This is a genomic window from Pseudonocardia xinjiangensis, assembly GCF_012911925.1.
In the GTDB taxonomy this organism is placed as follows: domain Bacteria; phylum Actinomycetota; class Actinomycetes; order Mycobacteriales; family Pseudonocardiaceae; genus Pseudonocardia; species Pseudonocardia xinjiangensis.
The window spans coordinates 1-55,239 of record NZ_JAAXKY010000028.1; the positions used below are offsets into that span (position 1 = coordinate 1).

57 protein-coding genes (1 of these 57 only partly in view) are annotated in these 55,239 nt (G+C 71.6%); 37 read left to right on the forward strand and 20 right to left on the reverse strand.

What is annotated here, in order from left to right; genetic code table 11:
* From lnt to HF577_RS11250, 3 genes are all read left to right on the forward strand, one after another.
* Nucleotides 1–1,404, forward strand: a 1,404-nt coding sequence (gene lnt, locus HF577_RS11240; RefSeq protein ID WP_169395735.1) for an apolipoprotein N-acyltransferase, incomplete at its 5' end; no start/stop codon positions are given.
* Nucleotides 1,397–2,167, forward strand: a complete 771-nt coding sequence (locus tag HF577_RS11245) for a polyprenol monophosphomannose synthase (protein ID WP_169395736.1) — start codon at nt 1,397–1,399, stop codon at nt 2,165–2,167. The genes lnt and HF577_RS11245, both read left to right, overlap by 8 nt.
* A complete protein-coding gene (locus tag HF577_RS11250; RefSeq protein WP_169395737.1) occupies nt 2,164–2,661 on the forward strand; it encodes a phosphoribosyltransferase in 498 nt (165 codons plus the stop codon). Before HF577_RS11245 ends, HF577_RS11250 begins: the two co-directional genes overlap by 4 nt.
* Before the next feature lie 61 nt (nt 2,662–2,722).
* Here the strand turns inward: HF577_RS11250 and HF577_RS11255 are convergent, their stop codons facing one another.
* The 4 genes from HF577_RS11255 to ligD all read right to left on the reverse strand — a co-directional run bounded on the left by HF577_RS11255 (nt 2,723) and on the right by ligD (nt 7,425).
* On the reverse strand, nt 2,723–3,067 hold the full coding sequence (locus HF577_RS11255) for an RNA polymerase-binding protein RbpA (RefSeq protein ID WP_169395738.1): 345 nt from the start codon (nt 3,065–3,067) through the stop codon (nt 2,723–2,725).
* Nucleotides 3,068–3,365: 298 nt separating this feature from the next.
* A complete protein-coding gene (locus tag HF577_RS11260; protein ID WP_169395739.1) occupies nt 3,366–4,673 on the reverse strand; it encodes an MFS transporter in 1,308 nt (435 codons plus the stop codon).
* Nucleotides 4,670–5,467, reverse strand: coding sequence for a glycerophosphodiester phosphodiesterase family protein (locus tag HF577_RS11265; RefSeq protein ID WP_169395740.1), 798 nt, complete (start codon nt 5,465–5,467; stop codon nt 4,670–4,672). The genes HF577_RS11260 and HF577_RS11265 overlap by 4 nt, the downstream gene beginning before the upstream one ends.
* A 26-nt stretch (nt 5,468–5,493) precedes the next feature.
* Nucleotides 5,494–7,425: a non-homologous end-joining DNA ligase gene (gene ligD / locus HF577_RS39680; protein WP_169395741.1), complete on the reverse strand. Its 1,932-nt coding sequence runs from the start codon at nt 7,423–7,425 to the stop codon at nt 5,494–5,496.
* Nucleotides 7,426–7,521: 96 nt separating this feature from the next.
* Here ligD and HF577_RS11275 point away from each other — a divergent pair, with 96 nt between their 5' ends.
* The 3 genes from HF577_RS11275 to HF577_RS11285 all read left to right on the forward strand — a co-directional run bounded on the left by HF577_RS11275 (nt 7,522) and on the right by HF577_RS11285 (nt 9,417).
* Nucleotides 7,522–7,719 (forward strand): (2Fe-2S)-binding protein, encoded by a 198-nt coding sequence (locus HF577_RS11275; protein ID WP_169395742.1) that lies wholly within the window; start codon nt 7,522–7,524, stop codon nt 7,717–7,719.
* An 81-nt stretch (nt 7,720–7,800) separates the two neighbouring features.
* Nucleotides 7,801–8,286, forward strand: coding sequence for a bacterioferritin (gene bfr / locus HF577_RS11280; protein ID WP_169395743.1), 486 nt, complete (start codon nt 7,801–7,803; stop codon nt 8,284–8,286).
* 135 nt (nt 8,287–8,421) lie between these two features.
* The gene (locus HF577_RS11285) at nt 8,422–9,417 is read left to right on the forward strand and encodes a LacI family DNA-binding transcriptional regulator (protein WP_169395744.1); all 996 of its coding nucleotides are present in this window, start codon (nt 8,422–8,424) and stop codon (nt 9,415–9,417) included.
* Nucleotides 9,418–9,430: 13 nt separating this feature from the next.
* Here the strand turns inward: HF577_RS11285 and HF577_RS11290 are convergent, their stop codons facing one another.
* Nucleotides 9,431–10,777, reverse strand: a complete 1,347-nt coding sequence (locus HF577_RS11290) for a Gfo/Idh/MocA family protein (protein ID WP_169395745.1) — start codon at nt 10,775–10,777, stop codon at nt 9,431–9,433.
* 262 nt (nt 10,778–11,039) lie between these two features.
* On the opposite strand from HF577_RS11290, the gene HF577_RS11295 reads away from it, so the two are divergent.
* The 6 genes from HF577_RS11295 to HF577_RS11320 all read left to right on the forward strand — a co-directional run bounded on the left by HF577_RS11295 (nt 11,040) and on the right by HF577_RS11320 (nt 18,736).
* Nucleotides 11,040–12,404, forward strand: a complete 1,365-nt coding sequence (locus HF577_RS11295; protein WP_169395746.1) for an ABC transporter substrate-binding protein — start codon at nt 11,040–11,042, stop codon at nt 12,402–12,404.
* A gap of 11 nt (nt 12,405–12,415) precedes the next feature.
* Complete coding sequence (locus HF577_RS11300) at nt 12,416–13,414, forward strand: carbohydrate ABC transporter permease (protein WP_169395747.1); 999 nt, start codon at nt 12,416–12,418, stop codon at nt 13,412–13,414.
* Nucleotides 13,414–14,313: a carbohydrate ABC transporter permease gene (locus tag HF577_RS11305; RefSeq protein WP_169395748.1), complete on the forward strand. Its 900-nt coding sequence runs from the start codon at nt 13,414–13,416 to the stop codon at nt 14,311–14,313. The genes HF577_RS11300 and HF577_RS11305 overlap by 1 nt, the downstream gene beginning before the upstream one ends.
* Complete coding sequence (locus HF577_RS11310; RefSeq protein ID WP_169395749.1) at nt 14,310–14,921, forward strand: hypothetical protein; 612 nt, start codon at nt 14,310–14,312, stop codon at nt 14,919–14,921. The genes HF577_RS11305 and HF577_RS11310 overlap by 4 nt, the downstream gene beginning before the upstream one ends.
* A gap of 89 nt (nt 14,922–15,010) precedes the next feature.
* A complete protein-coding gene (locus HF577_RS11315) occupies nt 15,011–16,420 on the forward strand; it encodes a hypothetical protein (protein ID WP_169395750.1) in 1,410 nt (469 codons plus the stop codon).
* Nucleotides 16,421–16,597: 177 nt separating this feature from the next.
* Entirely contained in the window at nt 16,598–18,736 is a 2,139-nt protein-coding gene (locus HF577_RS11320; RefSeq protein WP_169395751.1) for a phosphocholine-specific phospholipase C, read from the forward strand.
* 126 nt (nt 18,737–18,862) lie between these two features.
* On the opposite strand, the gene HF577_RS11325 is transcribed toward HF577_RS11320, so the two are convergent.
* The gene (locus tag HF577_RS11325) at nt 18,863–19,348 is read right to left on the reverse strand and encodes a MarR family winged helix-turn-helix transcriptional regulator (RefSeq protein ID WP_169395752.1); all 486 of its coding nucleotides are present in this window, start codon (nt 19,346–19,348) and stop codon (nt 18,863–18,865) included.
* Between the two features lie 113 nt (nt 19,349–19,461).
* Between HF577_RS11325 and HF577_RS11330 the strand changes: the two genes are divergently transcribed.
* Nucleotides 19,462–20,568, forward strand: a complete 1,107-nt coding sequence (locus HF577_RS11330) for an epoxide hydrolase family protein (RefSeq protein WP_169395753.1) — start codon at nt 19,462–19,464, stop codon at nt 20,566–20,568.
* A gap of 74 nt (nt 20,569–20,642) precedes the next feature.
* Here the strand turns inward: HF577_RS11330 and HF577_RS11335 are convergent, their stop codons facing one another.
* Entirely contained in the window at nt 20,643–20,855 is a 213-nt protein-coding gene (locus tag HF577_RS11335; RefSeq protein WP_169395754.1) for a DUF3072 domain-containing protein, read from the reverse strand.
* A 138-nt stretch (nt 20,856–20,993) separates the two neighbouring features.
* Here HF577_RS11335 and HF577_RS11340 point away from each other — a divergent pair, with 138 nt between their 5' ends.
* Nucleotides 20,994–21,191 (forward strand): hypothetical protein, encoded by a 198-nt coding sequence (locus tag HF577_RS11340; RefSeq protein WP_169395755.1) that lies wholly within the window; start codon nt 20,994–20,996, stop codon nt 21,189–21,191.
* 27 nt (nt 21,192–21,218) lie between these two features.
* Nucleotides 21,219–22,091 carry a recombinase family protein gene (locus tag HF577_RS11345; protein ID WP_169395756.1) on the forward strand — a complete coding sequence of 291 codons (873 nt, stop codon included), beginning with the start codon at nt 21,219–21,221 and terminating at the stop codon, nt 22,089–22,091.
* A 46-nt stretch (nt 22,092–22,137) separates the two neighbouring features.
* Here HF577_RS11345 and HF577_RS11350 read toward each other — a convergent pair whose 3' ends face one another.
* A complete protein-coding gene (locus HF577_RS11350) occupies nt 22,138–23,619 on the reverse strand; it encodes a ketol-acid reductoisomerase (RefSeq protein WP_211174108.1) in 1,482 nt (493 codons plus the stop codon).
* Nucleotides 23,620–23,874: 255 nt separating this feature from the next.
* Here HF577_RS11350 and HF577_RS11355 point away from each other — a divergent pair, with 255 nt between their 5' ends.
* The 3 genes from HF577_RS11355 to HF577_RS11365 all read left to right on the forward strand — a co-directional run bounded on the left by HF577_RS11355 (nt 23,875) and on the right by HF577_RS11365 (nt 26,937).
* Entirely contained in the window at nt 23,875–24,558 is a 684-nt protein-coding gene (locus tag HF577_RS11355) for a FadR/GntR family transcriptional regulator (RefSeq protein WP_169395757.1), read from the forward strand.
* Nucleotides 24,555–25,772 (forward strand): CynX/NimT family MFS transporter, encoded by a 1,218-nt coding sequence (locus HF577_RS11360; protein WP_169395758.1) that lies wholly within the window; start codon nt 24,555–24,557, stop codon nt 25,770–25,772. Before HF577_RS11355 ends, HF577_RS11360 begins: the two co-directional genes overlap by 4 nt.
* Before the next feature lie 100 nt (nt 25,773–25,872).
* Entirely contained in the window at nt 25,873–26,937 is a 1,065-nt protein-coding gene (locus tag HF577_RS11365) for a sigma-70 family RNA polymerase sigma factor (protein WP_169395759.1), read from the forward strand.
* Here HF577_RS11365 and mgrA read toward each other — a convergent pair.
* Nucleotides 26,906–27,949 (reverse strand): L-glyceraldehyde 3-phosphate reductase, encoded by a 1,044-nt coding sequence (gene mgrA / locus HF577_RS11370; protein ID WP_169395760.1) that lies wholly within the window; start codon nt 27,947–27,949, stop codon nt 26,906–26,908. The genes HF577_RS11365 and mgrA overlap by 32 nt on opposite strands.
* A gap of 113 nt (nt 27,950–28,062) precedes the next feature.
* Between mgrA and HF577_RS11375 the strand changes: the two genes are divergently transcribed.
* Nucleotides 28,063–28,641 carry a TetR/AcrR family transcriptional regulator gene (locus HF577_RS11375; protein WP_169395761.1) on the forward strand — a complete coding sequence of 193 codons (579 nt, stop codon included), beginning with the start codon at nt 28,063–28,065 and terminating at the stop codon, nt 28,639–28,641.
* A gap of 49 nt (nt 28,642–28,690) precedes the next feature.
* Complete coding sequence (locus HF577_RS11380) at nt 28,691–29,572, forward strand: alpha/beta fold hydrolase (protein WP_169395762.1); 882 nt, start codon at nt 28,691–28,693, stop codon at nt 29,570–29,572.
* 14 nt (nt 29,573–29,586) lie between these two features.
* Here the strand turns inward: HF577_RS11380 and HF577_RS11385 are convergent, their stop codons facing one another.
* Both HF577_RS11385 and HF577_RS11390 read right to left on the reverse strand, forming a co-directional pair.
* Complete coding sequence (locus HF577_RS11385; RefSeq protein WP_169395763.1) at nt 29,587–30,552, reverse strand: TolB family protein; 966 nt, start codon at nt 30,550–30,552, stop codon at nt 29,587–29,589.
* 32 nt (nt 30,553–30,584) lie between these two features.
* Entirely contained in the window at nt 30,585–31,358 is a 774-nt protein-coding gene (locus tag HF577_RS11390; protein ID WP_169395764.1) for an AraC family transcriptional regulator, read from the reverse strand.
* Between the two features lie 49 nt (nt 31,359–31,407).
* Here HF577_RS11390 and HF577_RS11395 point away from each other — a divergent pair, with 49 nt between their 5' ends.
* Complete coding sequence (locus tag HF577_RS11395; protein WP_312859075.1) at nt 31,408–31,815, forward strand: DUF2000 domain-containing protein; 408 nt, start codon at nt 31,408–31,410, stop codon at nt 31,813–31,815.
* 21 nt (nt 31,816–31,836) lie between these two features.
* Here the strand turns inward: HF577_RS11395 and HF577_RS11400 are convergent, their stop codons facing one another.
* Entirely contained in the window at nt 31,837–32,457 is a 621-nt protein-coding gene (locus tag HF577_RS11400) for a DUF4232 domain-containing protein (RefSeq protein WP_169395765.1), read from the reverse strand.
* A gap of 166 nt (nt 32,458–32,623) precedes the next feature.
* Between HF577_RS11400 and HF577_RS11405 the strand changes: the two genes are divergently transcribed.
* Complete coding sequence (locus tag HF577_RS11405; RefSeq protein ID WP_169395766.1) at nt 32,624–33,223, forward strand: PadR family transcriptional regulator; 600 nt, start codon at nt 32,624–32,626, stop codon at nt 33,221–33,223.
* Nucleotides 33,224–33,238: 15 nt separating this feature from the next.
* On the opposite strand, the gene HF577_RS11410 is transcribed toward HF577_RS11405, so the two are convergent.
* Nucleotides 33,239–34,129: a LysR family transcriptional regulator gene (locus HF577_RS11410; RefSeq protein ID WP_169395767.1), complete on the reverse strand. Its 891-nt coding sequence runs from the start codon at nt 34,127–34,129 to the stop codon at nt 33,239–33,241.
* 99 nt (nt 34,130–34,228) lie between these two features.
* Here HF577_RS11410 and HF577_RS11415 point away from each other — a divergent pair, with 99 nt between their 5' ends.
* The 5 genes from HF577_RS11415 (at nt 34,229) to HF577_RS11435 (ending at nt 39,358) form a co-directional block, all read left to right on the forward strand.
* Nucleotides 34,229–34,594 carry a YybH family protein gene (locus HF577_RS11415; protein ID WP_169395768.1) on the forward strand — a complete coding sequence of 122 codons (366 nt, stop codon included), beginning with the start codon at nt 34,229–34,231 and terminating at the stop codon, nt 34,592–34,594.
* Between the two features lie 117 nt (nt 34,595–34,711).
* Entirely contained in the window at nt 34,712–35,686 is a 975-nt protein-coding gene (locus HF577_RS11420; RefSeq protein WP_169395769.1) for an ATP-binding cassette domain-containing protein, read from the forward strand.
* Nucleotides 35,683–36,528 carry an ABC transporter permease gene (locus tag HF577_RS11425; protein ID WP_312859076.1) on the forward strand — a complete coding sequence of 282 codons (846 nt, stop codon included), beginning with the start codon at nt 35,683–35,685 and terminating at the stop codon, nt 36,526–36,528. The genes HF577_RS11420 and HF577_RS11425 overlap by 4 nt, the downstream gene beginning before the upstream one ends.
* Nucleotides 36,525–36,989 carry a nitroreductase/quinone reductase family protein gene (locus tag HF577_RS11430; protein ID WP_169395770.1) on the forward strand — a complete coding sequence of 155 codons (465 nt, stop codon included), beginning with the start codon at nt 36,525–36,527 and terminating at the stop codon, nt 36,987–36,989. Before HF577_RS11425 ends, HF577_RS11430 begins: the two co-directional genes overlap by 4 nt.
* A gap of 101 nt (nt 36,990–37,090) precedes the next feature.
* Entirely contained in the window at nt 37,091–39,358 is a 2,268-nt protein-coding gene (locus HF577_RS11435; RefSeq protein ID WP_169395771.1) for an ATP-binding cassette domain-containing protein, read from the forward strand.
* An 18-nt stretch (nt 39,359–39,376) separates the two neighbouring features.
* On the opposite strand, the gene HF577_RS11440 is transcribed toward HF577_RS11435, so the two are convergent.
* Entirely contained in the window at nt 39,377–39,586 is a 210-nt protein-coding gene (locus HF577_RS11440) for a hypothetical protein (protein ID WP_169395772.1), read from the reverse strand.
* A gap of 102 nt (nt 39,587–39,688) precedes the next feature.
* On the opposite strand from HF577_RS11440, the gene HF577_RS11445 reads away from it, so the two are divergent.
* On the forward strand, nt 39,689–40,441 hold the full coding sequence (locus HF577_RS11445) for a sulfite exporter TauE/SafE family protein (protein WP_312859077.1): 753 nt from the start codon (nt 39,689–39,691) through the stop codon (nt 40,439–40,441).
* 18 nt (nt 40,442–40,459) lie between these two features.
* Here the strand turns inward: HF577_RS11445 and HF577_RS11450 are convergent, their stop codons facing one another.
* From HF577_RS11450 to HF577_RS11460, 3 genes are all read right to left on the reverse strand, one after another.
* Nucleotides 40,460–41,638 (reverse strand): heparan-alpha-glucosaminide N-acetyltransferase domain-containing protein, encoded by a 1,179-nt coding sequence (locus tag HF577_RS11450; protein ID WP_169395773.1) that lies wholly within the window; start codon nt 41,636–41,638, stop codon nt 40,460–40,462.
* Complete coding sequence (locus HF577_RS11455; RefSeq protein ID WP_312859078.1) at nt 41,635–43,554, reverse strand: protein kinase domain-containing protein; 1,920 nt, start codon at nt 43,552–43,554, stop codon at nt 41,635–41,637. The genes HF577_RS11450 and HF577_RS11455 overlap by 4 nt, the downstream gene beginning before the upstream one ends.
* 117 nt (nt 43,555–43,671) lie before the next feature.
* Nucleotides 43,672–44,130, reverse strand: coding sequence for a MarR family winged helix-turn-helix transcriptional regulator (locus HF577_RS11460; protein ID WP_169395774.1), 459 nt, complete (start codon nt 44,128–44,130; stop codon nt 43,672–43,674).
* Nucleotides 44,131–44,245: 115 nt separating this feature from the next.
* Between HF577_RS11460 and asnB the strand changes: the two genes are divergently transcribed.
* Together asnB and HF577_RS11470 are read left to right on the forward strand one after the other, a co-directional pair.
* On the forward strand, nt 44,246–46,111 hold the full coding sequence (gene asnB, locus HF577_RS11465; RefSeq protein ID WP_169395775.1) for an asparagine synthase (glutamine-hydrolyzing): 1,866 nt from the start codon (nt 44,246–44,248) through the stop codon (nt 46,109–46,111).
* Between the two features lie 56 nt (nt 46,112–46,167).
* Nucleotides 46,168–46,962 (forward strand): DUF427 domain-containing protein, encoded by a 795-nt coding sequence (locus HF577_RS11470; protein WP_169395776.1) that lies wholly within the window; start codon nt 46,168–46,170, stop codon nt 46,960–46,962.
* A gap of 2 nt (nt 46,963–46,964) precedes the next feature.
* Here HF577_RS11470 and HF577_RS11475 read toward each other — a convergent pair whose 3' ends face one another.
* Nucleotides 46,965–47,417: a MarR family winged helix-turn-helix transcriptional regulator gene (locus HF577_RS11475; RefSeq protein ID WP_169395777.1), complete on the reverse strand. Its 453-nt coding sequence runs from the start codon at nt 47,415–47,417 to the stop codon at nt 46,965–46,967.
* A gap of 40 nt (nt 47,418–47,457) precedes the next feature.
* Nucleotides 47,458–48,420 (reverse strand): type I pantothenate kinase, encoded by a 963-nt coding sequence (gene coaA / locus HF577_RS11480; protein WP_169395778.1) that lies wholly within the window; start codon nt 48,418–48,420, stop codon nt 47,458–47,460.
* A 408-nt stretch (nt 48,421–48,828) separates the two neighbouring features.
* On the opposite strand from coaA, the gene HF577_RS11485 reads away from it, so the two are divergent.
* The 5 genes from HF577_RS11485 to HF577_RS38190 all read left to right on the forward strand — a co-directional run bounded on the left by HF577_RS11485 (nt 48,829) and on the right by HF577_RS38190 (nt 53,608).
* A complete protein-coding gene (locus tag HF577_RS11485) occupies nt 48,829–50,184 on the forward strand; it encodes a hemolysin family protein (RefSeq protein WP_169395779.1) in 1,356 nt (451 codons plus the stop codon).
* Complete coding sequence (locus HF577_RS11490) at nt 50,177–51,229, forward strand: hemolysin family protein (protein WP_169395780.1); 1,053 nt, start codon at nt 50,177–50,179, stop codon at nt 51,227–51,229. Before HF577_RS11485 ends, HF577_RS11490 begins: the two co-directional genes overlap by 8 nt.
* 53 nt (nt 51,230–51,282) lie before the next feature.
* Nucleotides 51,283–52,164, forward strand: coding sequence for a 3-methyladenine DNA glycosylase (locus HF577_RS11495; RefSeq protein ID WP_312859079.1), 882 nt, complete (start codon nt 51,283–51,285; stop codon nt 52,162–52,164).
* A gap of 455 nt (nt 52,165–52,619) precedes the next feature.
* On the forward strand, nt 52,620–52,934 hold the full coding sequence (locus HF577_RS38185) for a DUF4158 domain-containing protein (RefSeq protein ID WP_246266231.1): 315 nt from the start codon (nt 52,620–52,622) through the stop codon (nt 52,932–52,934).
* Nucleotides 52,910–53,608: a hypothetical protein gene (locus tag HF577_RS38190; protein ID WP_246266232.1), complete on the forward strand. Its 699-nt coding sequence runs from the start codon at nt 52,910–52,912 to the stop codon at nt 53,606–53,608. Before HF577_RS38185 ends, HF577_RS38190 begins: the two co-directional genes overlap by 25 nt.
* A gap of 401 nt (nt 53,609–54,009) precedes the next feature.
* On the opposite strand, the gene HF577_RS39205 is transcribed toward HF577_RS38190, so the two are convergent.
* Entirely contained in the window at nt 54,010–54,141 is a 132-nt protein-coding gene (locus HF577_RS39205; RefSeq protein ID WP_281359733.1) for a hypothetical protein, read from the reverse strand.
* A gap of 227 nt (nt 54,142–54,368) precedes the next feature.
* Here HF577_RS39205 and HF577_RS38195 point away from each other — a divergent pair, with 227 nt between their 5' ends.
* Both HF577_RS38195 and HF577_RS11515 read left to right on the forward strand, forming a co-directional pair.
* Nucleotides 54,369–55,154, forward strand: a complete 786-nt coding sequence (locus tag HF577_RS38195) for a hypothetical protein (RefSeq protein WP_246266233.1) — start codon at nt 54,369–54,371, stop codon at nt 55,152–55,154.
* Nucleotides 55,151–55,239, forward strand: partial view of an FAD-dependent oxidoreductase gene (locus HF577_RS11515; RefSeq protein ID WP_169395781.1) — the beginning only. 1,453 nt of this gene lie beyond the right edge of the window; the window shows 89 of its 1,542 coding nt (coding positions 1–89); its start codon is at nt 55,151–55,153; its stop codon lies off the right edge, out of view. Before HF577_RS38195 ends, HF577_RS11515 begins: the two co-directional genes overlap by 4 nt.

A 55,239-nucleotide genomic window follows, 5' to 3' on the forward strand; every position in this document is an offset into this window, starting at 1 on the left:
GGGTTCGGGTGGGGCTTCGTGTTCGCGCTCGGGTTCCTGCTGCCGCTGCTCACGTGGATCGGCACGCTCGTCGGACCGCTGCCCTGGGTGGCGCTGTGCGTGTTCGAGGCGCTCTTCATCGGGCTGGCCGGGTCCGGGATGGCGCTGGTGTCCCGGCTTCCCGCTGCGCCGCTCTGGGCGGCAGCGGTGTGGATCGGCGGCGAGGCGCTGCGGGCCAGGGTGCCGTTCGGCGGGATGCCGTGGGGAAAGATCGGCTTCGGGCAGCCCGACGGGCCGCTGCTGCCGCTGGCCGCGATCGGCGGGGAGCCGTTGCTGGCCTTCGCCACCGCGCTGGCGGGGCTGGCGCTCGGCGAGCTGGTGCGCAGGCTCGTCCTGCGCCGGGGGGAGCTGCGCCGCTCGCCCGGCGAGCTCGTCGGGCCCGCCGCGATCGTCGTGCTCACGCTCGTGGCCGGCCCGCTGGCCGCGCTGGTGCCCGTCACTCCCGGGGCACCGGACCGGACGGTCACGATCGCGGCCATCCAGGGGAACGTGCCCCGGCTCGGCCTGGACTTCAACTCCCAGCGGCGCGCCGTGCTCGACAACCACGTCAAGGTCACCGAGCAGCTCGCCGCCGACGTCGCGGCCGGCCGGAAGCCGCAGCCCGATCTGGTGATCTGGCCGGAGAACTCCAGCGACATCGACCCACTGCAGAACCCCGACGCGGCCGCCCAGATCGACAGGGCCGCCGCCGCCATCAAGGCCCCGATCCTGGTCGGCGCGGTTCTGCGCAACCCGGACGGGGTCACCACCAGCAACTCCGCGCTCGTCTGGCAGGCCGGCGTCGGAGTGGTCGAGCGCAACGACAAGCGCAAGGTGCAGCCCTTCGGCGAGTACATCCCGTGGCGCAACTTCTGGCGGCACTTCTCCTCCTACGTCGACCGGGCCGGGAACTTCGTGCCGGGCGACGGGCCGGGGGCGGTCGACATGGCGGGCGTGCGCGTCGGGGTCGCGATCTGCTGGGAGATCGCGTTCGACGACCTGGTGGACGACAGCGTCGACGCGGGTGCCACCGTGCTCGCCGTGCCGAGCAACAACGCCACCTTCGGGCTGACGGAGATGACCTACCAGCAGCTGGCCATCTCGCGGATCCGGGCCGTGGAGCACGACCGTCCGGTGATCGTGGCCACCACGAGCGGGGTGAGCGCCACGATCGCTCCCGACGGCACCGTCACGGCCAGCACCCGGCAGTTCACCCCCGACGTACTGGTCGATCGAACCACCCTCAAGGACACCACTACGCTGGCTACTCGATTGCGGGCCGTACCCGAGTGGGTCCTGGTCGCGTTGGGAGTGGTGGCGGTCGGTGTCGGGTTCGTGACTCGGCGTCGAGCGGGCACGCGTGCGGGGAAGGACGAGAATGGCTGAGCCGACGGTTCCGGTGCTGGTGGTGATCCCGACCTACGAGGAGCGGGACAACCTGGAGCCGGTGCTGTCGCGGCTCCACGCCGCCGTGCCGACGGCCCACGTCCTCGTGGTGGACGACGCGAGCCCGGACGGCACCGGTGAGCTCGCCGACAAGCTGGCCGCCGAGGACCCGCGGATCCGGGTGCTGCACCGCGAGGGCAAGGCCGGGCTGGGCGCCGCCTACCTCGCCGGGTTCGGCGTCGCGCTGCAGGGCGAGTACCAGGTGGTCGTCGAGATGGACGCCGACGGCTCGCACGCACCGGAGGATCTCCCGGCCCTGCTGGCGGCCCTGGACGACGCCGACGTGGTGCTGGGTTCGCGCTACGTCGCCGGTGGGGCGGTGTCCAACTGGCCGGCGCACCGGGAGTGGCTCTCCCGCGGGGGCAACCTGTACTCGCGCCTCGCGCTGGGCGTCTCGCTGCAGGACATCACCGGCGGGTACCGCGTGTTCCGTCGCCAGGTGCTGGAGGAGCTGGACCTCGACGAGGTGTCGTCGCAGGGCTACTGCTTCCAGGTCGACATGGCGTGGCGGGCGATGCAGGCCGGGTTCCGGGTGCGCGAGGTGCCCATCACCTTCACCGAACGCGAGCGCGGGGTGTCCAAGATGAGCGGCGCCATCGTGGCCGAGGCGTTCTGGCGTGTGACGTGCTGGGGGGCCAACCGGCTCCTGCACCGTTCCCCGGGGCGCGACGACGCGGTGAGCGACGGCGCGGTGCGGGCGTGAGTGATGCTCGTGAGGTGCTGAGCTGGGAGCGGTTCGGCACAGCCTCGCGGGAGCTGGCCGAGATGGTCGCGGCCGACGGCTACGAGCCCGACATCATCCTGTCGATCGCGCGGGGCGGGCTGTTCGTGGCGGGTGCGCTGGGCTACGCCCTCGACGTCAAGAACCTGCACCTGGCCAACGTCGAGTTCTACACGGGGGTGAACGAGCGGCTGCCCGTGCCGATCCTGCTGCCGCCGGTGCCCAACGTGGTGGACCTGTCCGGGTCGAACGTGCTCGTGGCCGACGACGTGGCCGACACCGGCGCCACCCTGAAGCTCGTGCGCGACTTCTGCGCCGGGCACGTGGCGGACGTGCGCTGCGCCGTGGTGTACGAGAAGCCGCAGAGCACGGTGTCGTGCGAGTACGTGTGGAAGCGCACCGAGCGGTGGATCAACTTCCCGTGGTCGACGCAGCCCCCGGTGGTCCGGCGCGCGGCCGGGGCCGTCGGGCAGTAGCGGCACCGCACACGACGAAGCCGGGCCACCCGATGGGCGACCCGGCTTCGAGGACGTGCGGTCAGGCGATCTCGCGACGGCGCTCGGCCAGCAGTTCGAGGCGCTCGTTGAGCAGCACCTCCAGCTCGGCCACCGACCGGCGCTCGAGCAGCATGTCCCAGTGGGTGCGCGGAGGCTTGACCTTCTTCTGCTCGGGCTCGTTGCCGTCGACGAGCCTCGAGATGCTGCCGTGGAGTCGGCACTCCCACGTTGCCGGTGCCTCCGCGTCGTTGGCGAAGGGCACTTCGAAGTCGTGCCCCCGCGGGCACGCGTAGCGCATCGACTGCCGCGGTGCGAGGTCGTGGTTGCGGTCGGTCTCGTAGCTGACAGCCCCGAGCCGGCTGCCACGGAGCACGCGGTCGGCCATGCGTCATCCTCCCGTTCACGGCCCGAGGGAGCCTCCCTCAGGCATTTCCACCGGGTGTAACGTCTGCGGAGCAGCCGTCTGTTCCCGCCATCGGAGCGGTCTCTTCAGGTGTCGTTGTCGCATGACAGACACCAGACGTTTCGCGCCCCGACCGATGAGTGTCCCCGATAGCGGGCCGCTACACACGCAACTGTGACGTGTCAGCCAACTGTGACTTATGTCACCGGTGTTGACGAGGTGTTCACACGACGACCGGTTGCTCGTTACCGGAAGTCGTGCTGGCGCCCGTTCCGCCTGGTCAGACGGTGGTCGTGGCCGGCGGTCGCACCGGCCACAGCGCCAGCAGTCCGACGCCGAGCACCAGCAGGATGCCGACGATCCCGGCGCGGTCCGACCCGAACAGGTAGGTGAACAGACCCACCAGAGTGGGGGCGAGAAACGAGACCGCGCGCCCGGTGGTGGCGTAGAGGCCGAAAAGCTGCCCCTCCTGGCCGGTTGGGGCGAGCCGGGCCAGGTAGGTGCGCGAGGACGACTGCGCGGGCCCGACGAACAGTGTGAGCAGCAGCCCGAAGATCCAGAACATCGTCGGACCCGACACGAACAGCAGGACGATGCCGACCGCCAGCATGCCTGCGAGCGAGCCCATGATCACGGCCTTCGGCCCGGTGCGGTCGTCGATCCGTCCGGCGGCCAGCGCGCCGACCGCGGAGACGACGTTGGCCGCGACGCCGAAGATGAGCACATCGCCCGCCCCGATCCCGTAGACGGTGACGGCCAGCACCGCGCCGAAGGTGAAGATGGCGGCGAGGCCGTCGCGGAACAGGGCGCTCGCCGCGAGGAAGTACACGGTGTGCGGGCTGGTGCGGTAGAGGTCGCGCAGGTCGTGGAACAGGGCCCGGTAGGAGCCGATGATGCCCAGCCGGGGCGCCTGCTGCGTCCGCGCCGGCGACTCGGGCACGGCGTAGAACATCGGGATCGCGAACACGAGGAACCAGCCGGCCGCAACCAGTGCGACCAGGCGGATGTTGAAGCCGTTCTCGGTGGGGACGCCGAGGACGCCGCCGTCGCCGCTGATGAAGCCGATGTAGACGACCAGCAGCAGGACGATCCCGCCCAGGTAGCCCATCGACCAGCCGAACGCGGACACGCGTCCGATCGTCGACGGCGTGGAGACCTGCGTGAGCATCGCGTTGTAGGACACCGAGGCGAGCTCGAAGAAGATCGAGCCGAGCCCGAGGAGCAGCAGGCCCAGCCACAGGTAGTGGTAGTCGTCCTGGACGAGGAAGAGGGCGGCCACCGTGGCCACCGTCAGCGCCGTCCAGACCCCCACCGAGAGCTTGCGGTGCCCCGCGGTGTCGGCGCTGCGCCCGATCACCGGGGCCATCAGCGCGATGAGCAGGCCGGCCGCGCCGATCGAGTAGCCGAGCCAGCTGTTCGCGTTGACGTCGCCGGGCAGATCGGAGCCCACGGCGTCGGTGAGGTACACGGAGAAGACGAACGTCAGGATCACCGCGTTGTACGCCGAGGATCCCCAGTCCCACAGGCCCCAGGCCACGATCTGGCCCCGGGTGGCGGGTAGCGCGGGGGCGGGGGGAGTGGTGGTCATGACGCCTCCCAGACGCCTCGGGATGCCAGGACGTCGCGCAGCAGGTCGGGCCGGTCGGAGAGCAGGCCGTCGACCCCCAGGTCGAGCAGCGCGGTCATCTCGGCCGGATCGTCCACCGTCCAGACATGGACCTCGCGCCCGCTGTCGTGCGCCGTGCGCAGAAGCGCGGCGTCCACCACGGTCAGGCCGCGGAAGCGAGGGGGCAGCTGCGCGAGGTTGCCCGTGACGGCCGGGGCGGGCAGCCACGACAGCGGTCGGGGCAGGTCGTCGAGCCAGGCGCGGGCGCGCAGCCCGAACGCCGAGACCTGGGCGAGCGAGGTGTACAACCGGGAACCGCCCATGCTCCTGGCTCGGGCCAGCCGCCCGTCGTGGTAGCTGCCGAGGCACACGCGGTGCCAGCTGTCGGTGCGGTCGAGCACGGCGAGGACCGGCCCGACGACCGCGTGGGACTTCAGCTCGACCGTGATCCGGGTGTCGGGCAGCTCGGTGAGCACCTGCTCGAGCAGCGGGATCGGTTCGCGGCCGTTGACCCGTACCCGGGTGATCGCCGACGCCGGCAGCGCGCCGATCGGCCCGACGCCGTCGGTGGTGCGGTCCAGGGTGGGGTCGTGATGGACGACGGGCACGCCGTCCGCGCTCGCGTGCACGTCCATCTCGAGGTAGCTGAAACCCTCGTCGACGGCCCGGTGGAACGCGGCGAGCGTGTTCTCGCATCCCGCGAGCTCACCCGTGTGCCAGCCGCGGTGCGCATACGCCCGGGGGTACGGGCCGTCGAGGTAGGGGTGGCGATCCACGCGAGGAGCCTGCCAGTCGTCGTCGATCACCCGCGACGGGGCAGGCGTTGCCGCAAGGTGAACAGCGGCGCGAGCAGGTCGCCGTGCTCGGCGATGCGGGCGGGCAGGTCGTCGGCGGTGAACACGAGGTCCTCAGGACGCCGGCAGGCTCGCACCTCCTCCCAGGTCACGGGGGTCGCGACGGTGGGACGGGCCCGGCCGCGCAGCGAGTAGCTCGCGATCGTGGTCTTGTGGGGGTTGTTCTGGCTCCAGTCGACGAACACCTTGCCGCGGCGACGGGCCTTGGCCATCACGTCGGTGACCCGGCCGGGGGTCTCCCGGGCGAGCTCCTCGGCGAGTGCCTTGGCGAACTCCGAGGTCTGCTCCGCCCGGGTGACCGTGACCGGCAGGTACAGCTGCATCCCCTTGCCCCCGCTGGTGCGGGGGTAGGCCACGAGGTCGTCGGCGGCCAGCCGGTCGGCGATGCGTTCCGCGACCCGCGCGCAGTCGACCACGGTTGTGCCCTCGCCCGGGTCGAGGTCGAACACGACCAGGTCCGGGGGCTGGTGCCCACCGCGCGGACCGAGCCGCCACTGCGGGACGTGGAGTTCGAGCGCGGCGAGGTTCGCCGCCCACGCCAGCCCCTCGGCGTCGTCGATCAGCGGGAAGTCGGCCTTCTCCGAGCGGCCGCCCGGGGTGCCGACCCGCGCCGTGCGGATCCACTCCGGCGCGTGGCGCGACACGTTCTTCTCGAAGAACGACGGCTTCTCCACCCCGTCCGGCCAGCGCACGAGCGTGACCGCCCGGTCGCGCAGGTGCGGGAGCATCACGTCGGCGACGGCCAGGTAGTGGTTCAGTACGTCGGCCTTGGTGGTGCCGGTGAGTGGATAGAGCACCTTCTGCGGGTTGGTGAGCCTCGCCCGTCCCACCCGGGTGACCCCGCCGTCGTGGCGTGGCTGCCGGCGCGTTCGCGCGGGTTCGGGCCCCGTGCTCACCTCCAGCCAGTGCGCGCTGCGCCGCCCCGGCTCGTACGGGGAGCCGGCGTCCTTGGCCACCACCGACGGGAGGCCCTGCTGCGCGGCCGCGGCGACGACCTCCGCGCCGCCGCCGTGGAACACGGGCGCGAGCTTCCAGTGCGGCCCGTCGAGCGGGAGCCCTTCGAGCAGCGACCGCCGCTCCTGGAACGGCAGCGGGCACGCGTCGTGCCCGTCGAGATGCAGCAGGTCGCCGATCCACAGCTCGGGCCGGTCCGTCGGTCCGGCCAGCTCGCCATCGAGCAGCACCTGCGTGGCGCCCAGCGAGGGCCCCAGGTCACGCAGCCGCGGCACCGACAGTTCTGCGCCGTGCTCGTCGGTGATCGTGGCGCGGCCGCCCTCGACGCGCACCAGCACGCGGCGCCCGCCGAACCCGACCTGCCACCACAGGTCGCGGTCGTCGCCGGCCCGGGGGAGCGGACCGGGCGTCGCGAGCATCGGCAGGACGTCCCGGGGGAGTGGCTCGCGCCCGGGGGCGGGGCCGGAGCGGCGCAGCAACCAGTTGTCCTTCCCGGTGTCCCTCCCGCTGCCACGCTCGGTGCGGATGAACACGAACCGGCCGGTCGCCCGGTCGCCCCGCAGCCGGACGATGACCTCCCGCGGGTTCCACTTCTCGGTCTCGTACGTGCCGGCGTCCCAGATCGTCATCGCGCCGCCGCCGTACTCGCCTGCCGGGATCTCCCCGGAGAACTCCAGGTACTCGATCGGATGATCCTCGGTGCGCACCGCGAGCCGGACGGTGTCCGGGTCGGTGGGTAGGCCCTTCGGCACGGCCCAGGACGCGAGCACGCCGTCGCGTTCCAGGCGGACGTCCCAGTGCAACCGCCTGGCGTGGTGCTCCTGGATGACGAAGCGGTGGCCCGGACCGGGCTGCGGATCGCCGGCCGGCACCGGCTCCGGGGTGCGCCGTACGTCGCGTTTGCGGCGGTACTCGTCCAGCGACACAGCGTCAGATTAGGGCTTTCGCCCGCCATCGGATTGCCTCTTGCGCCGGTCGCCTCGGCGCTGCAAGCATAGCCTTACCTGAACGAAGGAGTGCCTGTGTACGTCTGCATCTGCGAGGCGGTACCCGACACTGTGATCCGGTCCTGCATCGCAAGCGGCGCTCGCAGCGTCGAGGACATCGGCGATGCATGCGGTGCCGGCACCGGGTGCGGGTCGTGCCACGATCACATCGACGTCTTCCTCGCCGCGGCACACGCTCCCTCGGAGCTGGCAGGTCTCCCCGTCTCCGCCTGACAGGCGTACTGAGGCTGTCCTGACCTGCACAAAGGCGGTGCTGCGTTCGCCACGATCGGGGAGCGGAGCTACCGTCGCTGCATGCGTGGCGACCCCGAGATCATTGCTCTGCTCAACGACCAGCTCACCAGCGAGCTCACTGCGATCAACCAGTACTTCCTGCATGCGAAAATGCAGCAGAACTGGGGCCTCACCAAGCTCGCCGCCTACACGCGCGCTGAGTCCATCGACGAGATGCGGCATGCGGAGAAGATCACCGACCGCATCCTGTTCCTCGAGGGGCTGCCGAACTACCAGCGCCTGTCGACCCTGCGGATCGGCCAGACCGTGCGCGAGCAGCTCCAGTCCGACCTCGCGATCGAGCTCGAGGTGGTGGAGCGCCTGCGCCCGGGGATCACGATGTGCCGGGAGAAGCAGGACATCACCACGGCCAACATCTTCGAGGAGATCCTCGCCGACGAGGAGCACCACATCGACTACATCGAGACGAACCTCGAGCTGATGGACCGGCTCGGTGAGCAGCTCTACCTCGCCCAGCTCGTCGACCAGCCGCCCACCCCGGGCTGAGGTCCGGATTCCCGCACCTCCCGGACACCCGACCCCGACGCGACCACCCGACCGGCCGGTTCTGCTTGACAGTGTCTGAAACGGTTTGCAGAGTTGGTCAGCGATGACGGGAGCGGCCGTGGCGGCGACGATCTGATGGCGGTCACCATCCACCATGTGGCCCGGGCTGCCGAGGTCTCGGTGTCCACCGTGTCCCGGGCGTTCACCGTGCCCGAGATGGTGCACCCGCAGACGCGCCGGAAGGTGCTGCAGGTGGCCGAGGAGCTCGGCTACCAGCCCAACCGGGCCGCCCGCGGCCTCGTGACGGGCCGCACCGGCAACATCGGCGTCGTCGTCCCCGACGTCGCCAACCCGTTCTTCTCCGCCGTCCTCAAGGGCTGCGCGGCCAGGGCCCGGGAGGCGCGCCACGTCGTCTTCCTGGCCGACGCCGCCGAGGACCCGCGCGTCGAGGCCGAGGTCGTGGGGGCGATGGCCAAGCAGGTGGACGGCATCGTCCTGTGCTCGCCACGGGAGGACTCCGCGCAGCTCGACCGCCTGGTCGGGATCGCGCCGCTGGTGCTGCTCAACCGCGCCGACTCCGGCCTGCCCGCCGTGCTCATGGACAGCGCGGACGGCGTCCGGCAGGCGGTGGAGCACCTCGGCGCGCTCGGGCACCGGCGCATCGCGCACCTGTCCGGTCCGGCCTCCTCCTGGGCAGGCGAGCACCGGCTGCGCGGCCTGCGGGCGGCCGCCCCCGCCTGCGACGTCGAGGCCGTGGAGCTCGGGCCGTTCCCCCCGACGTTCCAGGGCGGCATCCAGGCCACCGACCTCGCACTCGCCCGCGGAGTCACGGCCGTGCTGGCCTTCAACGACCTCATGGCCATCGGAGTGCTGAACCGGCTCGCCGCCCGCGGGGTCTCCGTGCCGGAGGAGATGAGCGTGGTGGGGTTCGACGACATCGAGATGTCGTCGATGACCACCCAGCCCCTCACCACCGTGCGGATGCCGATGGAAGCAGCCGGGCGCACCGCTGTGGACCTGCTGCTCGACGAGCAGCAGCCCGGCCCGCAGCTGCAACGCTGGCTGCCCACCCAGCTGATCGTCCGCTCGACCACGGCGCCGCGGATGCCGGTCCCGGTGGCCACGCGCTGATCCCGCCTGCCGGTCAGAGCGACAGGATGTCGTCCACCGCAACCGGCAGGCCGGTCTCGAAGGAGCGGTTGGCCGCGAGCCCGGTGAGCAGCGACAACGCCCCGTCGCGGTGGGTGGAGGCGCGACCCAGCGGGTCGGCGGTGCGCTCGCCACCGAAGATCTCGGCGAGCATCCGCGCGTCCCCGCCGCCGTGCCCCTCACCGGTGGCATCGGGCAGGTCCAGCTCCACCGGCTTCTCCCAGTGCCGCCGCAGCGTGAGCGTGGACGAGTGCTCCGGTGCTGCCGCCACCCCGTGCAGGGCCTCGCCCGGCGCTGTCCCGGCCGTACCCGCGTCGACGAACGAGTTCTCCACGACGTCCAGTTCCAGGCGGCCCTCGCTGCCGTTGAACGCCACGTGGTAGCCCTCCCACGGCGAGTAGGCCGTGAGGTGGTAGCTCATCGTCGCGCCGCTGCGGTAGCGCACCGCGACGGTCATGTCGTCCTCGATGGTGATGCCGTCCCCGAAGACGTTCTGGTCGCGGTGGTAGCCGTCCTCGTGCTCGGCGTCGAGGTAGAGCGCCTTGAGCGTGGGAGAGCCGGCCATGTCCAGCGCGAACGGGTCGCCGCTCGCCGACCCGGCAGCATGGGCCCGTCCGTAGGGGCGGGCCAGGCCGCGGGCGGTGCCGTTGCCGGAGCCGTAGAAGAACAGTTTCCCGAACCCGAACACGACCTCGGGCGACGAGGCGATCCACCAGTTGACGAGGTCGAAGTGGTGGGTGGCCTTGTGCACCATGAGGCCGCCGGAGTTGGCCTTGTCCCGGTGCCAGCGGCGGAAGTAGTCGGCGCCGTGGCGGGTGTCGAGCAGCCACTCGAAGTGCACCGACCCGACCTCGCCGATCGCCCCGCCCGCGAGTACCTCCCGCACCCTGGCGTGCACGGGGTTGTAGCGGTAGTTGAAGGTGACGGTCACCGTGCGACCCGTCTCGGCCTGGGCGGCGAGGATGCGCCGGCACCGCTCGGCGTCGGTGGTCATCGGCTTCTCGGTGACGACGTCGCAGCCGGCGTGCAGCGCCGCCACGATGTACTCGTCGTGGGTGCGGTCGATCGTGGTGACGATGACCGCGTCGACCCGCTCCCGTTCGAGCATCGCCACGAAGTCCTCGGGCCGGTAGGTCGGCACGGGCGCCTGCCCGAACTCGCGGACGGCGCGGTTGTGCACCTCCATGCGCGTGCGGTTCACGTCGCAGAACGCGACGAGCTCGGCGTGGTCGGCGTGCGTGCTCGCGAGCGCGCGGACGAACATCTGCGCGCGGCTGCCGAGGCCGACGATCGCGTAGCGGGTGCGGGAGGGGGAGGAGGGCGTGGCTGCGCTGGTGCTCATGGAGCTCCTGCCGTCGGGTTCCGGTGGCCGGGTACGGGAGTGCAAACGCTTGTAGCCGCTGCTCGGGTCGAGCGGCATCCCGTCCCTCGCGCGGTTCGCAGCGAGGCTTCCCAGATGGTGATGACGTCATGATGCAAATGCGTGAAAATTTCCGCAAGAGCCATTGACCACGCCCGCAGCCCCTGACCTAATGGGCGTCGCGCGCGTGTGTCCCGGCACACACCGGCGCGGCAGGGCAGTGAGAGACCGAAGGAGCTCCCTCATGACCATCTCCGGCAGGCGCCGTCTCGCGCCGCCCGTGCTACCGGCTTCGCGTCGGCGAGGGCTGCGGCAGGTGCTGGCGGCCACCGCCACGCTGGCGCTCCTCGCCACGGCGGCCTGCGGCGGCGGCTCGGCAGGGGACCAGGAGCCCGGTGCGGCCCCCACCACCGACAGCCCCGTGCAGCTCTCGGTGGCGTGGTGGGGCGGCCCGGCCCGCGCCGAGAACACGGAGAAGGTGCTGGAGCTCTACAAGAAGTCCCACCCCAACGTCAGCTTCACCACCCAGTGGCAGGGCTACTCCGGTTACTACGACAAGATCAACACCTCTGCTGCCGGCCGGAACGCGCCGGACATCATCCAGATCGACAACCGGGCGCTGCGCGAGTACGCGAACAAGGGCCTCATCGCCGACCTGAACCCCTGGGCAGGCAAGACGCTGAAGGTCGACCAGATCGACCCGAAGCTGCTGGGCACCGGCAAGGTCGACGACAAGCTCTACGCGCTGCCGCTGGCCTCCAACACCCAGGCTCTCGCCGTCGACACCACGGTGATCGAGCCGCTCGGCCTGGTCCCCCCGGAGACGGGCTGGGCGAGCTGGGACGAGTTCGGGACCTGGGCGGCGCAGGTCACCACGGCCACCGGCGGCAAGGTGTGGGGCACGCGTGACGAGAGCGCGAACCTCAGCGCCTTCGAGTACTGGCTGCGGCAGAACGGCAAGGAGCTCTACGACGGTCAGAAGCCCGGTTTCACCGCCGCCGACGCCACGGCGTGGCTCGACCTGTGGGCGAAGCTGCGCGACAGCGGCGCGGCCTCACCCGCCGAGGTCGCCCAGCCGGCCAACGCCGGTGACATCTCCAAGAACACCGTGGCCACCAAGCAGACCGTGGCGACCTTCTCCTACGACAACCAGCTGACCGAGCTCGCCAAGGCCACCGACCACAAGCTGATGCTCGTGCCGCTGCCCGGTCCGGCCGAAGGCGCCTACGCGCGCCCGTCGCAGTTCTTCACCGCCTACGCAGGCGGCAAGAACGTCGCCACCGCCGTCGACGTGATCAACTTCTTCGTCAACGACCCGGAGGCCGGGGCGATCCTGGGAACCGAACGGGGCCTGCCGCCCAACGACCAGGTCAGCGCGGCGATCCTCCCGAGCTTCAGCGAGCAGCTGAAGTACGTGGCCGCCTATGACGACCGGGTGACCAGCCAGGCCGGGGACACACCGCCCGTGCCCGCCCAGGGTGACTCGCAGATCGTCCAGCTGCTCATCTCCGCCGCGGAGAACGCGGGCTTCGGGCGCCAGTCGACGAGCGACTCCGCCGCGGAGTTCTTCTCCCAGACGACGTCCGCCCTCGAGCGCGCGAGCAGCTGACGGGAACGTCGATGAAGGACACAGTGACGACGGCGACCGGGCCGACGGCGAGCGGGCCCACGGGGGCGACCGTGGCCCGGCGATCGGAGACCGGCCCACCGGCGGCCGGGGTCCGCCGGGACCGCAGGCGGGAGGCCGTCGCCGGATACGTCTTCCTCTCGCCGTGGTTGCTGGGCCTGTTCGGCATCACCCTGCTGCCGATGCTCTACTCGCTCTACCTGAGCTTCACCGACTACGACCTCCTGCAGGACCCCGACTGGGTCGGCGTCGACAACTACGTCCGGATGTTCACCGACGACCCGAAGTTCTGGCACGCGGTGGGTGCCACCCTGCTGTTCGGTGCGGTCTCGGTTCCCTTGAAGCTCGCGGTGGCGCTCGGAGTGGCGCTGCTGCTCTACCGCAACCGGCGCGGTGTCGGCCTCTACCGCTCGCTGTACTACGTGCCCTCACTGCTCGGCGGCAGCGTCGCGATCGCCATCGCGTGGCAGACGCTGTTCGGGGGACAGGGCGCGATCAACGAGGTGCTCGGGTTCTTCGGCATCGAGGGCCGCAGCTGGATCACCAACCCGTCCACCGCGCTGGGCACGCTCGTGCTGCTCGCCGCCTGGCAGTTCGGGGCGCCGATGGTGATCTTCCTCGCCGGGCTCAAGCAGATCCCGGTGGAGATGTACGAGGCCGCCTCGCTCGACGGCGCCGGCCGCGCCAAGCAGTTCTGGCACGTCACGCTGCCGTTGCTCTCACCCGTGCTGTTCTTCAACCTCGTCCTGGAGACCATCGCCGGCTTCCAGGGCTTCACGGCGGCGTTCGTGATCAGCGGCGGGACCGGCGGACCGGCCGACTCGACCCTGCTCTACACGCTCTACCTCTACCTGCGCGGCTTCGGCGACTTCCAGATGGGCTACGCCTCGGCGATGGCCTGGGTCTTCCTGGTGGCGCTGGGCCTGGTGACCGCGCTCGTGTTCCGCAGCGGCTCCCTGTGGGTCCACTACGCCGACGAGGGGGAGCGCTGATGGCCGTTCCGACCGTCCTCGCCCCACCCGCGCCGGAACAGCAGGCACCTCCACCTGCCGGTCAGCGGCGCTGGTACGACGGCACCGCGGCGCACGTGCTGCTGGTGGGCCTGCTGGTCGTCGCGCTCTACCCGATCGCCTACATGATCGGCACGTCGTTCAAGTCGCCCCAGGAGATCTTCAACAACCTCGACATCTGGCCGCGGGAGTTCACCCCGGGCAACTACAGCGAGGGGTGGGCGGGGATCCCCGGCGTCAGCTTCGGCCGGTTCTTCCTCAACAGCGCCGTCATCTCCACGGGTGTGGTGGTCGGCAACGTGGTGTCCTGCGCACTCGCCGCGTTCGCGTTCGCCCGGCTGCGCTTCCCCCTGCGCGGCATGTGGTTCGCGCTCATGATCGGCACGCTGCTGCTGCCGCACCACGTGCTGATCGTGCCGCAGTACGTGCTGTTCAACTACTTGGGCTGGATCAACACGCCCCTGCCGCTGGTCGTGCCGAAGTTCGTGGCCACGGACGCGTTCTTCGTGTTCCTGATGGTGCAGTTCATGCGGGGGATCCCGCGCACGCTCGACGAGGCCGCCGAGATCGACGGCTGCGGGCCCTACCGGCGGTTCTTCCACGTCGTGCTGCCGCTCACGAAGCCTGCCCTGGTCACCACCGCGGTCTTCTCGTTCATCCAGACCTGGAACGACTTCTTCTCCCAGCTCGTCTACCTCAACGACCTCTCCAGCTACACGGTCCCGATCGGCCTGCGGCTGTTCCTCGATTCCAGCGGACAGAATGCGGTCGGCCCGATGTTCGCGATGTCGGTCCTCTCCCTCGTGCCGGTGTTCCTGTTCTTCCTGTTCTTCCAGCGGTTGATCGTGGACGGGATCAACACGAGCGGGATCAAGGGATGACTGGTGGCCTGCTGCGGCGACGGGTCCCGGAGCCGACGGGGTCCGGGCGCGGGTGGAAGGAGCAGCTGCGTCGCGTCTCGGAGCTGTGCCTGCTCGGCATCGTGGCGGCCGTGCTCTGCCTGCCGCTGCTGACGGTCGGGGCGGTGGTCGCGGTGCTGTCGTCGGCGGTGGGGCACTGGATCGACCACGACGACCTGCCGCCGTGGCGCGACATGGGCGCCGAGCTGCTGCGGCGGCTGCTGCCCGGTGCGGCGGTCGCGGTGGCCGGGGGAGCGGCGGCCCTCGTGGTCGTCCGCCAGGTGCGCTGGCTGGCGAGCGGTGAGGTCCCCGGGGGGAGCGTGGCGCTCGTGGCGCTGCTCGTGGCCACCGGCTGCCTGCTCGCGGTGGTGCTGCTCGCGGTGCCGCTGCTCGCCGGCGGTGGCTCGTGGCGCAGCGCACTCGCGGGTGGCTGGGCGGCGTTGCTGCGGTCACCGGGGGCCGGGGCTGCGGCGCTGGGCGTCACACTGATCGCCGCGACGCTCGCCGTGCTCCTGCCCGGCGCAGTGCTCCTGCTACCGGCGCTGCTGGTGCTGGCCCTGCACGCGGTGTACCGGGCCCTCGTGCGGTGATCCTCGGGGGAGAGGCGGTGGAGTGTCGCGGCGCCCACCGCGGAGCTCCATGAACTGCCGTTCTCCACGCTCTGGTGGAAAATCGCGGTATGGCCGATGACGACCGTGTCGACCTGGTCATCGTCGATGCCTGGGATGAGCTACCCGAGCAGCTCCGCCGGGAGCTCGTCGCGCGCCGTGCAGCGTTGCCCGAATGGGGGCCCTACCAGCGCGAGGACAGACCGGGCAGGAACTGGGAGCCGCTCCGGCCGATGGTCATCCGGGAACGGGCCTACCGGGGCCTCGAGTCCCTCTCGACCCGGCTGCTGCGCCTGGCCGTGGATGCGTGCTGCCGCCGGGCTTCGACGGTGGGCGACCTGCATCGACTACTGCGCTTCCCCCATCAGATCCTGTTGATGGATCCTGATCGCCCGCTGGTTGCGGCGGAGCTCACCCGGTTCGCCCGGCCCGACATCCTGGTCGAACGGGGGAGACCGCGCTTTCTGGAGTTCAACATCAGCACCCGGCTCGGGGGCGACGGGGTGGCGGGCTGGCTCGCGGAGGCCTACGTGCGGTTGTGCCCGGAGATCGGTCTGCGACTGCCGCCCACCACGGTGGCGGCGCAATGCGCGGCGCTGACCCGGACGCCGGGAACCGAGAACGGGCACCGCAGCTCACGCCGGTTGCTCATCCCGGTTCACGCGGTGACCGACAGCACGGGTGCCCGGCACCGCCGCTACATGATCAAGCCGGGGGTCCTGGCCGCTGCGCAGCAGGTGGGCCTCGAGGTCCTCCACACCGACCTCGTCGACCTGGGCCTCGACAACGCCGGCCGGCTGCTCGCCTCCGACGTGCCGGTCGACATCGTGCTGCTCGGGTGGCGCGGTAGCGACCACATCGTCGACGACGGCGGCGGGCTGGCCGCTCTGTGTACCGCGGACCGGGCCCGGACCGTCGAACTGTTCCCTCGCCCGGAGTCGGGGCTCGTCTCGTCGAAGGCGGTGCTGTCCTGGCTCCACGAGGACTGTGATGCGGGCGTGCTCGGCGTGGCCGACCGCGCTCTGGTGCGTGCCCACGTTCCGCGGACCGTGTGCCTCGGTCTGGACGGGGATCCGGACGGGGAGCGGAGGCTGCTGCGCATCGCGGCCGATGACCGGGACCGGCTGGTCGCGAAGCCGGCCGTCGGCAGGTCCGGCAACGATGTGATCTTCGGGAGCCGGACGTCGGCGCAGAACTGGCAGACCGCTGTCGCCGATGCGGCGCGCGAGTCGCCCCTGGTTCTCCAGCGCCGCGTCGAACCCGACCGCATCACGATGCCTTTCCGCGATCGGGAGTCCGGCCGGCAGGTCACCACGCGGGTGCCGTTCGTGCTCAGCCTGTTCATGGTCGACGGTGCGGCGGCGGGCATCCTGGTGCGCCACATGGCCCCGGACCTTCCCGGTGGGGACGAGGTGATCGGTATGCGTCACGGCGCACGCCCGAACGCGGTCCTGTTCGCACCGGAGCCGCACGCAACCTGATTCGAGCGCGATCAGGACAATTACGACGGATTGGGCCGAACCAGCGGTTAATGTTGTACGAGTGGCCTGATTCTTGCGTATGCGGCAATTTCTGCGCTGTATTCCGGACATCCAGGGGAAAGATCACGCCACGAGTCTCTCCAGGCGCATCCCCCGAGCCCTGGAGAGACCTCGAGCATGTCCGAACTGTCCCGCAGAAACTTCCTCGCCGGTGCCGCGACCGTTGCCGGCGCCGCCGCCATCGGGGCCGCCCTTCCCGGTGTGAGCGCCGCCGCGACTCCCGCGGCGGCCAAACCAGGCAAGGCGCACGGCGACATCCGCGACATCAAGCACGTCGTCGTGATCATGCAGGAGAACCGCAGCTTCGACCACTACTTCGGCGCCCTCAAGGGGGTGCGGGGGTTCGGTGACCGCTCCACGATCCAGCTGCCGGGTGGCGCGTCCGTCTGGGAGCAGCCGAAGAAGCCCACGGCCGGGGCCGAGACCCAGTACCCGTGGCGGCTGAGCGGGGCGAAGTCCTGGAGCGGCGCCACCCCGCCGAGCGCCGAGCTCGGCGCGGCCAACTACGGCGGCACGAGCCACGGATGGGCCGACCAGCACGGCGCCTGGAACGGCGGCCTCATGAACGGCTGGTACGACGCCAAGGGCGGCCCGACCACCCTCGGCTACCTGGACCGCAAGGACCTTCCCTTCCACTACGCACTGGCGGACGCCTACACGGTCGGCGACGCCTATCACTGCTCCGTGCTCAGCGCGACCGGCCCGAACCGCACCTACCTGTGGGGCGGGACGATCAATGCCGACAAGAAGCACGGCAGCTTCACCGCCAACGACGGCGGCGACGAGCGCGGCAAGTCCCTGCCCTGGGAGAGCTACGCCGAGACGCTCCAGAAGGCCGGCGTCAGCTGGCGGGTGTACCAGTGCGCCGACGACTACGGCGACAACGGCCTGGAGTACTTCGCCACCTTCGCCAAGCTCGACCCCACCCAGGGGGGCACGGCCACTCCGGGCAACGTCTTCTACGACAACGGCGTGAAGAACGTCCCCGAGCCGGTGACCGGACTCGCGGGCAACGCCGACAACATCAACGCCGCGATCCGCGCCGACGTGCTCAGCGGCGCGTTGCCGCAGGTCAGCTACGTCGTCAACAACCAGTTCTTCTCCGAGCACCCGGTGACGGCCCCGAGCAACGGCGCGTACTTCCTCCGCGGCCTCCTGGAGGCCCTCAACGCCGACCCGAGTGTTCTCGACTCGACCCTGGTGATCCTCAACTACGACGAGAACGACGGCCAGTTCGACCACGTGCCCCCACCCCTGCCTGCACCGGGGGAGGCGGACGAGTTCGTCTCCGTCGGCACCACCGCCGCCCTTCCGGTCGGCCTCGGGTTCCGGGTGCCGTTGATCCTCATGTCGCCCTGGACCCGCGGAGGTTTCGTGACCTCCGAGGTCTCCGACCACACCTCGGTCATCCAGTTCATCGAGAAGTGGACGACGGCCCTCGGCACACCGGCCATCTGCCCCAACATCAGCGACTGGCGCCGCAAGGTTTGCGGTGACCTCACCGGAGCCCTCGACTTCGCCTCGCCGGTCTACGGCCTGCCCGACCTGCCGGACACGGGGGAGCTCGTCCCCGAGACGAAGTACACCCCGCTGCCGGGCGACAACACGATGCCCACCCAGGAGCAGGGGACCAAACCGGCTCGCCCGCTGCCGTACCAGCCCAACGCCAACCTCACCGGCTTCGGCGCCGGTGTGGTGAACCTGGCGTTCAGCAACGACGCCCCGTTCGTCACGAAGGCGAGCCACTTCACCGTCCACGACAACAAGGGCGGCTTCCCGGCGCTCGCGCAGTACCCGGCGAAGTTCCCGGGCCAGTACACCGTCGGCGCCAAGGAGACGGCCACCGGCACCGGCCCCGTCGGCTCATCCGGAGGCGACACCGCATACGACCTGACCATCACCGGCCCGAACCGGTTCCTGCGCCGCTTCATCGGCGACGTCGCCACTGCCGGCAAGGACCTGGTGGTGGAGGCGAGCTACTACGACGGCAAGTCGACCGCACGCCCGAAGCTGAAGCTGTGGTTGCGGAACAACGGCAACACGCCCGCGGAGTTCACCGTCACGCACAACCACTACATCTCCGACGGCCCGCAGAAGGTGAAGGTCGGCGCGCGCAGCAAGGAGGCGTGGGCGGTGAGCCCGCTGGGGGTCAGCGGCGGCTGGTACGACGTGACCGTCACGGCCGACACCGACGGCGCCTGGTCGCAGCGGTTCATCGGCCACCTGGAGACGGGCGAGGCCAGCATCACCGGCTGAGCCGGTCCGTAGCCCCGGACCGCGTCGCCGGGCTCGAAGCCCGAGTAGGTCGCGGTCCGGGGGACGGCGCCGCGAGAGCGGGCCGGCGACCGATAACTGTCATAACTTCGATTATCGGTTGTCGACTCAGGGGAGCGGTAGCCGGTTCTCGCGGCCGGCGTCGTGGTGGTCGTGGTGGTCCAACAGTCTGGACAGCAGCTCGGTCAACCGCTGTCGCTCCTCCTGCGACAGCGGAGCCAGCAGCTCGTCCTGGGATTCGGCCAGCTGCTTCTCCAGTTGCCACAGCTGCCGCTTGCCTGCGGCGGTCAGCGAGATGATGTTGCGACGCCGATCGGTGGGGTCCGAGGCGCGCTCGACCAGTTTGCGATCGGCGGCCTCGTTGATCGTCGCGACCATGTCGCTGACATGGATGCCGCTACGGCGGCCGAGCGCGGCCTGGCTGGCGGGGCCGAACTCCTCCAGTGTCGCCAGTAGCCGGTACTGGTAGCCGGTGGCCTGAAGGGAAGAGAACCCGTCGGCCACCAGGCGGTGTGCGTGACCGGCGGCCCGGGTGAGCAGCCAGCTGGGCAGGCTCTTCCAGCTGGCGGGCGTCTCCTCGGATGGGTTCTCCATGTGGTGAGTCTAACGAGTCGTTGGGTGCACCAATGACTGTGTTATCGTTCGTGGCACCAACGTTAGTGACTCAAACGTTTGGGGCCTGAACGAATCTCCCTGGAGCCGAGACCATGATCGAGCCATTCCACATCGACATCCCCCAGGCCGACCTCGACGACCTGACCGACCGGCTCTCCCGCACCCGTTGGCCCAACGAGGTCGCCGACGCCGGGTGGGACTACGGCTTCCCGCTGGCGCGGCTCAAGGAACTGGCCGAGTACTGGCGCACCGGCTACGACTGGCGCGAGCACGAGGCAATGCTCAACGAGCTGCCGCACTTCACCACCGAGATCGAGGGCCAGAACATCCACTTCGTCCACGTCCGGTCTGCGGAACCGGACGCGCTCGCGCTGATCCTCACCCACGGCTGGCCCGGTTCGTTCCTGGAGTTCCTCGACGTGATCGAGCCACTGTCGCGCGACTTCCACCTGGTGATTCCGTCCATCCCGGGTTACGGCTTCTCCGGGCCAACCGACGAGCGCGGCTGGGACATCGTCCGGGTCGCGCGGGCCTGGGCCGAGCTCATGCGCCGCCTCGGGTACGAGCGCTACGGCGCGCAGGGCGGCGACTTCGGCTCGGGCATCTCGCTGGCGCTCGGCGCGATGGCACCCGAGCAGGTCGTCGGGGTGCACGTCAACTACCTGCCGACCCGGCCGGTCCCGGAGGCCGACATCGAACTGTCCGAAACGGATGAAGCCCGGTTGGACAAGATCCGGCAGCTGATGGCGAATCGTCCGCCGTACCAGGCTCTGCAGGCCCTCACCCCGCAGACCATCGGCTACGCGTTGACCGACTCGCCGGTGGGCCAGCTGGCCTGGATCGCCGAGCGCTTCGCACAGTGGACGGACCCACGCTCGCCGATCAGCGACGAGCGGATGCTCACCGACATCTCGCTGTACTGGCTGACCGCCACCGCGGCCTCCTCCGCGCGGCTGCACCACGCCGCTCCGCGGCGGGTCGAGCCGTGCCCGGTGCCGGTTGGCGTGGCGGTGTTCGCCCACGACATCACACAGTCGGTACGACCGCTGGCCGAGCGGCTGTACGACATCAGGCACTGGTCGGAGTTCGAGCGCGGCGGCCACTTCGCCGCGATGGAGGTGCCGGAGCTGCTTGCCGAGGACGTCCGGGACTTCTTCCTCACCCGTCTCGCGTACGACGACCGGGTCGCCACCGGCTGAGAGACACGGCCGGCCGCGAACCGGAGAGCTCGGCAACCCCGCACCGGACCATGTCGGCTGCGGGGATCCGGGACTCAGCGGCCCCGGCCGGTGCGCTCCTGCAGTTCGTCGATCCGCTTCGAGGCATCTGCCTTGGACAGATCGTCGGGCGGCGCCTGCTCGCCGGCTTCCTGCGCGAGCGTCTGCAGGTAGGACTTCTGGGCGCCCGTCATCGGCTCGTCACCCGTGGTCCAGTCGTCCGGGTCCTTCGCTGCGGTGGGGTCCGCCGCCGTGTTGTTGTCAACCATGGATCGAACATATCTTCGAACCCCGACACTCGCCAGCGGAGGCTCGACGGGTGGTCCACACCCTCCGACCGGGTGTCGCACCGATGCCGCGCAGCTCAGGTGCGTGCACTCCCCCACGTCTCACGGCACTCTGAGCACGTGCCCCGTGGCGAGCGTGACGGCGTGCCCGACTCCGCGCGGGTCGCCGCCTCGCTGCGCGCCATCCTGGCCGCCGTCGACGCCGGAGAGGTGGCGGCCGACGACGCCCAGCGGGCCCACCTCGCCGGCGCGGCCGAGGTCCTGGAGGCACTGGCCACTCCCCCGGCCCCCGATCGGCCCCCCAGGGATTTACGTTAAAGGCCCATATCTCGTAAAGTCTGGGGCGTGACCAGTCCCCGCCGCACCCGCCGCGCGCGCTCCGTCCACGACCCCCGGGTGATCGCATACCAGCGGGTGAGCACGGAGCAGCAGGCCGAGTCCGGCGGCGGCCTCGACGCGCAGCACAGGGCGATCGAGGCCGAGATCGCCCGCCGTGGCTGGACCAGGGTGGAGTGGGTCGTCGACCCTGCCTGGTCGGGCAAGGACCTCGACCGGCCCGAGCTGGACGCCGCGCTCGCCCGGCTCGCCGCCGGCGACGCCGACGTGCTGATCGCGTCCAAGCTCGATCGGATCTCCCGATCGGTGCACGACTTCTCCGGGTTGCTCGACCGCGCCTCCCGGCAGGGCTGGCAGCTCGTGTGTCTCGACGTCGACGTGGACACCTCCACCCCGTCGGGTGAGCTGGTGGCGCACATGGTCGCCAGCACGGCGCAGTACGAACGCCGCGTGATCTCGCAGCGGACGAAGGATGCGCTTGCGGCGAAGCGCGCCGCCGGGGTGCGGCTCGGACGCCCGGCGGTGGTGCCGGAGCGTGTGGTCCGCCGCGTGCTCGGCGAGCGGGCCGCGGGGTCGACGCTCCGTGCGATCGCGGAGGGCCTGACCGCCGACGGGGAGCCGACCGCCCGTGGCGGGGCGGTGTGGTCGACCAGCAGTGTGCAGGCGGTGCTCGGCGGGCAGGACGGCATGCGGCTGCGCTGGGTCACGGCCCGCGAGGTGCGGCTCGGCGTGGTGCACGCCCTCGACATGGTGACGAACACGCCGGCGCATCCGATCGAGTCGGAGTGGGCGCCCCAGCCCGGCACGACGTGGCGGGAGCTGGTGCCGGACGGGCGGTGCGAGCGCTGCGAGCAGCTCGTCCGGGGTGCATCGGGCGAGTAGGTCGCCGCCCCGGCCCGGCTCCCGCGGGAGCCGGGCCGGGAACGCGTCACTCGACGAAGATGTCCACCGAGGGGCGCATCTCGGCGCAGACCCGCAGCACGTCGTGGATGACGTGCCCTTCGAACGCCTCGAACGGCTTGGTGTCCACGGCCTGCTGGTCGCTGTCCACCGCGGGGTAGGCCTGCTGGGTGAGCAGGTAGTCGAACCGCGGCGCCCACTTGCGGGCTCCCAGGCGAGCGGTGGTGGAGCAGTTGTCCACCATGTACGCCACGCCGCGGGCGTGCATGTACGGGTTGAGAGAGTCGACGGCCTCGATCACCGACTCGTTGGCGATCTCCGAGTAGGGGTGGCCGCGCTCGAGCAGGACGTCGACCTGGCCCATCATCACGCCGCAGAAGACGCCGGCGGTGAAGGGGTCCAGCGGGATCTCGTTCTCGACTCGGTCGGCCCGCACCTTCTGGCCCACCTGCCACATGTCGGCCTGGTCGATCTTGCCCATCGGGAACCGGGAGAGCCGCTGCCCGGCGAGCACCACGCTGTTGATCTCGTTGCCCGAGAGGACCTCGTCGTAGATCTCGTGGGTCAGCTCGAACCCGACGGGGTAGGCCGCCGAGTACGCCTCGGCGAACACCGCCCTGCCGTCGCGGTCCAGCCGCCGGTACAGCCCGTCGAGGCCGTCCTTGGAGATGATCTTCGAGATCGGGCCGGTGACCGACTCCGTGGAGTGCCGGAACGCGTTCTCGTCGGTCATGCCGTGGTCGCGGTAGCGGCGGTAGAGGCTCTCGACGATCCCGTGCACCCCGGCCAGCAGCATGGCGCGCTCGCCGGAGAGGTCGGACAGGTACTCCGATCGCAGGGTGGTCTGGAACGTGTAGGGGGCGCCGAGCGCGACCGACCAGCCCAGCGCGCGGTCGGTGGCGTGCCCGGTGACGTCCTGCTGCACCGCGAAGCTGGCGTTGATCCCGGCTCCGTTGACCTCGACGCCCTGCACGTAGAGGGCGCGCACCGAGGCGCCCATGCCCTTCGGGCAGACGGCGATGATGTCGACCTCGGCGGGGAACTGCTTGCCCTCGGCCGTGAGGTGACCGAGCAGGAAGCCGTGGGAGAACCCGAGGGTGGTGCCCGGCCGCACCGCCGCGAAGATCTGCTCGTACAGCTCGGCCTGGGCGGCGTCGGAGATCAGCAGGATGACCATGTCCGAGCCGCTGATGACCTCGAACATCTCACCGAGGGTGCCGTCCTCCTCGCTGAAGCCGGCCGCCCGTGCCTGGTCGAAGGATCCCGACCCGGCGCGCAGGCCCACCGTGACCTTCACGGCCCCGTTCAGCGAGTCGCGCAGGTTCTGCGCCTGCGCCGAACCTTGAGGGCCCCAGCCGATGACGCCGATCTGGTTCACCCCGGCGAACGCTTGGGGAAGCCTGTCGAAAAGGTGACGTCCACCACGGACGATCGCCTCCTGGCGGCCGCCGAGGGAGATGTACTCCTTGTCGAAAACGGTGGTCTCGAAATCGAGAATCTGGTCCGGCATGGCCCTCTCTCATCAGATCATTTGCCCGGTTCGCGCTCGGCCCGATGGCACAGTCGACGACCCCGCGGTACAGGTGAACGGTTTCATTATGCCGAGCCCGACAGAGTCGTTGTGATCGGCATCAAAGACGTCGGGTCCGGATTGTCGAAAATGTGCGCACTGGCCCCGCTGCCAATTCCCGAGGGCTCGACCCGGCAGAGGGGGCGGCTGGGGCCGGCAGCGGTGGTTCGAAACATGGGACGTTAGGATGGCTTGATGGGCTTGTCCGCCGTGCGTACCGGAAGGCTGTGCGATGAGGTCGTCGCACAGTTCGAAGAGCTGATCGAGAGCGGTGAGTGGCCACTCGGGTCGAAGATCCCGCCCGAGCCGGAACTGGTCGCGGCACTGGGAGTCGGCCGCAACACGGTGCGGGAGGCCGTCCGGGCCCTCGAGCACACCGGACTCTTGGAACCCCGGCGGGGTGACGGCACCTATGTCCGCGCCACGAGCGGCCTGCGTGCCGCCATCGTGCGCCGGGCCCGGCGCTCCACGGTGCTCGACGTGCTCGCGGTCAGAATGAGCCTGGAGAGGGACGCCGCCGCCACGGCCGCCGTCCGGCGTACCGACGCGGACATCACCGCCATCCGCACCGCCGCGGCAGCCCGCCGGGCCTCGTGCGACGGTGGTGACCGGGCCGCGTTCGTCGCCGCGGACCTCGCCTTCCACCACGCGGTGATCGCCGCGACCGGAAACCCCGTGCTCATCGACCTCTACACCGGGCTGACCGACGCACTGCAGCACACGGTGGCCACGGTCGACGAGCTCGATGACGACCCGGCGGCCTTCCCCGGCCACGACGAGCTCGCGGCGGCGGTCATCGCGGGCGACCCGGTCGCGGCGCGCACGGCAGCGGAGAGCTACCTCGACGCCGCACGCCGCCTCGTCGAGGGAAGCCGGTGAGCGCCGACGTCACCGCCACGGCAGCCGACGTCGGCCGCTCGTCGCGCCTGCCCGCGTGGTGGATCGGCCTCACGATCGTGCTGGTCGCGGCCAACCTGCGGCCCGCGGTCGTCGGCGTCGCGCCCGTACTGGCCCAGATCACGGCGAGCGAGGGTCTCTCCGGTACGGCTGCCGGGGTACTGACCGCGTTGCCGGTGCTCTGCTTCGGCCTGCTCGCGCCGGCCGCTCCCCGCCTGGCCCGGCGGTTCGGCATCGAGCGCACGGTGCTCGGTGCGCTGGTGCTGCTCTGTGTCAGCTTCGCGGTCCGGTCCGCGGGTTCGGTCGTCCTGCTCTTCGTCGGCACCCTGCTGGCCGGGTCCGCCATCGCCATCGGGAACGTGCTGCTCCCGGCCCTGATCAAGCGGGACTTCTCCCACCGCACCGGCGTCATGACGGGGCTGTACACGATGGCGATCTCCGCGGGTGGCGCGCTCGCCGCGGGCATCACCGTTCCGGTGGCCACCGCGGCAGGTCTCGACTGGCGTGGGGCACTCGCCATCTGGGGACTGTTCGCGCTGCTCGCGCTGGTGTTCTGGCTACCCCGGGTACGGGGTGGCAACGGCATCGGCCGAACCGGCGGCGTGCGGATCACCGGGCTCTGGCGCGACGCGGTCGCCTGGCAGGTCACCGCGTTCATGGGGCTCCAGTCGCTCGGTTACTACGCCGTGTCGGCGTGGATTCCCGCCGTGTTCGCCGGCCGCGGGTTCGATCCGGAGGCAGCGGGGTGGCTGCTGTCGCTGGGGAGCTTCGTCGGGATCGCCGGCTCGATGGCGGCGCCGATGCTGGCCACCCGGTTCCGGAGCCAGCGGCTGGTCGCCGCCGGCCTGACGGCGGTCTCGGCGCTCGGCCTGCTCGGGGTGATCGCGGTGCCCGGGGCCGAGGTCGTCTCGATGGCGCTGCTCGGGTTCGGGCAGGGCGCGGCGATCGGGCTCGCACTGACGCTGGTGGCGCTGCGCTCCCCCGACGCCCCGCACGCCTCGCAGCTGTCCGGGATGGCGCAGAGCGTCGGATACGTCGTGGCCGCGATGGGACCGTTCCTGGTGGGAGCGGTGCACGACGCCACGGGGTCGTGGACGGTTCCCCTCCTGTTGCTGCTCGTCCTGTTCGTGCCGCAGGGCATCGCCGGCGTGCTGGCCGGCCGCGAGCGGTGGGTGGGGTCGGCGACCGCTCCCTGATCGATACCGGGCGATTCGACCCGTGGCGCGGTTGTTTTGTCGGTATCGACCCCTACTCTGCCGGGCGGGTGTGGTTGTGCGCCCGAGGAGAGGGGACCCGATGACCGATCTCGCCACCGCCGATGCCGTCCCGCCCACCACGTGGGAGCAGCATCGGGTCGAGCTCACGGCGTACTGCTACCGGATGCTCGGGTCGTCGGCCGACGCCGAGGACGCCGTCCAGGACACGATGGTGCGGGCGTGGCGCTCGTTCGACCGCTTCGAGGGCCGTTCCTCGGTGCGCTCGTGGCTGTACAAGATCGCCACCAACGTCTGCCTCACGATGCTCGACGGTCGCAAGCGGCGGGCCCGGCCGATGGACTTCGGGCCTGCGGGGTCGGCCGAAGCGCCGGTCAAGGAGCCGACCAACGAGATCTCCTGGCTCGAGCCCATCCCGGACGCCCGGGTCCTGCCCACCGAGGCCGACCCGGCGGAGCTGGCGGTGTCCCGGGAGTCGGTCCGGCTCGCGTTCGTCGCCGCGCTGCAGCACCTGCCGGCGCGCCAGCGCGCGGTGCTGATCCTGCGCGAGGTGCTGCAGTGGAAGGCGTCCGAGGTCGCCGAGCTGCTCGGCACCACCGTCGCCTCGGTCAACAGCGCGCTCCAGCGGGCCAGGGCCACCTTGGCCGAGCACAACCTCGACCGGTCCGCGGCCGTCGACGAGATGGACGACGACCATCGCGCGCTGCTGTCGCGCTATGCCGAGGCGTTCGAGCGGTACGACATCAGCGCCCTGGTCTCGCTGCTGCACGAGGACGCCATCCTCAACATGCCCCCCTACAACCTGTGGTTGCAGGGCCCCGAGGAGATCAGCACGTGGTTCACCGGGCACGGCGCCGGCTGCGCCGGTTCCCGGCTGGTGCCGCTCGCGGCCAACGGACAGCCCGCCTTCGGCCAGTACCGGCGCGATCCCGATGAGGACGGCTACTACGCGTGGGCCGTGCAGGTACTGGAGTTCCTCCAGGGCCGGATCAGCGGTTACAGCTCGTTCCTCGACGTGGAGACGCTGTTCCCGATGTTCGGGCTCCCGCTGCGGCTCGACGCGGCAGGCGAGCCGGTGCCGGCCGCGTCCCCAGCGGCGGAGCCTCCGGCCCCGGTCAGCGTTCCGCCGAGCGGGCCCACAGGTTGATGCCCGCATCCACGGCGTGCTGATCGATGCGGTCGAGCTCGTCGGTGCTGAACTCGAGGTTGTCCAGCGCCCCGAGGTTGTCGTCGAGCTGATGCACGCTGCTGGCCCCCACCAGCACCGACGTCACCCGGGAGTCGCGCAGCGCCCAGGCCAGCGCCATCTGCGCGAGCGACTGGTTGCGGGCCGCCGCCATCTCGTTGAGCGCCCGGATGTGGGTGATGGTCTTGTCGGTGAGCAGGTCGGGCGAGAGCGACTTGCCCTGCGTGGCGCGTGAGCCGGCCGGCACCCCGTCGAGGTACTTGCTGGTGAGCATGCCCTGCGCGAGCGGGGAGAACGCGATGCACCCCACGCCCGTCTCCTCCAGCGCGTCGAGCAGGTCCTCCTCGATCCAGCGGTTGAGCATCGAGTACGAGGGCTGGTGGATCAGCAGCGGTGTGCCGAGCCCCCGCAGGATCCTGGCGGCCTCGCGGGTGCGGTCACCGCTGTAGGACGAGATGCCGGCGTAGAGCGCCTTGCCGGAGCGCACCGCGGTGTCGAGCGCCCCCATCGTCTCCTCGAGCGGCGTGGTGGGGTCGAAGCGGTGGCTGTAGAAGATGTCGACGTAGTCCACGCCCATCCGGGCCAGCGACTGGTCGAGGCTCGCCAGCAGGTACTTCCGCGACCCGCCGCCCTGGCCGTACGGGCCGGGCCACATGTCGTAGCCGGCCTTGGTGGAGAGGATCAGCTCGTCGCGGTACGGGCGGAAGTCCTGCGCGAAGATCGTGCCGAAGTTGCTCTCCGCGCTGCCGTAGGGCGGGCCGTAGTTGTTGGCCAGGTCGAAGTGCGTGATTCCGCGGTCGAACGCGTGGCGCAGGATGGCGCGCTGCGTCTCGAGCGGCTTGTCGTCGCCGAAGTTGTGCCAGAGCCCGAGCGAGACCGTGGGGAGATCCAGGCCGCTGCGCCCGCAGCGTCGAAAGGTGCCGCTGTTCGGCTGGAAGGACTCGTAGCGGTCGGCTGCGGCAAGGTAGGTCACGCTCCCATCCTGCCCGGTCGGGTCGGGCCGCCACGGAGCGGCCGCGGGTGCCCGCCTGCTCCCCGACCGGCGCTTTCTTGAGCAAACGATCCAGATTGGTTTAGGGTGCGTCCATGGCACGGACCCGGGAGTTCGACACCGAGGCGGCGGTGAGCCGGGCGATGGAGCTGTTCTGGACGCGCGGGTACGAGGCGACCTCGGTGCGCGACCTGGCCGGGCACCTCGGGATCGGGCAGGGGTCCCTGTACGCGGCGTTCGGAGACAAGGACGGTCTCTACCGCGCGGCGCTGGAGCGTTACCGCGCCACCCTCGCGGCGGAGGCCCTGCGGAGCCTCGACGAGGGGGGCGATGCGCGGTCGGCGGTCCGCTCGATGCTGGTCGGGCGGGTCCGCATCGCGGTCGAACAGGGCGGGCGGGGCTGCCTGGCGGCCAACGCGGCCTGCGAACGCCTGCCGGAGGACCAGGCGACCCGGCGCACCGTGCGTGACATGCAGGACGCGAGCCGGGACGCGCTCGCCGGCGTGCTGCGCGGGGCGGCGGAGCGGGGCGAGATCTCGACCCGCCACGACCCCCACACGCTGGCCGCCTTCCTGGTCACCTTCCTCAACGGGCTGCTCGTCTCCGCGAAGATCACGCCGGACGCCGGAGCGCTCGAACCCCTCGTGGAGGTCGCCCTGGCCGCCCTCGACTGACTGCGCACGCCCTCAATCTGTAGCAGATGATCCAGAAAGTTGGAACGAAATGATCGCCGACCATCAGGGAGACCCCCTCCGCACGGGCCGTGCCACCGTCAACGGAACGAGCCTCCATTACCGCACCGGCGGCTCCGGCCCGGCGGTGGTGCTGCTGCACGGGGTGCCCAAGACCAGCTACCACTGGCGGCACCTCGTCCCGAGACTGACGGCGCAGCACACGGTGGTCGTGCCCGACCTTCGTGGTCTGGGCGACTCCGCCCGTCCCGCGGACGGATACGACTCCGCGACCATGAGCGAGGACGTCGCCGCGCTGATGGCCCACCTCGGGCACGGGTCCTACAGCGTGATCGGCGAGGACTGGGGAGCGGTGGTCGGTTACCAGCTCGCCGCCCGGCACCGTGGCGAGGTCACCGCACTCGTGTTCGCCGAGGCGTTCCTCCCCGGATTCGGTTTCGAGGAGCGCGCCGCACTCACGCCGGAGAACGTCTCCACGGGAATGCACTTGTGGCACCTGGGTTTCTACTTCCAGCCCGACGTTCCCGAGATGCTGATCGCCGGGCACGAACGGGAGCTCATCACCTACATGCTGAAGAACGAACGCAGCTACCCCGACACCGCCACCCCCGAAGCCGTCGACGAGTACGTGCGCTGCTACTCCATGCCGGGCGGCATCCGCGCGATGCTGGCGATCTACCGTGCCATGCTCGTCGACGCCGAACAGAACCGGCAGGCAGCCCGGCAGAAGCTGGACATCCCGGTGCTGGCACTCGGCGGGTCGGCGTTCATCGGGGATCGGAACGAAGCCCAGATGCTGGACGTGGCGCACGACGTCACCGGTCACGTCTTCGACGCCGGCCACGACCTCGCCGAGGAGGTACCGGACGAGATGGCCGCGGTGGTGGTGCCGTTCCTGGCCGAGGTCCTGTAGCTCAGGCGGAAAGCTCAGGCGAAGGCCGAGACGAGCGCGCCGAGGCAGTCCTGGCCACCGCTGCGGGCGACGAGCAGGTGACCGGGAACCTCCACCGGCGGGTCCAGGGGCCGGACCACCACACCGGGGGTGACGTCCCCGGCGCACCCGAGGACCACCGTTGCGGCGCGGTCGCCCAGTCCGATCTCGACCACCGCGTCCCCGCCGAACAGCCCGGGCGGGGTCATCGCCAGGTAGGCGAGGTGCCAGCCGTCCGGGGCGGGCCACGAGACGAGCGAGGACGCCTCCACCTCCGCGGGGCCGAGGTCCTGCGGCACGCCGGTGTCGAGGTCCAGCAGGTGCAGTGCGGGTTCGAGCAGGCCCGGGTCCGGATCAGGCGTCGGCCAGGTGAGGAGAGCCAGCGGCCCTCCGCCGGGCCGCTGCACGACCTCGACCACGTGCCGGGCCTGGAGGGCGTGCGGAGTCGTGATCTCCCGGGTCCGCAGGTCCAGCAGCCGTAGGCGGGACCGGCGGACCCGCTCCCCCCACACCCGGGCATCGTCGCGGTCCCTCGCCCGGCGCTCGTCCTGCGCCGTCGGTTCGTCCGCTGCGACCAGAGCGACCAGGTCGGGGTCGGCCAGCGGGAGATGACCGCGGATCCCGCCCGTCCAGGTGGTGAGGGCTTCGGCGGCGCCACCGGTGGGCCGGATCCGGTGCAGCTGCGCGGTGCCACGCTCCGGCAGGTCCGACAGGAAGTAGATCGTCCCCGAGTCCGGTGCCCACCGCGGAGCCGAGTTCTCGGCCGGGCCCGTGGTGAGCCTCCGCGGCGGCTCGCTCCCGTCGGCGGCGGCGATCCACAGTGCACTGTCCGGCAGCTCGCCGCTCTGCCCGACCGGGGCGACCACGAAGACGACCCACCGGCCGTCCGGGGACAGCCTCGGGGTGGACGGCACGCTGCTGTCCACCACGAGCTCCGCACTCAGCTGCGCTACGTCGTCCACCTTGCTCCCTCGATCGCCGGCATCTTGCGCGCTCAGCCGCGGGCGTAGCGGCCGGGCGTGGTCCCGACGAGGCGGGTGAAGTGCCGGTGCAGGTGCGCCTGGTCGTGGAACCCCACGGCGACCGCGACGTCGGCGGGGGGCTCGCCGTCGAGCAGGCGGCGGCGAGCGGCCTCGACCCGGCGGCCGGTCAGGTACCGGTGGGGCGGCAGCCCGAACGCGCTGGTGAAGCAGCGCACCAGATGGGATGGGTGCGCGTGCAGCAGTGCGGCCGCGTCGCGCAGTGCGAGCCCGGGGACGGTGCGGGCGTCGAGCAGGTCCCGCAGGTTCGCGGCGAGCCGGTCGGGGGCGGGTTCGACGGCCGGGGCCCGCAGGTGCCGGCGGATCCGGTCGGCGATCAGCGCGAGCCTGCTCTCGGCCTCGAGCGCGGCGCCCCGGGCGTCCAGTGCCCGGTGCAGCTGGTCCACCCGGGTGCGGAGCAGATCGTCGTCGAAGCTCGGTGCGTCGACCGAAGCGCTGGTCAGGGACTCGTCGAGCACCTCGGTGTCGACGTAGAGCACGCGCTTGCGAAACCCGTGGTCGGTGGCCGAGCGCCCGGTGTGGGCCACGTGCGGCGGGAGCAGCGTGACCGCAGGGCGCAGGGCGCCGTGCTCGTGGCGGTCCAGGTCGTAGCGGATCGCGCCCTCGTCGACGACGAGCAGCGTCCACGTGTCGTGGGCGTGCTCGGGGTAGGCGTGGTCGGTGAACTCCGCGTGGAAGACCTCGACGATGCCGGGCACCGGTGGGGCCCAGGCCCGTACCGCAGGCATGTGAACAACGTACAAGAACGGCAGGGCCTGCCCGGGCCACGCTCGGCGGGTGCGCTTCGACACCAAGATCGCCGTGCTGCTCCGGGACGACCTGGAGATGTGGCAGCGGCTGAACGTCACCGCCTTCCTGGCCAGCGGGATCGCGGCCAACCCCGAGCTGCTGGGCGAGCCGTACGCCGACGCGGACGGCACGCCCTACCTGCCGATGTTCCGCCAGCCGGTGCTCGTGCTGGCCGGCGACGCGGAGGTGCTCGCCGCCGCCCACGAGCGCGCGGTGCGCCGCGGGATGCCGGCGGCGGTGTTCACCGAGGAGCTGTTCTCGACCGGGCACGACGAGGCCAACCGCGCCGCGGTCCGGGCCGTGGCCCGCGACGACCTGAAGCTGGTGGGCCTCGCCGTGCACGGGCCCCGCAACGCGGTGGACAAGGTCCTCCGGGGCGCCACGATGCACCCCTGACGGACTCCTGTCAGGCTGTGATCACGGCCGGGTGATCGTCTGCACGAACAGCTGCGGGTCGGGTGGCGTCACCGAGCAGCCCTGGCCCTCCCGGGGGACGAAGATCGAGGCGGTGTCACCGGGCGGATAGACCCGCAGGCCCCGCACCGGTGTCGGCCGGCACGCCGCCTCGTCGAAGTTCAGCACGTTCACCAGCCGCAGCTGCGCCACGGCGGTGCCACGTGGGGCGATGGGCACCTCGGGTCCGCGGTCGCCCGACATCTCCGCGGCCGGACCGACCTGGTGGCCGTCGTCGCCTGCCACGTAGGAGACCCCCGGGAAGCCGCGCAGCTCGCAGGTCCGCGACCCGGTGTTGGTGAACACCAGTGGCTGCATCACCGATCCGGCACCCGCGTCGCCCTGGCCCAGCGAGACCGACAGCTCTGCGGTGGTGCACCGCTGCGGTCCCGTGCTGCCTCCGCTTCCCGTCGGCTGCGCGCCGCCGGTGGGCTGCACCCCGGCCGGCTGCGCGCTGGTGGTGGGGGCTTCCGTGGGCACGGGCGGGATGGCCGACGCCGACGCCGACGCGGGTGGTGGTGCGGCGCCCCCGGAACAGCCCGCCACCGCCGCGAGTGCGACGAAGCCGGCAACGGCCCACCGCATCTGTCGTGTCCTCTTACCGTCACTCGTCAGTGCGCGCACTGCTCCACCGTTCTCCTCGCGGGCGCCCACCCTTCGGCGCCACGACACTGTGTGTCAGACAATCATCCAATCGGGCGAGCGCCGAGGATGTCCTACCCTGGCGCCGGTTCGTGACGAGAGGTGGCGGATGTCGGCGACGCGACTGCTGGTGCTCGGGATCGTGCGGGGGTACGGCCGGGCGCACGGCTACCGCGTGGGCAACGACCTGCTGTCCTGGGGCGCCGACGAGTGGGCGAACGTCAAGTGGGGCTCGATCTACCACGCGCTGAAGTCACTCACCCAGGGTGGTTTCCTGCTCGACCACAACGACATCCCCGGTCGCACCGACTACGAGCTCACCGAGCGCGGCGAGGCCGAGTTCATGCGGCTGCTGCGCGACGCCGTGCGCCATCCCCAGCCTCGCCCCGACTTCCTGGGGGCCGCGCTCGCCATGCTGCCCTCACTCCCCCGCGCCGAGGCGATCCGGTTGCTGCGCGAGCGCCTGACGACGCTGGAGGAAGCGCGGGACAAGGCGCTGGCCCAGGTGGACGCGCTCGTCGACCCCCCGCACGTCCGCGAGATGTTCGGGCTGTGGGAGCACAACGCCGCGAGCAGCGCGGACTGGACGCGCGGGCTCATCGAACGCCTCGAGGCCGGCGCGTACCCGATGGCCGGGGAACCCGGCTCCCCCGGCAGGCCGGGCAGCTGGCCCGACCTGCTCTTCCCGCCGTACCCGCCGCGCGAGTGAGTACGGACGTCCGGGCTAGCCGTCGTCGGGGTCGCGGAAGGCCCGCCGGCTGTGCCCGAGCAGCTCGCGCAGGGCGGGGCCGTGCGAGCGCCGCCAGACCAGGGCGAGCACGGCGGGGATGTCGGCGTCGTCGATGGTGACGGTGGTGAGCCGGTCGCGGTAGCGGGCGGCCATCGAGGTGCTGAGGACGGCGACGGCGAGCCCGCGGCCTGCGAGGTCGGCGATGGCATCCGCGGCGCCGGCCTGCAGCGTGATCACGGGTCGGAGGTGCTGCGCCGCGCAGGCCTGGTCGAGCACTGTGCGCAGGCCGGTGCCGGGTGGCATGCAGACGATCGGGTGGGCGACCAGGTCGCGCAGACCCACCCGCCCGCGTTCCGCGAGGGGATGTCCGGCCGGGACCGCCGCGACGAGGGGCTCGCTGATGATCGTCAGCGCCTCCAGCCCGTCGGGGGTGGTGGCGGCGGTGCCGATGAGAGCCAGGTCGAGGGTGCCGGTGCGCACGCCCTCGACGAGCCGGTCGGAGTTGTCCTCCAGCAGTGAGATCTCCACGCCGGGATGCGCCCGGTGGAACGTGGCGAGCGCGTCGAAGAGCGGGGTGACGGTGCAGCCGATGACCATTCCGACGGTGAGCCGGCCCCGGATCAGCTCGGCCACCTCGCCCACCGCCTCGCCGACCGCGCCTGCGGCGGCGAGAGCGGCGCGGGCGTGCTCGAGCGCGGCCTTCCCCGCGACGGTCAGGGTGGCGTTGCGGGCCGACCGGTCGAACAGCTCCGCGCCGAGCTCGCGTTCCAGCCGGCGGATCTGGGCGCTGACGCCGGACTGGCTGATGTGCACCCGCTCGGCCGCCCGCGTGAAGTTCTGCTCCTCCGCGACCGCGACGAAGTACTCCAGCTGCCGCAGTTCCATGACTGCAGATACTAGTTCCGAGCAGAACCAGCTGTTGGACTTCTGATCCGGACCTGACCACGCTCGGAGGTGCCCCACCTAGCAGCTCAGGAGGACGTCATGACGGAGTACGAGAAGGCCATGCGGCCCGAGGACATCACCCGCTTGTTCGTGGAGCGCTCCAACGCCGGGGACGCGGCCGGAGTGGCCGCTCTCTACGAGGAGGACGCCGTGCTGGCCTACCCGCCGGGGAGCCGGACGGTGGGCCGCGAGGCGATCCGCGAACTGTGGGCGACGGTGCTGGCGAACCGCCCGCGCTTCGAGCGCGAGGAACCGCTGCCGACGCTGCTCAGCGGCGACATCGCCCTGACCTCCACGCCACCGAAGGACGGTGCAGGCGCACGCGCGCAGGTGGTCCGGCGCCAGCCGGACGGAAGCTGGCTACGGCTGCTCGACCAGCCCGAGTTCGTCCCCCCGGGCCGCTGAACCAGCTGCGCTCGCGGTAGCACCCGCCCGTTTTGCGGCGATTCAAGTTTGCACACCGCGCGGCCGTCGTGCACACTCGGCGCCCCCGCAGGCTCAAGTTTGAATAACGGGAGGGACATGACCCCCGCCGTCACCGCCGAGGCGATCCGCAAGCGCTACCCCGGCTCCGGCGCCCTCGCACTCGACGGGTTCGACCTCTCCGTGCCGCCCGGCACGGTGCACGGACTGCTCGGCCCCAACGGGGCGGGCAAGACCACCGCCATCCGCATCCTCACCACGCTGCTGCGCGCCGACAGCGGCCGCGCCACCATCGCCGGGTTCGACGTCGGGACGCAGGCGGCGCACGTGCGGCGGCAGATCGGGCTCGTAGGCCAGTACGCCGCCGTCGACGAGATCCTCGACGGCAGGCGCAACCTCGTGATGTTCGGCAGGCTGTTCCACCTCTCCCCCGCGGGCGCCCGCAGCCGCGCCGATGAGCTGCTGGAGCGGTTCGGGCTGACCGGGGCGGCGGGCCGTTCCGTCGGGCGCTACTCCGGCGGGATGCGGCGGCGCCTCGACCTCGCGGTGAGCATGATCCTCGCGCCCGCCGTGCTGTTCCTCGACGAGCCGACCACCGGCCTCGATCCGCGTGGCCGGGCGGAGGTGTGGGACGCCGTGCGGGCGCTCGTCGCCGGCGGCACGACCGTGCTCCTGACGACCCAGTACCTCGACGAGGCCGACCAGCTGGCGGACCGGATCTCGGTGCTCGCGCACATGGGCGAGGTGGGCGGCCGGGTGATCGCCGAGGGCACACCGGACGAGCTGCGGTCACGGGTCGGCGGCGACCGGATCGACCTGGTCGTGCACCATCCCGCCGACCTGCCGGCCGCGGCGGGGCTGGTCAGGCGGGTCACCGGCAGCGAACCCGAGGTGGACGCCGCCACCCGGCGCGTCGCCGCACCCGTCGGGGACCGCATGGCGGCGCTCGCGGCGATGGTGCACGGGCTGCGGGAGGAGGGCATCGACGCCGAGGACCTCACGGTCCGCCGCCCGACCCTCGACGAGGTGTTCCTGCAGCTCACGGGCGCACCGACGGTGGAGGTGGCGGCGTGAGCGCGCCGGCGGACGTCGGGCACGTCCGCGCCGGCGTGCTGCCCGCGGAGGGCTCCCGGCTGCGCTGGGCGCTGACCGACGCCGCCACCCTCACCGGCCGCTATCTCGCGCACCTGCGCCACCAGCCCGCAGAGCTGGCGGGCGCGATCGGGTTCCCGATCCTGCTCGTGCTGATGTTCGCGTTCCTCCTCGGCGGGATGATGGCCGTGCCGGGTGGCGGCGACTACCGGCAGGCCCTGCTGCCCGGCCTGTTCACGATGACCATGCTGTTCGGGCTCTCGGCCACGATGGTCGCCGTCGTCACCGACGCGCAGCGCGGGATCACCGACCGGTTCCGCTCGATGCCCATGGCGCCGTCGGCGGTGCTGGTCGGGCGGGCGGCGGCCGACATGGTGACCTCGGCGATCACGCTCGGCGCGCTGCTCCTGGTGGGGCTCGCGGTCGGCTGGCGACCCTCCGGGGGCCCGGCGGCGTTCGTGGCAGCGGTCGGGCTGCTCCTGCTGCTGCGGTTCGCGCTGCTCTGGGTGGGCATCTACCTGGGCCTCCTGGTGCGCAGCCCGGGCGCGGTGACCGCCGTGCAGACGCTCGAGTTCCCGTTCGGGTTCCTGTCCGGGCTGTTCGTCGCCCCGGCGACGATGCCGCTCGTGGTCGGGGCGGTCGCGGAGTGGAACCCGCTGTCGTCCACCGCGGCGGCCACCCGCGCGCTCTTCGGCAACCCGGGCTGGGGTGGCGACTCGTGGGTCGCCCAGCATCCCGTCCTCATGGCCGTGGTCTGGCCGCTCGTGATCGTCGCGGTGTTCGCGCCGTTGTCCGTCCACCGCTACCGGGAGATGAGCCGATGACCCGCAGGAAGACCGGCACGCCACCGCGCTGGCTCAAGCCGATGAACCGCGTGCTGATGACGATGCAGCGCCTCGGGCTCGGGATGCGCGACCTGCCCGTCCTCACCGTGCCCGGACGGCGCAGCGGCGAGCCGCGCCGCACCCCGCTCTCCGTTCTGGACATGGACGGGCACCGCTACCTCCTGGCCGGGTTCCCGGGGGCGGACTGGGCCGCCAACGCCCGCGCCGCGGGAGTGGGCACGTTGAGCGTCGGACGTACCGAGGAACGGGTGCGGCTGGTCGAGCTCGACCCCGCGGCGGCCGTGCCCGTCCTGCGGGCGTGGCCGGTGCGCATCCCGGAGGGCGCGAAGATCATGCACGACGCCGGCGTCGTCCCCGAGTCCACGCCCGATGCGTTCGAGGCGCTCGCCGGGCGCTGCGCGGTGTTCCGGCTGGACGCGCCGGAGGACGGGGCCGGGTGAGCGCCTCCGGCGGCGCCGATGAGATCGAGACCCGGGACGGGTCCTACCCGCACCGATCGCCCAGCGCAGCAACAAACCCGAGCGCAGCACCGAGGAGCCGCATGCAGCAGGAGTTCATCACCGTCACGGGTGCGCGGGAGAACAACCTGTGCAACGTGTCCGTCCGGATCCCGAAGCGCCAGATCACCGCGTTCGTCGGGGTGTCCGGCTCGGGCAAGTCGTCGCTCGTCTTCGACACGATCGCCGCGGAGGCGCAGCGCCAGCTCAACGAGACGTTCTCCGCGTTCGTGCGGGGTTTCCTGCCCAAGCTGGGCCAGCCCGACGCCGACCTGATCGAGAACCTCTCCACGGCGATCGTCGTCGACCAGAGACGCCTGGGCGGCGGGAGCCGCTCCACGCTGGGCACCGTCACCGACATCAACTCGTTCCTGCGGCTGCTGTTCTCCCGCCGCAGCACGCCGCACCTCGGCTACAGCAACGTCTTCGGGTTCAACGACCCGGCGGGCATGTGCCCCGAGTGCAAGGGCATCGGCCGGAAGATCCAGCTCGACCACGACAAGATGTTCGACCGGTCCAAGTCGCTCAACGAGGGCGCGATCCGGCACCGGAACTGGGCCGTCGACGGCTGGTACTGGCACACCTATGCGGGGTCGGGCCGGTTCGACCTCGACAAGCCGCTGCGCGACTACACCGACGAGGAGTGGAAGCTCCTGCTCTACGGCGCCGACGAGAAGGTGACGCTGCAGATCGTCGGGCGCAAGTCGATGAAGGTCGACTTCGAAGGCGTCGAGACCAAGTTCAACCGGCTCTTCGTCGAGGTGGAGGAGGCCTCCGACGGCAAGCGCGAGGCCGTGGCCGCCTACACCACATCGGTGCGCTGCCCCGGCTGCGCCGGCACCCGGCTGGCCGAGGCGCCCCGGACGGCCACGGTGGACGGGCACACGCTGCCCTCGCTCACGGCTCTCGACCTGGGCTCGCTGCGCACCGTGCTCGCCACGCTCCGGACGCCCGAGGTGGCGCCGCTCGTGGACGAGGCCCTCAGCCGCGTCGGTGCGCTGATCGACATGGGGCTGGGCTACCTCACGCTCGACCGCGAGACGTCGACGTTGTCGGGCGGGGAGTCGCAGCGGATCAAGATGGTGCGCCACCTCGGGTCGTCGCTGGTGGACGTCATGTACGTGTTCGACGAGCCGACGATCGGCCTGCACCCCCGTGACGTCGGGCGCATGAACGCGCTGCTGCACCGGCTGCGCGACAAGGGCAACACGGTGCTGGTCGTCGAGCACGACTCGGACGTCATCACCGCGGCCGACCACGTCGTCGAGCTCGGGCCGCGCGCGGGCACCGAAGGCGGCCGGATCGTCTACGAGGGCCAGGTGGCGGGCCTCGCCTCGGCGGGCACGCTGACAGGCGAGTTCCTGCACCGGCAGGTCACGCTGCGGGAGAGCCCACGCACCCCCACGGGGCGGCTGCGCCTGGAGAACGCCTCGGCCAACAACCTGTGCGGGTTCGACGTGGACATCCCGCTCGGCGTGCTCGTGGCGCTCACCGGGGTGGCCGGGTCGGGCAAGAGCACGCTCGTCCGCGAGGTGCTCGTGCCGCAGCACCCCGAGGCGATCGTCGTCGACCAGACCGCCGTGTCCACGTCGATCCGCTCCACCCCGGCCACCTGGACCGGCGTGATGGACCCGATCCGCAAGCTCTACGCGAAGGAGACCGGCGTCAAGCCCGCCCTGTTCAGCTTCAACTCCGCGGGCGCGTGCCCCGGCTGCAACGGCCTCGGCGTGGTCTACACCGACCTCGCCTTCCTCGACGGCGTCCGCTCCACGTGCACCGACTGCGGGGGCAGGCGCTACACCGACGAGGTGCTCGCCCTCACCGTCAACGGGAAGTCGATCTCCGACGCGCTCGACATGACCGCCGAGCAGGCGCTGGAGTTCTTCACCGCCCGCGACATCCGCAAACGGCTGCAGGCGGTGGTGGACGTCGGCCTGGGCTACCTGACGCTCGGGCAGCCGCTCTCCACGCTGTCGGGGGGCGAGTGCCAGCGGCTCAAGCTCGCCGGGCGGCTGCACGAGAAGGGCAACATCTACGTGCTCGACGAGCCGACCACCGGGCTGCACATGTCCGACTGCGGGCACCTGCTGGGGCTGCTCGACCGGCTCGTCGAAGGTGGCAGCTCGGTGATCGTCGTGGAGCACAACCTGGACGTCATCGCGCACGCGGACTGGGTGATCGACCTCGGCCCGGACGGCGGGGACGCCGGCGGCCGGCTGGTGTTCGAGGGGCCACCCGCGAAGCTGGCGCAGACCCCGGCGTCGTTCACCGGTGAGCACCTGGCCCGCTACCTCGGGGCGGTGGCGAGCTGACCGACCAGCGGTGGTGTGTCAGGAGATGCGGACGACCGCCTTGCCGGGGCTCGCGGTGGGAACGGCGCCGATGATGTCCGGGACGTCGTCGAAGGAGACCACGGTGGTGACGGGGGTCCGGATGAGGCCGCGCCCGGCCAGCTCGGCCAGCCGGCCGTAGGCCGTGCGGTCCTCCTCGTCCGTACCACCGGCGAACACACCGACCGCCGCGTAGCTGCGCAGCACCATGTCCAGCGGGTCGAGCGTGGGCGGTGCTCGCCCGGCGGGTGTGGGAGAGGTCGCAGTCGTCCTGGGCGGTTCGGCAAGGACGCACGATTAGGCTTGCTCCACGTGGTCATCGGCACCTTCCTTCTGCTGGTCGGCGCCGGTGTAGCGGCAGGGCTCTCCGGGTCGATGGCCGGGCTGGCGTCGCTGTTCTCCTATCCCGCCCTGCTCGCCGCGGGCATTCCCGCCACGGCCGCCAACGTCACCAACACGGTCGCGCTGGCGTTCAGCTCCCTCGGCTCCACCGCCGGGTCCCGGCCGGAGCTCACCGGCCAGGGGCCGGCCGTCCGCCGCTTCGCGCTGCTCGCGGTGGGCGGGGGCGCCGCCGGTGCAGGACTGCTGCTGGTGACTCCCGACGGGCTGTTCCAGCGGGTCGTGCCCTTCCTCGTCGGCGGGGCGTCGCTCGCGCTGCTCCTGCAGCCTCTGATCAAGTCGGCGGCCGTCACCGCCTCGTCGCAGCGGACGAGCCCGGCCGTCATCGCCGGGATCGTCGCCGTCTCGGTCTACGGCGGCTACTTCGGTGCCGCAGCGGGCGTGCTGATGCTGGCCCTGCTGCTGGTGGGACTCCCGGTCTCGCTCCTGCAGGGAAACGCACTCAAGAACGTCCTGCTCGGGCTGGCCAACGGCATCGCCGCCATCGGCTTCGCAGTGTTCGGGCCGGTGCAGTGGTGGGCGGTGCTCCCCCTGGCCATCGGTCTGCTCGTCGGCGGCGTCACCGGCCCCGCCCTCGCCCGCAGGCTGCCCACCTCGGTGCTGCGCGTCGGGATCGCGCTCGCCGGACTGGTGCTGGCCGCCGTTCTGGGCGTGCAGGCGTTCTGACCGCCCACGCGGGTCAGCTCAGCGGGCCGGTGCCGAGGCCGGCGGCGCGGGGTCCAGCAGCCGCCGCACCCGGCGCGTGGTGCCGGAGACCACGGACTCCAGCGGGCCGCGCCGCCCACACAGCCACAGGGCGCCCCCGATCGCCGCGGCGGCCAGGACGTGCCCGAGCCAGAGTGCACCCTCCCCCGCTCCCCCGTCCGGCGTGGTGCCCGGGTAGACGGTCAACGCGACGACGTGCAGCGTGTAGAGCGTGAGGGGCACCGCACCCACCGCCGCGGGCACCAGGACCAGCGGCCGGGCCCAGCGCGCGAGCAGCAGCATCGCCCCCAGCACGGCCAGCGCGGTGCCCGTGGTGTGGGCGAGGTCGAGGGACGCGCCGGAATGCGGGATGTCGACCGCGAGCCACCACCACGTGTCGGTGGGGGTGGTGCCGTAGCGCTGCTGCTGCAGCGCCGCCGGGCGGAGCGCTGCTGCTCCACCACCCGGGCCGAGCAGCAGGGCCGACGTGCCCGCGGTCAGCAGGGCGAGCGCGGCCCCGCCGGCCAGCAGGCCCCACCCGACGTGGACGCTGCGCAGATCCAGGCGGCCCACCGCCATCCCGGCGAGCAGGTAGGTGGTCCACGTCAGCGCCGGGTAGTAACCGGTGAGCGTGAGCGTCTCCAGCAGCGCACCGGGTTCGGCGAGCGTCGCGAGACCGGGCTGGTTCCCCGGCCCGGCGGGAAGCCCGCGCCGGAGCAGCAGGCTGACCGCCGGGGTCAGGACGCAGGCCAGCACGGCACCCGCCGCGAGCGCGGGCACCGGTAGCCGCAGCAGCGGAGTTGCCACCACGAACAGCACCCCGTAATAGGCCAGGATCACCGCGACCGGCGGGTCGAGACCGGCCAGCACCAGGCCGAGCAGCCCCACCAGCACCCCACGCACGATCAGCCCGGCGGCGGCCGCGAGGTGCGCCCGGCCCCTGGCCGGAGGTACCGGGCCGCCGGTGGACAGCGCGACCCCCACCCCGGCCAGCACCGCGAACAGCGCCGAGGCCCTGCCGTCGGCGACGAGCCCGGCCGGCGTCTCGGCTCCGCCTGCGCGCAACGGCAGGATGTGCGTGGCGAACATGCCCACCAGCGCCACGGCGCGAGCTGCGTCGACACCGAGGATCCGCCCCGTGCGGGACGCGGGAGGGCCGACCGGCCCGGCGCCCGTCACCGGCCTCGCGTACCGGCCGTCATCTGCCCGCTGGGAAGGACGCCGCTGCGGCGCATCCAGTCCTCCAGCGCCCGTTGCACGGCCCGCAGCGGGGGCCGGCGCGTGGGGTCGTTGTCCATCCCCGCGTGCAGGAGGGCGAGATGGGCCGACCGCCTCGGCAGATGGGACAGCGGCGCACCCGACGCGGCCGCTCGCAGCCCGGACACGGCGTCGGGGTGCCCGCCGCGAGGGGGGTGCCCGGTGAGCGCGTAGGAGATGGTGGCCGCCAGCTGCCACGAGTCGGACGCGGGGGTGGCCCGCTCACCGCAGGCCACCTCGGGCGCGAGGAAGTCGGGCGTGCCGAGCACGAAACCGGCCAGCGTCATCGTGGCGTCGCCGGTCTTGCGGGCGATGCCGAAGTCGATCAGATGCGCCAGCCCGCCCGCGTCGACGACCACGTTGCCCGGCTTCACGTCGCGGTGCATCACCCCGCGGGCGTGCGCCGCGTCGAGCGCCCCCGCGACCCCCGCCCAGATCCGGGCGGCGGCCACGTCGTCGAGGGTGCCCCGGGTGCGCACCAGCTCACCGAGAGAGGCGCCGTCGACGTACTCCATGACGATGACCATGCCGTCGAGTTCGGCCAGCCCCGGGTCGCTCGCGGCGGGCACGAGGTCGTGGATGCGCACGCAGTGGGGGTGACGCACGGCCGCGAGCGCCCTCGCCTCCCGCTGGATCCGCTGCTCGGTCTCGGCGTCCGGGGCGTGTGCGGCCTTCAGCGCCACGGGATGGCCGAGCCGGGCGTCCTCGGCGAGCCACACCCGGCCGAACCCACCCGAGCCGAGCCTGCGGACGAGCCGGAACCGGGGTGCGGCGGCCGAACCGCCGGCACCGGCGAGCGGCGGTGCGACGGGCAGCGGGGCGCCGACGAGCGTGGGCGGCGGGGCACCCACCCGGGCCGGCGGCCCCACCGGCGCCTGCGGACCGCGATCCAGCGGCGCCTGGGGGCCCCGGTCCAGCGGCGCCGACCGCGGCACGGGCACGACGGGCGGGGCCGCTTCACGGGCGGCGAATCGTTCGGCGAGCCGGTCGGAGAGCTTGGGTCGTGCCGGCGCGTCCGCGACGGCGGACGGCGCGGACCGCGCGGACGATACGGACTGCATCGACGGCGCCCGGCCGGCGACGGCGGGGCGCGCATCGGGAGCGGGCCGCGGCACGGGTGGCGCGAGGGAGCGGCGCACCGTCTCCCGGGACGGCACGCCCGCGATCAGCACCACGAAGATCCCGAGGAAGGACCCGGCGGTGAAGCCGAGCCACAGGTGGCCCGAGGCTCCCGCCGGGGTGTCGGCGGTGAGGAAGACCAGCGCGAGTACCGGCAGCCAGAAGAACTTGGAGGGCCACGTCGGGCCACGGCGCAGCGCGAGCCGCGCCTGCACGGCCACGAACATGGCGGCGACGACGGGGAACCCGGCCAGCAGCACCACCGCGAGCCCGAACTCGACCGGCCGTGACACGTCGAACGCGCTGGCGACGCTGTAGCCGCCGAGGTAGGACGACTGCGGCCCGGCCACGCACACCGCACCACCCAGATCGTCGAGATCGGCACCGCTCAGGCCGGGAACGTCGGATCCTGCCGCGGCGAGCCGGAACACCTCACCGGTGGCGGCGAAGGCCAGCAGGGGCAGCAGCCCCGCGGCGAGCAGCCCGGTGCCCACCAGCAGGGTGGACTCACCGAACCCGTAACGCGACCCGATCCGCCTGCGCAACCCGGCCACGACCACGAGACCCGCAGTGGGCAGCAACCCGACCGCGACACCCAGCGCGGACACCGCCCACGGCCAGCCCCCGGGGCACACATCGGGCGGCACCAACCCACGCAGGCCCGCTATCAACTGGGCCACCAGGCCGGTCAGGCCGTCCACGAGATGTTCCCCCTCCACCAGCCCATGGATCCCCGTCCATCCCAACTATGGCATCACCGGGTCAGGTCAGGGTGGCGCAGGGCACTTCCCGGCCGCATCCGGACGAACACCTGCCGGATACGACGCAACCTCGTGTCAGGCGCTGTCGTCGCGGTGGCGATCGAGGTCGGCGTTGAGGCGGCCCAGCAGGTGGGCGAGCGCCTCGCTGTCGGCCTCCGACCAGTTCGCGAGCACCGTCGCCAGCGTTCTCCGGCGTACCTCCCGGACGCGCTCGACCCGGTCGGCCCCCTCCGGCGTCAGTACGACGGTCACCGCGCGCGTGTCGCGGCGGTCGGGCCGGGTCGTCACCAGAGTTGCGCCGGCGAGCCGGGCGACGTGCCGGCTCATCGTGGGCTTGGTGAGTCCGAGCCGCGCCGCGAGCTCGCCGAGCCCCAGCGGACCGCGCTCGGCGAGCAGCACCAGCACCGGATAGGTGTAGCGGTCCACCGGTCCGGCCCCGTAGCCGCGCGACCACACCGACTCCAGGGTCCGGCGTAGGAACACCGTGAGCTCGCGCTCGACCTCGCCGACAGGGTCGGACGTGAGCAGAGTCACCAGAGGCCGATCGGGATGTTCGGGCACGAACCGAGCGTACGTCGTTGCGCGATGCAACGTTGCGGCGTGCAATGGAGGTTATACAAACGTAACGATCAGCTTGAGGGTGGCATACATGTGCGGCATCTGCGGATGGGTGGACTACGAGCGTGACCTGGAGGCCCCGGCAGCCCGCCGGGAGCTCGCCGACATGACCGCAACGATGGCGTGCCGCGGTCCCGACGACGAGGGCACGTGGGTCGACGGGCCGGCCGCGCTGGGCCACCGGAGACTGGCGATCATCGACCTCCCCGGCGGGAGGCAGCCGATGACCCTGCAGGACGAAGGGCGCACCGCGCTGGCGCTGGTCTACAGCGGGGAGACCTACAACTTCCGGGAGCTGCGCGAGCGCCTGGCCGCCGGGGGGCACCGGTTCGAGACCAGCAGTGACACCGAGGTGGTGCTGCACGCCCACCAGGAGTGGGGCCGCAAGGATCCGCGGGACGCCGTACGCGAGCTGAACGGGATGTTCGCCTACGCGATCTGGGACTCCGCCGCCCGCGAGCTGGTGCTCGTGCGCGACCGGCTGGGCGTCAAGCCGCTGTACTACTACCCGACTCCGCACGGCGTGCTGTTCGGGTCGGAGCCGAAGGCGATCCTGGCCAACGCGCTGGCCGAGCGGGTGCTGGACGCCGACGGGCTGCGCCGGGCGCTCACCTTCACCGGCAACACGAGGAACGCGGTGTTCCGCGGGCTCCGGGAGGTGCCGCCCGGCCACGTGGTGCGGGTGAACCGCGAGGGCATCCGCGAGCTGCGGTACTGGCAGCTGGAGGACACCGGCCACACCGACGACGTACCCACGACGGTCCGGCACGTGCGGGAGCTGCTGGAGGACACCGCCCAGCGCCAGCTGGTCTCCGACGTGCCGTTGTGCACGCTGCTGTCCGGCGGGCTCGACTCCTCCGCGCTGACCGCGCTGGCCGCCCGGCACAGCAGCGGGCGCGTGCGGTCGTTCTCCGTCGACTTCACCGGCTACACCGAGAACTTCGTCGCCGACGAGGTGCGGTCCACCCCGGACTCCCCGTACGCCCACGCGGTGGCCGAGTTCGTCCACACCAACCACACCGACATCACCCTCTCGACCGCGGAGCTGATGGACCCCGCTGCGCGCGCCGCCACGCTGCACGCACGTGACCTGCCGGTCACCACGGGCGACCTCGACACGTCGCTCTACCTGATGTTCCAGGCGGTCCGGCGGGAGTCCACCGTGGCGCTGTCCGGGGAGTCGGCCGACGAGGTGTTCGGCGGCTACCGCGACTTCTTCGACGCCGACACCATCGCCGCGGACACCTTCCCCTGGCTCGCGGGGCGGATGCTGAACCGCGACACGACCAGACCGGGCGTGTTCGACCAGTCCCTGACCAAGCAGCTCGACCTGCCGTCCTACGTCGCCGACCAGTACCGGACGGCACTCGCGGCCGTGCCCGCGCTGACCGGGCCGGCCGCGGCCGACCCGCACGAACGCCGGATGCGCGAGATCTGCCACCTCTACCTCACGCGCTTCCTGCCCGTCCTGCTCGACCGCAAGGACCGGATGAGCATGGCCGTGGGGCTCGAGGTGCGGGTGCCGTTCTGCGACCACCGCCTCGTCCAGTACGTCTTCGGCACGCCGTGGTCGCACAAGACCTTCGACGGCCGGGAGAAGAGCCTGCTGCGCGCAGCAACCGCGGACCTGCTGCCCGAGTCGGTGGTGCAGCGAGTGAAGAGCCCGTACCCGTCCACCCAGGACGACGGCTACGAGCGAGGACTGCGCGCCCAGCTCTCGGCCCTGCTCGACCGACCCGACTCGCCCGTCGCCCCGCTGCTCGACCGCGACGCCCTGCGGCAACAGCTGGCCGAGCCCATAACCCGCCGCTCCGGGGTGGGCGCACGGTTCCAGCAGGAGCAGGTCCTCTCGCTGGACGCCTGGCTCACCGACTACCAGGTCACCGTCGACCTCTGACGCGCTTCGCTCGCGCCCTCGGGAAGTTCGCGGGCGCGGGCGGCGTTTGCCGGTTCATGGGTCTGACTCGCAGTGACGCGCCCCTGTCGGCGCACGCACCGAAGACCGTCAACTACCGCATCGACGGACCTGCCCACAAGCTGCTCATGCACCCGTTCCCGCGGCGTGTCCGGGCCGAGGTCGCCGGCCGCACGGTGCTCGACACCACCCGTGGCGTCCTGCTGCACGAGACCGCGCTCCCGGCCCGGCTCTACGTCCCGGAGACCGATCTCGACGCCTCGGCGTTCGTCCCCAGCGACCTCACCACCCACTGCCCGTTCAAGGGCGACGCCACCTACCGGTCGCTGCAGGTCGGGGACCGCTTCGTGAAGGACGCACTCTGGTCCTACCCCGACCCCACGCCCGAGGCCTCGTGGCTGGCCGGCTACGCCTCGTTGTACTGGGAGGCCGCTGACGCCTGGTTCGACGAGGACGAGCAGGTGCGAGGCCTGACCGACCCGTACCACCGCGTGGACGTCCGCCGGTCCAGCCGGCACGTGCAGGTGCTCGCGGGCGACACGGTCGTGGCCGAGTCGCACGCGCCCGTGGCGCTCGCCGAGACGGGGCTGCCCCTGCGCTGGTACCTCTCCCCCGACGACGTGCTCGTGCCGCTGGAGCCCACCACCACCAGCACGTACTGCCCCTACAAGGGCGACGCGAGCTACTGGACCGTCCGGCTGCCCGACGGCCGCGAGCTCACCGACGCCGGCTGGGCCTACCCGGAGCCCTTCCCGGAGTCGACCGGCATCGGCGGCCGCGTGAGCTTCCTGCACGACGACCTGCGGGTGCTGGTGGACGGCGAACCGGCCTGATCTCAGTCGTCGTCGTCCACGAGCAGCGCCTCGAGGGCCGGCATCGCCGCGTCGAGGATGTGGCGCTGCTCCACGTCGAGCCGGGCCAGCCGCCGGGCCACCAACGCCGTGCGGTGCGAGCGCACCTCGGCCAGCCGTGCGGCACCCTTGTCGGACAGCACGATCCGCACCCCACGGGCGTCGTTGGGATCCGGCGTGCGGATGACGAGCCCCTGGTCGTCCAGGGAGGCGAGCACCCGGCTCATCGTGGGCGCCGTCACCGCCTCCCGGCGGGCGAGCTCCGAGAGCCGAAGCGGCCCGTGCTGCTCCACAGTGACCAATGCGGACAGCTGTAGCGGCGGGATCGACTCCCGGCCGTCGATACGGATACGGCGGTGCAACCTGCCGACGACCAGCCGCAGCCTCGCTGCAAGGTCGGTCTGCTCGTCGGTGTCCACGCGCTCAGCGCTGGTCATCGGCCCATCGTGCCAGGTCCGGTGGCGGGCGTCGCCGGGGTCATACCTTGCGGAGACGGATGCCGGTGATGTTGTGTTTGGGACCCTTGCGCAGCACGAGGCTCGCCCGTCCCCGGGTCGGCTTGATGTTGCGTTCCAGGTTCGGCCCGTTGATCTCCGCCCAGATGCTCTCGGCCCGGGCGACCGCCCCCGCCTCATCCAGTGCGGCGTAGCGCCGGAAGTACGACTCCGGGTCCCGGAACGCCGTCTCCCGCAGCCGCAGGAAACGTTCGACGTACCACCGCCGGATGTCGTCGGTGGCGGCGTCGACGTAGACGGAGAAGTCGATGAAGTCACTGACCGCCAGCGCCGCGCCGCCCTCCCGAGCGGGCTGGGCGGGCTGCAGGACGTTGAGACCCTCGAGCAGCAGGATGTCCGGGCGGTGCACGGTGAGCCGCTCGTCCGGGACGATGTCGTACACCAGGTGCGAGTAGACCGGGGCCGTCACCTCGGAGCGCCCGGCCTTCACCTCGGTGACGAACCGCAGCAGCCCGCGCCGGTCGTAGGACTCCGGGAAGCCCTTGCGCGTCATCAGCCCGCGCCGCTCCAGCTCCGCGTTGGGGTGCAGGAACCCGTCGGTCGTCACCAGCTCGACGCGCGGGTGCTGGGGCCAGCGGGCGAGCAGCAGCCGCATCAGCCGCGCGGTGGTGGACTTCCCCACCGACACCGAGCCCGCGATCCCGATCACGAACGGGGTGCGGGCGGTGTTGGCGCCGAGGAACGTCCGGTAGGCGCGGTAGAGCCGGCCGCCCTCCTGCACGTGCATCGTGAGCAGCCGCGACAGCGGCAGGTACACCTCGCGCACCTCGTCGAGGTCCACCTCGTCACCGAGGCTGCGCACCTGGTCGAGCTCCTCGGCCGTGAGCGGCAGCGGCGTGTTCTCGCCGAGCTTCGCCCACGCCTCCCGGTCGAAGTCCACGAACGGCGAGGACGCCTCGCGCGCACCGTTGCGACTGACGTCCATGACCGTGCAACTTAGATCCCCGTGGTCGGCCACCGCTTCGAGACGTGACCGGCATGACGTCGGAAATCCGGCGCTCGGCCCGCGGTCAGCCGACCGGCGCGACGCACCCTAGACTGGAGGCTCCGCCTGACGAGGAGCACGCCTGTGCCCCCTGCACACCCCGCTGAGCCGGGTTGCAGTAGTAGGCCGGGTCCCACCCGGCATTCCCTTCCGCCCAGCCGCAGCGCCCGTGGCGAGTACAAGCGATGAGCGAGCTTGCGAGCGAATCAGTGTTACAGCGCCTTCGCGAAGCGCCGGCCGAGCGCAGCGAGGTTGAGCGATGAGCGAGCTTGCGAGCGAATCAGTGTTACAGCGCCTTCGCACTGCGATGTCTCACTGTGGGCCGGCCGGGCGCAGCGAGGTTGAGCGATGAGCGTTCTGCTGTCCGTACTGGGGCTGATCGCCGTCGCCGCGCTCACGCTGGGCACGGCGATCTCGGTCGCCTCGGAGTTCGCCCTCACCGCCCTCGAACGCAGCCAGGTCGACGCCTACGTCGCCGAGGCCGGTGACCGGCGCGCGCGCACCGTGCAGAACGCCCACCGCAACCTGTCCTTCCAGCTGTCCGGGAGCCAGCTCGGCATCACCGTCACCACGCTCGTCACCGGCTACATCGCCGAACCCGCGATCGCGTCGTTGTTCCGGCCGGGGCTCACCGCGCTCGGCATCTCCGACGGGCTGTCCGCCGGCATCGCCACCGTGCTGTCGCTGCTGCTCGCCACGGCACTGTCGATGGTGTTCGGCGAGCTCGTACCGAAGAACCTCGCCATCGCCGACCCACTGCGCACCGCACGGGCCGTGGTCTGGCTGCAGAGCGGGTTCGCCCACGCGTTCAGCTGGCTGATCACCGGGCTGAACTCCGCGGCCAACACCGTGGTGCGCCGGCTGGGCATCGAGCCGGCGGAGGAGCTGCGCTCGGCCCGGTCGCCGCGGGAGCTGAGCTCGCTCGTGCGCACCAGCGCGCAGCACGGCACCCTCGACGCCGGGACCGCCACCCTGCTCGACCGCTCGCTGCGGTTCACCGACCGCGTCGCCGAGGACCTGATGACCCCGCGCGTGCGGGTCGAGTCCCTCGACGCCGACGACACCGTCGCCGACCTGGTCTCCCTGTCCCGGCGCAGCGGGTTCTCCCGGTTCATCGTGCACGACCGCGACCCCGACGCCGTGCTCGGCGTGGTGCACGTCAAGCAGGCGTTCGGGGTGACTGCGGAGGAACGCAGGCGCGTCGCGCTGCGCGGCATCGTGCAGACGGTCCCGACCGTCCCGGAGTCGCTCGACGGCGACGAGCTGCTCACGCGGCTGCGCGACTCCGGCCTCCAGCTCGCCGTGGTCGTCGACGAGTACGGAGGCACGGCGGGCATCGTCACCCTCGAGGACCTCATCGAGGAGATCGTCGGCGATGTCCGCGATGAGCACGACCGCGCCGAGCAGGCGAGGGTGCGCCCGCTCGGGCGCGGCAGCTGGCTCGTGTCCGGCCTGCTGCGCGGCGACGAGGTGGCCGAGGCCACCGGGTTCGAGATGCCCGATGGCGACTACGAGACGCTCGCCGGACTGGTGCTGTCCCGGCTGGGCCACATCCCCGACGTCGGTGAGGACGTCGTCGTCGACGGGTGGCGGCTCACGGTGATGCGCCGCGACCGCAACCGGATCGCCGAGCTGCGCCTGGCCCGCGCCGGCAGCACCGACCCGGCTCCGAGCGCCAAGCGAGAGGAGGCCGCACGTGGCTAACGACCTGCTCGCCCTGCTCGCGGCCATCGCCCTGCTGGCCGCCAACGCGTTCTTCGTCGGCGCCGAGTTCTCGCTCATCTCCGCCCGCCGCGACCGGCTCGAGGCGATGGCCGCCTCCGGCACGCCGGCCGCGCGCACCGTGCTCCGGGCCGGCGCGGACCTGTCCCGCATGCTGGCGGCGTCCCAGCTCGGCATCACGATCTGCTCGCTGCTGCTCGGCCGCCTCGGCGAGCCCGCGGTCGCGCACCTCATCGAGCGGCCCCTGGAGTGGATAGGCCTGCCGGACGCCGTGCTGCACCCGATCGCGTTCGCGGTGTCGCTGGCCATCGTGGTCGTCGCGCACATCCTGCTCGGCGAGATGGTGCCGAAGAACATCGCCATCGCGGGGCCCGAGCGCACGGCGATCTGGCTGGTGCCGCCGTTCCTCGTCTTCACCAAGCTGATGCGCCCGCTGATCGAGCTGTTCAATGTAATGGCCAACGGCGTCCTGCGGCTCATCCACGTGGAGCCCCGCGACGAGCTCGAGTCCTCCTTCACCTCAGGTGAGCTGGCCGACCTCATCGCCGAGTCGGGGCGGGAAGGCCTGCTCGACGACCACGAGTCCAGCCGGCTCAGCCGCACCCTCAGCTCCGCCGAGGCGACCGTCGCCGACGTCCTCGTACCCACCGAGGAGCTGGTGTCCCTGCCGGCCGACCCGAGGGTCGAGGACGTGGCCCGCGCCGTCGCCGACACCGGCTTCTCCCGGTTCCCGGTGCGGGCCGTGGACGGCACGCTCGCCGGCTACCTCCACATCAAGGACATCCTCGACCTGGTGGACGACCCGGCGGCCGCGGTGCCGGTCGAGCGGATCCGCGGCCTGCCGGAGGTGCCGGTGTCCTTCCGGCTCGACGAGGCGCTCGCCGTGCTGCGCCGTTCCCGCGCCCACCTGGGCCGTGCGGTGGGCGGGCGCGGCGAGACCGTCGGTGTGGTGGCGATGGAGGACCTCGTGGAGCACTACGTCGGCGAGGTCCGCGACGCCACGCACGCCCCGCGCGCCCAGGCCTGAGAGCGCCACGCGACGCCCGGCCGGGGAGCGGCCGGGCGGTAGCGTGGACCGTCGTGACGAGCAAGCTCTCCTGCGCCGCACCCCTCGTGCTCGACGAGGCGGTGTGGCGGGAGCGCGCCGCCGCGCACCGGGCCCGGGTCGAACGGTGGACCCTGCCCCACCGGGAACGCCGCCGTCGCGGCGAGCCGCACCCCGTCATGGACTTCCTGTTCACCTACTACTCCCTGCGGCCGGTCCGGCTGGAGCAGTGGCAACCCGGACCGGGCGCGCTGCTGCTGGGCGGCGACGAGCTGCTGGCGGTCCCTGGCCACGTCCGTGACGGCGACAGCGTGCGTCTCGCCGTCGACGCCCTGGCGCCCCGGGTCACCACCACCGCGGCCTTCGTGCGCGACCTGCTCCTCGCCACCGCGTCCCGGCCCGCCCGGTTGGGCTGCTTCGGGCTCCACGAGTGGGCGATGGTGTACCGCAGCGACGCCCCCCGCCACGAGCAGGTGCCGCTGCGGCTCGGAGCGGCCGGCACCGACGCGGTGGTCGACTCGCTCCCGGTGCACTGCACACACCACGACGCCTTCCGCTTCTTCACCCCCGCGGCGCGCCCGCTCAACGCGATGACCCCGGAGCGGGCCGACCAGATCGCGAACGAACAGCCCGGCTGCCTGCACGCCACCATGGACCTCTACAAGTGGGCCTACAAGCTCCTGCCCGCCACACCGGCGGAGCTCGTGGCCGACTGCTTCGCCCTCGCCGTCGAGGTGCGGGAGCTGGACATGCGCGCCAGCCCGTACGACCTCTCGGGGTACGGCTACTCCCCCGTCCGCATCGAGACCCCGGCCGGCCGCGCCGAGTACGCCCGCGCCCAGGCCGGGTTCGCCCGGCGGGCCGCCCCACTGCGACGACGGCTCGTCGAGCTGTGCGAGGCCCTTCTCCCCTCCTGACGCTCCCCCGCCCTGCTGTTGTCGTGGCGTGGTCCGTCGGTCAATGTTTGATCGACGGCATGTTGGCGTCAATGATCGATTGACATCGTGAAGCAGAGGGGTTGACCATGGACAACACCCCTGGCGTCGAACCCGAGTGATCCCAAGTCCGTGTATCAGGCCCGCACCCAGCGGTTCTTCCTTGTGCGGGCGGGTGGCCAGGAGGGGGTACACCCGCCCGCACGGCACGGCCGACGCCCCTCCCCCGCTGCCGGCGCTGCGTGACCACCGCGAGATCCGCGTTTCGGCCCTCCGCAGGGCGAACAGCCGGATCTCGAACCGATCATGGGGGCCGGCGCGCCGTCCCGCGCCCCGCGGCACCGACCCCCGCGAGTCGCCCACTTCGCGTGCGCGAGTCGCCCGGTTTTTGTGGGTGAGTCGCCGCTCGGGGGCTCTTGGGGGCCTGCCGGGATAGCTTGCTGGGGCTGTCCAGTGAGGTGACGGCCGAGTATGACGCGGACCGGACCGCGAAGTGGCATCGCGGGCTGGTCCGGGCAATGGTGGGCGTGAAGTACGACGCAGGCAAGGCCCGCGTAGTCGCCGAGGAGGCGATCCGCAAGGCGGTCACCACGAAGGACAACCCGGCCGACTTGATCAACGTCGCGTTGGAGGAGCTGGTGCGGGCGCGGTGTGAGCTGCCCGGGTTCTCCACGCTGACCGGCTGGTCGCGGCGATCCGGTCAACGACGAACATCGCGCTGTACGCGATGGTCGCGGCCCGGATCGACTTGACGGGCAAGGCCCGACTGGCGCGGCTGCTGTGGCTGGACCCGACCTCGGGCCGCAGCGAGTTCGACCGGCTCGAGACACCGGCGAAGGCGGCGTCGCTGGGAAAGTTCAAGCTGCGCCTGGCCCACCTGCAAGCGCTCGACGAGCTCGGCGCGACCGAGCGGTGGTTCGACGGCATCCCGGCGACGAAGATCGCGCATTTCGCCGGAGAGGCGGGTGACCGACGTCGGCGACCTGCGGGACATCGGCGAGGCGAAGCGGTGGACGCTGCTGGCCGCCTTGATTCACGAGTGCCGGACTACGGCTCGGGACGAGGTCGCGACGATGTTCTGCAAGCGGATGGCCGTGATCCACAAGACGGCCCGGGTGTCGGCGGCGGCGGCGATGCGGGTTTGGGTGAGCAGTTGCTCGGCTTGGACGAGGCGTTGTTTGTACTGGTGGAAGTTGAATCCCGCGAGGGTGATCGCCACGAGTCCGCCGGAGTAGCCGGCGAAGGCCACCTATTGGTGGTCGATCGTCGCGGTGCCGACGGCCGCGACGAGGACGCCGGCGGCGGTCAGGGTCGTGGCCAGTGCGGTGTTAGCTCTACGGCTGTGGTGAACGCTCCCATACCGGCCAGGGCCAGCGCCGAAGGGCATGGGGGCGATGCTCATGAGCAGGCCACCTGCAGTGACTAGCGCCCCGCTGGCGGCGGTCGCGGTGAGGGTGCGGTGCTGATTGTTGAAATATGCGGTGACGGTCCTGACCAGCCAGCCCAGGCATGCGACCACGACGCAGATCAGTACGGCCAGTGCCTGACCGTGAAGACCCAATCCCGGTGTGCGGGCGTTGATTCCGTAGACGATGCCGCCGAGTCCGGCCAGGCTTACACCCAGCCGCACCGGCCACCATCGCCGTGGCACCCATTGCCCCGTCACTACCACCGTCGTCGCTCCTTATCTGCATCTGCCGTAGCGCAACGATGTCACTGACCAACCCGAGCAGGCCACAGCGCACCGATCGATCACTCGTGCAAGCCAGAGCACCCTGGTCGCGCGGCCTCAGCCTCGCGACCAGGGTGGGAGAACGATAGGGGTGGTTAACGCCGTCGGCGCCCCCGCATCTTGAAGGCCATCACGCCCACCACGGCGAGGACAACCACGGTCAGCCACACCGCGGTTGGCACACCGGACAACAGGCCAATGGCAGTCAGCAGGGATCCGATCAACATGGGTGGTGCTCCTTCGATGGTCACTATCGCGACGGCATAACCGTTGATGACGACGCTACGAACACCGCCCCGGATGTGTCGTCGGTTCGCGGTAGGAACCGCGGTGGAGATTTCCCAGGCAGATATCCACCCCGATCTCCACCTCCAGCACGAGGACACCCTGCCCGGAAACCTTCTAGTGTCACCGCCGATCGCCTCAGTGACCGCACGGGATCAGGGAGGGTGTGATGGCGAGCATGCATGCCGCATCGGCGCCGGTCAGGGCGGTGCGGACCCCGGCGGGGGATCCGGCCTGGTTGGTCAGCGGCTACGACGAGGTGCGGGCGCTGATCGCTGACTCGCGTCTGTCGTGGACCACGAGCGCGGCGGGTGCCTCTCGCTACTCGCAGGCGGCGGCGATGGTGATCTGCGAGGTCCTCGGTGTGCCACCGCAGGACCGGACCGAGTTTCGCATCTGGTCGGACGAGGCAGCCTGCACGACCGACCGGGACCGGGCGCAGGCCGGCCGGGACCAGCTGCACACCTACATGGCTGCACTGATCGAGGACAAGCGTGCCCACCCCGGCCAGGATGTGCACACGGACCTGGTCGCGGCCGCCGACGCGCAGGGCCACGATCCCCAGAAGGTGGTCGTCCGGTTGGCCGCCGGGTTGCTGTTCGCCGGGCACGAAACCACGGTCGGAGCCAAGATCGGCCTGATCGTGGACTCGCTGCAGATCCAGAGCATCGACGACCAGGATGTCGGCTACATCCAGGCGATGGCGGCCCCGCACAACGCGGCCATCCAGCGCGAGGCGCAGATCGCGCAGGCGCGGGCGAACCAGGCCGCCGCGGAGGCGCAGCAGGAGTCCCAGCGCAACAACGTCATCGTGCTCAACGGCACCGACGGGCTCGGCGATCTCACCGCCGGCCTGATCAGCCAGGGGCTGCGGATCTTCGACTCGGTGCGGCAGAACCTCGGCAACGACGCGCCTGGTACGGCGCCGGCAATGGGCCAGGACGGGGACCGGTGACCGACGTCCTGATCGCGGGCGCCGGACCCACCGGGCTCACGCTGGCCATCGAGCTGGCCCGCCGGGGCGTCGACGTGCGCATCGT

Bases quoted from the DNA above. Each gene is read 5' to 3' on its own strand.
- HF577_RS11410 (WP_169395767.1), bottom strand. From the start codon at position 34,129: ATGGAACTGCGGCAGCTGGAGTACTTCGTCGCGGTCGCGGAGGAGCAG.
- HF577_RS11305 (WP_169395748.1), top strand. From the start codon at position 13,414: ATGGCCGTTCCGACCGTCCTCGCCCCACCCGCGCCGGAACAGCAGGCA.
- HF577_RS11390 (WP_169395764.1), bottom strand. From the start codon at position 31,358: ATGCCTGCGGTACGGGCCTGGGCCCCACCGGTGCCCGGCATCGTCGAG.
- HF577_RS11335 (WP_169395754.1), bottom strand. From the start codon at position 20,855: ATGGTTGACAACAACACGGCGGCGGACCCCACCGCAGCGAAGGACCCG.
- HF577_RS11255 (WP_169395738.1), bottom strand. From the start codon at position 3,067: ATGGCCGACCGCGTGCTCCGTGGCAGCCGGCTCGGGGCTGTCAGCTAC.
- HF577_RS11285 (WP_169395744.1), top strand. From the start codon at position 8,422: ATGGCGGTCACCATCCACCATGTGGCCCGGGCTGCCGAGGTCTCGGTG.
- HF577_RS11375 (WP_169395761.1), top strand. From the start codon at position 28,063: ATGGCACGGACCCGGGAGTTCGACACCGAGGCGGCGGTGAGCCGGGCG.
- HF577_RS38190 (WP_246266232.1), top strand. From the start codon at position 52,910: ATGGTCGCGGCCCGGATCGACTTGACGGGCAAGGCCCGACTGGCGCGG.
- HF577_RS11310 (WP_169395749.1), top strand. From the start codon at position 14,310: ATGACTGGTGGCCTGCTGCGGCGACGGGTCCCGGAGCCGACGGGGTCC.
- HF577_RS11350 (WP_211174108.1), bottom strand. From the start codon at position 23,619: ATGCCGGACCAGATTCTCGATTTCGAGACCACCGTTTTCGACAAGGAG.
- HF577_RS11290 (WP_169395745.1), bottom strand. From the start codon at position 10,777: ATGAGCACCAGCGCAGCCACGCCCTCCTCCCCCTCCCGCACCCGCTAC.
- HF577_RS38195 (WP_246266233.1), top strand. From the start codon at position 54,369: ATGGCGAGCATGCATGCCGCATCGGCGCCGGTCAGGGCGGTGCGGACC.
- asnB (WP_169395775.1), top strand. From the start codon at position 44,246: ATGTGCGGCATCTGCGGATGGGTGGACTACGAGCGTGACCTGGAGGCC.
- HF577_RS11415 (WP_169395768.1), top strand. From the start codon at position 34,229: ATGACGGAGTACGAGAAGGCCATGCGGCCCGAGGACATCACCCGCTTG.
- HF577_RS11320 (WP_169395751.1), top strand. From the start codon at position 16,598: ATGTCCGAACTGTCCCGCAGAAACTTCCTCGCCGGTGCCGCGACCGTT.
- HF577_RS11260 (WP_169395739.1), bottom strand. From the start codon at position 4,673: ATGACCACCACTCCCCCCGCCCCCGCGCTACCCGCCACCCGGGGCCAG.
- HF577_RS11405 (WP_169395766.1), top strand. From the start codon at position 32,624: ATGTCGGCGACGCGACTGCTGGTGCTCGGGATCGTGCGGGGGTACGGC.
- HF577_RS11475 (WP_169395777.1), bottom strand. From the start codon at position 47,417: ATGACCAGCGCTGAGCGCGTGGACACCGACGAGCAGACCGACCTTGCA.
- HF577_RS11380 (WP_169395762.1), top strand. From the start codon at position 28,691: ATGATCGCCGACCATCAGGGAGACCCCCTCCGCACGGGCCGTGCCACC.
- HF577_RS11355 (WP_169395757.1), top strand. From the start codon at position 23,875: ATGGGCTTGTCCGCCGTGCGTACCGGAAGGCTGTGCGATGAGGTCGTC.
- HF577_RS11440 (WP_169395772.1), bottom strand. From the start codon at position 39,586: ATGGTGCTGCGCAGCTACGCGGCGGTCGGTGTGTTCGCCGGTGGTACG.
- HF577_RS11485 (WP_169395779.1), top strand. From the start codon at position 48,829: ATGAGCGTTCTGCTGTCCGTACTGGGGCTGATCGCCGTCGCCGCGCTC.
- HF577_RS11300 (WP_169395747.1), top strand. From the start codon at position 12,416: ATGAAGGACACAGTGACGACGGCGACCGGGCCGACGGCGAGCGGGCCC.
- HF577_RS11365 (WP_169395759.1), top strand. From the start codon at position 25,873: ATGACCGATCTCGCCACCGCCGATGCCGTCCCGCCCACCACGTGGGAG.
- HF577_RS11470 (WP_169395776.1), top strand. From the start codon at position 46,168: ATGGGTCTGACTCGCAGTGACGCGCCCCTGTCGGCGCACGCACCGAAG.
- HF577_RS11245 (WP_169395736.1), top strand. From the start codon at position 1,397: ATGGCTGAGCCGACGGTTCCGGTGCTGGTGGTGATCCCGACCTACGAG.
- HF577_RS11315 (WP_169395750.1), top strand. From the start codon at position 15,011: ATGGCCGATGACGACCGTGTCGACCTGGTCATCGTCGATGCCTGGGAT.
- HF577_RS11330 (WP_169395753.1), top strand. From the start codon at position 19,462: ATGATCGAGCCATTCCACATCGACATCCCCCAGGCCGACCTCGACGAC.
- HF577_RS11430 (WP_169395770.1), top strand. From the start codon at position 36,525: ATGACCCGCAGGAAGACCGGCACGCCACCGCGCTGGCTCAAGCCGATG.
- HF577_RS11435 (WP_169395771.1), top strand. From the start codon at position 37,091: ATGCAGCAGGAGTTCATCACCGTCACGGGTGCGCGGGAGAACAACCTG.
- HF577_RS11420 (WP_169395769.1), top strand. From the start codon at position 34,712: ATGACCCCCGCCGTCACCGCCGAGGCGATCCGCAAGCGCTACCCCGGC.
- HF577_RS11325 (WP_169395752.1), bottom strand. From the start codon at position 19,348: ATGGAGAACCCATCCGAGGAGACGCCCGCCAGCTGGAAGAGCCTGCCC.
- coaA (WP_169395778.1), bottom strand. From the start codon at position 48,420: ATGGACGTCAGTCGCAACGGTGCGCGCGAGGCGTCCTCGCCGTTCGTG.
- HF577_RS11295 (WP_169395746.1), top strand. From the start codon at position 11,040: ATGACCATCTCCGGCAGGCGCCGTCTCGCGCCGCCCGTGCTACCGGCT.
- HF577_RS11400 (WP_169395765.1), bottom strand. From the start codon at position 32,457: ATGCGGTGGGCCGTTGCCGGCTTCGTCGCACTCGCGGCGGTGGCGGGC.
- bfr (WP_169395743.1), top strand. From the start codon at position 7,801: ATGCGTGGCGACCCCGAGATCATTGCTCTGCTCAACGACCAGCTCACC.
- HF577_RS39205 (WP_281359733.1), bottom strand. From the start codon at position 54,141: ATGTTGATCGGATCCCTGCTGACTGCCATTGGCCTGTTGTCCGGTGTG.